Source organism: Streptomyces sp. NPDC008125, assembly GCF_042957125.1.
Lineage (GTDB): Bacteria > Actinomycetota > Actinomycetes > Streptomycetales > Streptomycetaceae > Streptomyces.
In genome coordinates this window covers 114069-170505 of the sequence record NZ_JBIBHR010000001.1, presented here as the reverse complement: position 1 = coordinate 170505, position 56437 = coordinate 114069, and the positions used below count along the sequence as shown (strand labels likewise).

Genomic DNA, 56437 nt, shown 5'->3' with positions numbered 1-56437 from the left:
CGCAGCTACGACTGGTACCTCCTGCCCGACGAGGACCGCCGCCGGATGCTCGCCGACCACGGCAAGATGGCCCGCGGTTTCCCGGACGTCCGCGCCAACACCGTGGCGTCGTTCTCGCTCGGCGACTACGAGTGGCTCCTCGCCTTCGAGGCCGACGAGCTCTACCGCATCGTCGACCTGATGCGCCACCTGCGGGCCTCCGAGGCACGGCTCCACGTGCGCGAAGAGGTGCCGTTCTACACCGGTCGCCGCAAGGCGGTCGCCGACCTCGTCGCGGGACTCGCGTAGGGTCCTCTGGTCGGCGTTCTCCCGGGGGCCCTCCCGGAAGACCGCCGGCCACCCGCACACCTGGTGGCCCGACTCGCAATGCCGGCGTTTCCCGGCCACCCCCGACCCGGAAGATCAGACGGCGTCCGGACGCGTCCAGCGTCACGGACAGCCGCTCCAGCGACACCGGGTCCGGCTCCGGGTGCGGCTCGCAGCCTGCGTGCCGCACCGGCGTCCTTCCGGGGCGTGCGTGGTCCTCCGTGACCCGCACGCCCCGGGACCCAGGGCCCGCGCCCGTATCCCTTTCGGGAGGTGCCGGGGCGCGGCGGCGCGACCGCCTCCCGGGCCGCCCCCAGAAGAAAGCCCGAGGCCCGGTCATGACGTCTCCGCCCGTTCCGCCCCTTCCGCCCGTCACCGTCATCGGTGAAGCCGTCGCCGACGCCTTCCTCGGGGCGACCGCACCGGACGGATCGACTCCGCTGACCGTCCACGCGGGCGGCGGCCCCGCCAACACCGCCGTCGCGCTCTCCCGGCTCGGCACCCCCACCCGCTTCGCGGGTCGCCTCTCGAAGGGCCCGCTCGGCACCCTGCTGCGCGAGCGGCTCGCCTCCGCAGGCGTCGACCTCGGCCCCTCGGTCACCAGCGCCCGCCCCGCGACCCTCGCCCTCGCCCGGATCGACGAGAACGGCGGCGCCTCCTACGACTTCTACGCCGAGGCCACCGCGGACTGGCAGTGGACACCCGCCGAGCTCACCGCGGCCCTCGCGGCCGAACCACCCTCCGCCTGCGTCCACACCGGCAGCCTCGCCCTCGCGCTCCCGCCGGGCGCCGCCGCGATCGAAGCCGCCCTCGAACACGCCCGGCACACCGCCACCGTCTGCGTCGACCCCAATGTGCGCCCCACCCTGGCCGACGTGGAGCGGCTGCGCTCCCGGCTGCCGCACTGGTGCGCCCTGGCCGACATCGTCCGCGTCAGCGCCGACGACGTGGAGCTGCTGATGCCGGGGACCGGGCCGGACGAGGCCGCCGACCGGCTGCTCGCGGCGGGCGCCGGGCTCGCGGTGGTGACCCTCGGCGGCGACGGCGCCCTCGCCCGTACCCGCGACCTCGACGTCCGGGTGTCCGCGCCGGCGGTGGACGTCGTCGACACGATCGGCGCCGGGGACGCCTTCACCGCCGGCCTGTTGCACCGCCTCGCGGCGGACGGGCTGCTCGGCGGCCGGCTGGACGGCCTGACCGCACCCGCGCTGCGGGGCGCGACGGAGTTCGCCGCCGCGGTCGCCGCCCGCACCTGCGCGGTGGCGGGCGCCCAGCCGCCGTACGCCGCCGAGATGGAGCACTCCGGCTGAGCCGCCGCCCGGCGCGTCGCCGTCAGGGGGCCGGGTCGCCCCGCAGGACGCGCTGCGGTCCGGCGTCCCGGGGGACGGCCCGGTTCAGCGCGAGCGCGTTCGGCTCGCGGTGCGGGGCGCACTCGGCGTCCCGCGCGGGCACCCGGCCCGTCAGCAGGTACGTCTCCAGGTGGCCGTTGACGCACGCGTTGTCGGCGCCGCCGATGCCGTGCGAGCCCGCGTCCCGCTCGGTGACCAGCACCGCCCCGCGCAGCCGCCGTCGCAGCTCCACCGCACCCGCGTACGGCGTCACCCCGTCGCGCTCCGCCGCCAGGACCAGCACCGGCGGAATCTCACCGAGCCCGGTCCGTACGTCCAGCGGCTCCTGCCGGGGCCGCGGCCAGGAGGCGCACGGCAGGTTCGCCCAGGCGCCCGCCCAGGCGGCGAACGGAGCCCGGAGGGCCGCCCGGGTGTGGTCCAGGTCCCAGACGCGCCAGTCGGCGGGCCACACCCCGTCGTTGCACTCCACCGCCGTGCGGACCGCGTCGGCGTTCTCGTCGCCCTTCGCCGTGTACGGCCGGGGGGAGGCCTGGGCGACCAGCGGCTGCGGGTCGCCCTTCACGTACGCGGCCAGGGCCGACGCCCGCATGGCCCAGTAGTCGTCGTAGGAGGCGGCGTTCAGGAAGGCCGCCTGGAGCTGGGCGGTCCCGACCGTGCCGCCCGCAGGGTTCCGCGCCACCTCGGTCCGCACGCGGTCGTACCGGCCGCGCACCGCGTCGGCGGTCGTTCCCAGGCCGTACACGTCGTGGTGGCGGGCGACCCAGGAGAGGAAGTCCCCGAAGCGTGACTCCAGGGCCCGCGAGCGGGACAGGCCCGTCCGGTAGCCGATCCGCCGGGCGTCCGGGTCGAGCGGCGAGTCGAAGACCATCCGCCGTACGTGCGAGGGGAACAGCGTCGCGTACAGCGCCCCGACGTACGCGCCCTGGTCCGTGCCCATGAAGGTCAGCCGGGGCTCGCCCAGCGCGGCCCGCAGCACGTCCAGGTCGCGGGCGCCGTCCAGCGAGGAGTAGTGGCGCAGCGCCGGCCCGGCGGCGCGCACGCATCCGTCGGTGTAGGCCGTCGCGAGGAGGATCCGCTCGCGCTTGTACGCGTACGAGGGCTGCTGCGGCGAGTCGGTGGGCGTCCCGGCCGCCTCCTCGGGGCGGCGGCAGGAGAGCGCGGGCGACGGGGCGACGCCGCGCGGGGCATAGCCCACCAGGTCGTAGGCGCGGGCGGTCTTCCGCCAGGCCGTCCACTCGCCGACCAGCGGGAACGTGATGCTCGCCGCTCCCGGGCCGCCCGGGTCGTAGACCAGCGCGCCCTGGTGTCCGGCGGCGTCGCCGGTGGCGGTCCTCCGGCTGACGGCGAGTTCGATCTGCGGCCCGAAGGGGTGCGCGTAGTCGACCGGAACGGAGAAGGTCCCGCACCGCAACGACTCGGGCAGCATCTCGCCCTCCGGGCACTCGCCGAAGGCGATCCCCCGTCTCCCCGCCCGTCCTGCGGCGATCACCGTCCCCCACGGCTCGGGCACCGTGACGTCCGCCCGGGCCGCCGCGCCGGTGACCGCGGGTGCGGCCGTGGCGGATGCGGCGGCGGGCAGCGAGGCGAGGACCAACGCCCCGGCCGTCGCGTACCGCGTGAATGCTCTCACCGGTCGGTCCCTTCGTCCGTGCCCCGCCAGGCGTCCTGCGGGGCGGAAGAGGATCGTCGGGCGTGCGTGGCGGTGGAGTAAAGGACCGGCGGACGGCGTGCGGGAGCGTGTCCCGCGTGAGGGACCGGCGCACCCGGTGTCAGCAGGCGTGCCCCGGCCCTCCCGTACGACGGCCCGTCAGTGCGGCGCGGAGCAGCGGGTCCTGCACGGCACGCAGGCCGCGCACGGCGACGGCGGCCAGCAGATGGCGGTGGGTGCCGCGCCCCGCACCGGACGCCCGCAGCGAGTCGAGCCTTTCCTGCCCGGTGGGGGAGGCCCACGGGCTGTACGGATGGTTCTCGATCCGCACGATGAGCAGGCAGCCCACCACGAGCACCAGCGGCAGCGCGAACCAGACGATCTCCGGTCCACCGGGCGAGAGCGACCGGCCCGGCAGCAGCACGGAGGCGAGCGCCAGCACCACGATCAGCACCGCCGCGCGCTTGACCTCGCCCAGCGCCGCCGCCGTCGCGCCGCGCAGCGCGTGCGGCACCGCGAGACCGGCCGCCACCAGCCGGTCCGCCAGCGCGCGTACCGGCTCCGCCGACGCGGCGGCGGCCCGTACCGGCGCGATCCTCGACTGGCCCTCGGGCCCGATGGCCCGGATCACGGTGCGTTCGACCTCGTCCCGGCCCTGGGGGTCCACCACCGTGGCCCAGCCGGTGTGGGCCAGCAGCAGACTCCGCCTCAGGTGCATGGAGACCAGCGCCAGATCGGCGACCCGCTCCGGACCGCCGGCCAGGAAGGCCGTCTCGTACAGGCTCAGGTCGTACGGCGCGGGGTCCGGACGACGGGAGGAGGCGGCCGGGGGCTGGGCGGCCCTGGCGGCGACGAGACAGAGCCGCAGACAGGAGAGGGCCGCCGCGGCCCATGCGATCAGCAGGCATATCAACCAGACCATGGGTGATTTCTATGCGAGCGGAGGAGTGAGCGGTACGGCTCGTTCACCATCCGGACACGTATGAGGGGGCGAAGTGGACGTTCGGCGGTGGCCGTTCCCCGTCCGCAGTAGCGTGGGCCGGTGATCGTATGGCTCAACGGAACCCACGGCGCCGGCAAGACGACGACCAGCGCCCTCGTGCAGCGGTTGATCCCGGACTCACGAGTGCTCGATGCCGAGAAGATCGGCGAGACCCTCATGGACATCGAGCCCGGCCTGCCCGGACCGGACAACTTCCAGCACTGGCCGCCGTGGCGCCCGCTCGTGGTCGAGACCGCCCGGCACGTGCTCGACTACACCGGCGGCACCCTGGTCATGCCGATGACCGTGCTGGTCGAGGAGTACTGGCGCGAGATCAGCGCGGGCCTCGCCCAGCACGCCATCCCCGTGCGCCACTTCGTCCTCCACGCCGACCAGGAGACCCTGCGCGGGCGCATCGAGGGCGACTCGGTCATGGGCCCTTCCGCGTTCCGGCTGGAGTACCTGGAGCCGTACGCGGAGGCGGCCCGCACCTGGCTGCACCGCGAGGCCGAGGTCGTCGACACCACCCACCTCACGCCGGCCGAGACCGCCGGGCGCATCGCGGAGGCCGTGAAGGGATGGAACGCCTGAGGGACCGGCGGCGGGCGACGGCCGTTCGCGGCCCCATGGCGGGAACCGGCTTCACCGACCTGCGTCTGGGCTTCTACGACGAGTACCACGCCACTCCGGAGCTGCTGGGCTGGCTCCTCACCGACGTACGCGCCCGCGCCGGTGACGCCCGTCTCGACGATCCGTACCTCCTGGAGCACTGGCGAACGACGGTACGGGACACCCGCTGACCGTGCGGCGGGCGGCAGGAGACGCGCTCGCCCGCCGCCCCGTTCTCCCGCTCAGCTGCTCCCGCCCCCGCAGCTCGACCCGCCGCCCCCGCAACTGGAGCTGCTCGACCCGCAACTGGAGCCGCCCCCGCCGCAGCTGGAACTCCCGCTGCCGCAACCGGAGCCGCTCCCGCCGCAGCTGGAACCCCCGCCGCCGCAACCGGAGCCGCTCCCGCCGCAGCTCGAAGCTGACCCCGAGCCGGACCCCGATCCGCAACCGGCGCCCGGCCCCGCGCCCGCACACCAGACCACGGGTACCATCGCCGCCCCCGCCACGCCCGTGGCGTCGCCCCCGTAGGGGTGCGCGGGGGAGGACCCGCCCCGGCGGCCCTGGCCGGGCGACCGGTACCGCGCCGCCGCCGTCAGCTGGTTTCGCAGAGCAGGATCCGCCGACGCCCGCACGCCGTACGCGGCGACCAGCTGCGCGGGCGATCCGCCCGCGGCTCGGGCCGCGCGGTACGCCCCCACCGCCGCCACTCCCGCCCTGGTGATCCGCGCCCGGGCACCCACCGCCACCACCAGGCCGGTCACCCCGCCGAAGAAGATCGCGGGCAGCATCTTGACGACGAACGGGAACGGCATCCCGGCGTAGCCGTCGAGGGCCGCGTACTGGACGAAGGTCGCGATCATCGAGACGGGGAAGAGCACGAGAGAGACCACGCTCTGGATCCCGCCCCACCGGCGCCGCCTGCGGAGCTCCTCCGGCCGGGCCAGCAGGCCCCGGGCCGCCAGGCCGTCGCCGATCTCCTGCACGGCGGGGTGGCGCATGACCGCGAGGCGCAGGAGGTGCAGCGCCCCGCTGGGGGCGAGCGCCAGCTCGTGCAGGACGGCACGCTCCACCGGGTCCTGGGCGTAGGGCCGCAGCACGGAGACGATGCCCGGTCCGCCGATCACGACGCGCCCGTCGGTGTGCAGGGCGGTGAGGGCGGTGTCCACGACCCTCGCAGGACCCCCGCCGAGGAAGGCCGCCTCGTGGTCGTCGTACACCGCGGCGCCGGAAGCGGCACCCCGGGGGCCGCTCCGGGCGCGCGCCGAGAGGAGCAGGACGCCGGAGACCACGATTCCGAGTGTCAGCAGCAGGGCGATCAGGTTCATGGTCATCGGTTCCCCCCGGAAGACGCCCCGAGTGCGGTGGTGGACGTGACGAGCGCGGCCCGCGCCGCACGGACGAACCGGGTCGTGCGCCGGGGCGGCCGGGCCCCTGCGCGCTCCTGCCACCAGTGGGTCAGCCGGAGCCGGGCCGCGGTGTCGGCGGGCTCGCCCGCGATCAGCAGGTGCTCCGCGAAGGCGAGCGCGTCCCGGCGGTAGCCGGAGGCCGGCGGACGGCCCTCGGCATAGCGGAGGAACGCCGCGCGGTACCCGGTTCCGAGGATCTCCGGCAGCTCGGGCGCCACCTTCGCCACGATGCCCGCCCGCTTGGCGGCCAGCGCCCGGCTCTGTACGCCCAGCCGCTCCGCGTCGAAGCCGGCCGGGACGGGCGCACCGGCCACCAGCGAGGCGAGCAGCCCGCTCTGCGCCCCGGCCAGGCGCTCGCGGGCACCGTCCGTCGTCGCCCGGGCCCCGGCCGCTGCCGTTCGCGTCGGAGCGCTCCTACGAGGATGGCGCGCCGCCTCCAACGTTTTCCGGATCATGGCGAGTTCCCCGGCCAGCTCCTCGGCGGGCGGGAAGTCGTCGTCGCGTTCCAGCAGCACACCCGGCGGGTCCACCCGGGAGCGCAGCTCCGACAGGACGTCCAGGACCGGGGCCGTCACCGGGTGCGCGTGCGTGTCGTGCCAGACTCCGTCCTTCTCGACGCCGCCCGCCACATGGACGTACGCGATGGCCTCCACCGGCAGTTCGTCCAGCGCCGTGGCGGGGTCCTCGCCCCGGTTGACGTGGTTGGTGTGGAGATTGGCCACGTCGATCAAGAGGCGGACCCCCGTCCGCTCGACCAGCTCGGCCAGGAACTGCCCCTCCGTCAGCTCCTCGTCCGGCCAGTTGACCAGCGCCGCGATGTTCTCCAGCGCCAGCGGCACCGGCAGCGCGTCCTGGGCGATCCGCACGTTCTCGCACAGCACGTCCAGGGCGTCCCAGGTCCTGGGTACGGGCAACAGGTGGCCCGCCTCCAGCGCGGACGAACCGGCGGCCGGCCCCCCGGCCCGTACGAACGCGACGTGCTCCGTCACCAGCGGCGCACCGAGCAGCTCCACCCGCGCCGCCAGGTCCGCCAGCCGCCGCGGATCGGGGCGCTCCGCGCCGCCGAGCCCCAGCGCCACCCCGTGCGGCACGACCGTGACGCCCCGCGCCCGGAGCCGTACCAACGAGTCGGGCAGATGATCCGCGCAGAGGTTCTCCGCGACGGCCTCCGCCCACTCGACGCCCTCCAGCGCCTCCACCGCGTCCGCGATTTCCGGACGCCAGCCGATCCCGACACCGAGCCTCATGGCGTTCCCCCTCTCCGGGCGATCCGTTCGCTTCCCCCGGGTTCGCTTCCCCCGGCTGCCCCTGGATTCGCCGCCCGTGGAGAGGTGATGACCCCGGCGCGACACGGCGAACCCGAACGGAGAGACGTTCAGAGCAGGATTTGAGGTTGCGGGGGACGGAAGGGGGGTGGTGGCGCGATCGTGTACCCCGCTCCGGAGACGCCGCTCCCCTCGGGCCGGTCGTACGGGGCAGGGCCCGGCACGGCGCGCCGTCAGCCGGCCGTGGGCATGGCCCTGCGCAGGGCCGCGTCGAGATCTTCGGCCAGCTCCTCGTTGCCCTTCGAACGTCCTTCGCCGAAGAGCGGCGCGAGCTCGGTGCGCACCGCTTGCGTGAAGGCGCCGTAGTACGGGGTCCGCGGACGCAGCGCGGCGCCGCGGAGGGCGTCCAGGAGCGTGCCGGAGGCGTAGGCGGGACGGCCCTGCCCGTCACGCGGCATGGGGTCGGCGCTCTCGCCGGAGCCGGCCGGGGACGCCGCGGTCTGCCCGCGTTCCGGGCAGGTGAGCCCGCCCTTGTACGCGGACGTCCTGGTCGCCGCGAACCCGGCGTGCAGCAGGCGGCATTGGCTGTTCTTGTCGGTGAGAAAGCGAATGAGGTCCTGGGCCGCCGCGGCGTGCGGAGAGTCGCGCGTCACCGCGAGGTTCTGGCCGCCCAGTACCGCCTTGCCCGGCAGGGGGACGACCTGAAGCTGGTCCTCGTCGAACGTCTGGCTCAACGCGCCGTAGGCATAGGGCCAGTGACGCAGGAAGGCCGTCTTTCCCGCGGCGAAGTCCGCCAGCGAACCGGCCTCGTCCGCCTTGTACGTCAGGGTCAGCGCGCGGGCGGTTCTGGTGCGCAGGTCGCTGATGCCGCTCAGCAGTTTCTCCTTGTTCCCCGTGTAGCGGCCCTCGTCGTCCGTGAGCGTGGCTCCGTCGTCGTCGGACGACGCGAACGCCTCGACGGCGTTGACCGTACGGCCCTCGTAGTCCTTGAGCTGAGTGGTCCAGCCGGCCTTGTACTCCGGGGGCATCTGCGCCCGGTCGACGTCGTTGATCACTCCCTCCAGATCGCTCCAGGTCTTCACCTTTCCTCTCAGGTCGGTGTACCCCAGGTCCGCTCTCCTCAGATAGTCGGGCCGGTAGTAGAGGAGGCCGACATCGCTGTTGAACGGTACGGAGTAGACGTCCCCGTCCCAGCGCGCCGTGCGTGCGACGGAATCGATCACGTCGTCGTCGAGCAGGTCGTCGCTCAGGGCCCGGACGAGACCGGCGGCGGCGAACTCCGGTACCCAGGTGACGTCGAGATTGACCACGTCGTAGTCCGCGCTGCCCGACTGCAGTGCGCCGAGCAGCTGACTGCGCTGCTGATCGGCCGAACCCGACAGTTCGACGAGGTGGGCCCTGTAGGCGCCCGCGCCGTTCGCCGTCCTCTGTCCGGCGTTCCAGTCGTCTATCAACTGCTGCCGGACACCGCCCTTGCCGGTGACGTCCCGCCCGCTCGCGACGAAGATGTCGCGGGACCCGCTGCTGTCGGACGTGGGGACGGCACCCTGCCCGCCGCCGTCGGCGCCGTCACCACCACCGGTGCATCCGGCCGCCAGGAGAGAGAGCGCGAGCATCACGGCCGGCCACGGCGTCCGTGCGCGGAAGCGTCGCCGGGGTGCCGTCCGGGACCCGGGGAGCGGTGAGGTCATCGCTGGTCTCCCGATCCGGTCCTGGCGACCTCGTCCTGCAGCGCGGGCACGAGATCGCTCCGGTTGGCGTCCAGGCACCGCCCCCCGCTGGCCACCGCGATCAGCTCGTTGGGCTTTCCCGGATCGCACGTGCCCTGCTGCACCGACACCACGACCACGGGGATCCTGCGCGCACGCGCCGACTTCAACAGTCCGGCAAGCCGCCCTCCCTCGGTCAGTTTGTCCTTCTCCTCGTCGTCCGTGAGGTAGACGATCAACCGCGGACGCTGGTCGCCGGTGTTCTGGTCCGCCATGAATTCCCAGGCGTCTTTCAGGGCCTTGTACGGATCGGCCTCGACGTCCTCGACCTTGGCGTGCTTGTCGATCGTCGATTCCGCGTCCGCGTTCGAGTGCTGCCCGAACGTGAGCAGATCGGTGTGCGAGGTGCCGTCCTTCTCGCCGACCGACCAGACGCCGTACGTGTCGTTGACGCCGAGGCCGCGAAGCGACTGCTTCAGGATGCCGGGAGCGCCGCTCGGTCCATGCCACTTGTCGCCCATCGAGCCGGAGCTGTCCAGCAGGAACAGCACACTGCCCGGGCCGTTCGCGCCGCGGTACGTGCGGAGTGCGGCGTCCATGGTGTCGCCGCTCGCCGCTCCCGCGAGCGGACCCGTGTCGGCGAGTGTGCCCGCGGCGGGCTTCACGGCCCAGGCCGTCGCACCCGCACCGGCGCCCGCAGGCGCCCGGAAGCCGTCCCCGCGGAAGATCCCCGCACCGTCCTCACCGACGAGCCACTTCCGGAATCCGTCCGCGGCCTCGTTCCTGGCGTCCCGGTCCCGCTGCGCGTTCTGCCAGGTCACCCGGACGTAGGTGAGGTCGAGCCCCGGCACGTCGTCCGGGTACTGTGCCACGCGCTCGGTACGGCTCCCCGACTCGCATCCGCCACCGGTCGTGAAGAGGTGCTCGGGAACGAGCACCGCCGTACGGTCGTCCACCTCGTCCACCTCGGCCAGGTCGCACAGCAGATCGTTCGCGGTGGGCGCGGGTGGCCCGGGATACGCGACGGTCTCCTCGGCTTCCCTGCCCGATGCGGCCGTCGTGTAGAGCCCGCTCGACGCCAGCAGGGCGGCCTCCGCGAACTCCGGGTCGGCCCGGCGCACCTGCGCCTGGGGATACTTCGACCGGAGGCCTTTGAGCAGGTCGGCGAGGTTTCGGCCATCACGCTGCGACAGGGCCTGCGTGAAGCTCTTGGGCACGGCGAGGACGACCGGCGAGGAGGCCAGCGGCTGGAGGTCACTCATCGACGCGTAGGCCGGACCGGTCCCGGAGCTCGCCCGTTCCACATCGGCCGAGACGGCCGGAATCCAGATGTCCGGCTGGGCCCCGATGTCGCGCTGCGGATTGATGTCACCGGTCGCGGGCTGCTGCCAGGCCCCGGTGTCGTCCCGGAACGCCGCCACGACGTCGGCGGCGCCCGCGCTGTACGTGGTGATTCCGCTGCGCCGGCAGCCGTCGCCCGTACGGTTGGCGTCGGACGCCATGTAGGCCGTGGCGGCCTCGCGCACGGTCGACTCGATGTCGGGGTCGGTCAGCAGCCGCAGCTCCAGAGGCGGCGCGCAGCGTACCGGGGGGCCGAGCCCGGGCAGGACCCAGATGCCACAGCCGAGGAGCACCACGACGGCAGCGGCGGCGGCGACGACGGCGGCCCGTCTTCTGCGCCACCAGGGCTGCGGCCGGTCCTCTTCCTCATCTTCAGGGGGGAGGTCGGTGGCCAGCAGAACGTCCACACCGGAGGTCGCGGGCCTGCTCTGCGGCTCCCACGGCTCGGGGCGTTCCGTCCTGTGATGCTTGGTCATGTACGCCCTGAGCTCTTCGGAGAGCGCGTGGAACCCGACGTCGCCGCCCTGGCCGGCCACGCCGCCCTTCAGTATCCGCAGAAGCTGCTCCGTGAAGGGCGTGGGCCGCGTGCCGGGGCCCGCGCCGATCAGGTTGTTCGCCTGCACGCTCATCAACTGGGAGACGCGCTGCTTCTCACGGCGGGCCTCCCAGACGAGTGCGGCGTTTCCGGCGTGGCAGCAGTCGAGGATGACGACGATCTGCTCGGCCGGGCTGCTCACCAGGGTGCCGAGTATCTGGCTCCACGACTGGGACCCCTGGAACACGGCGGCCGAGCCGGCGACGACGCGCGCGTTGCGCATCTGGAGCCAGAGCTCGTCCGCGGCGGCGGGGACGGCGCCGTGGCCGGCGAAGTAGAACAGCAGCAGCCCCTCGGCCGACTGCACCGCCTCGTTGAGCGCGCGGGTGAAATCGTCGACGCCCTCGGGCCTGCACACGGTGATCTCGTCCGGCTCGAAGAGCTTCCCCGTACGCAGCACCTCCGACAGCTGCGCCAGGTTGTGGTTCACGGCCCGCAGGTCACGCGGCTGTATCTCCTGGTACTCGGGCACACCGACGAGTAGCGCCCGATTCGCCCTCCCCCGTGGGTCGAACCGCTGTGGCACCGGGTTAGCCCTCGCTGTCCGGCGCCTCGGGGTCGCGGTCCGGCGCGTCCGCGCGGCCGTCCGGCGGCGCGTGCGGGGTGATCTCGGGGACGGGCGGAGCTCCCTGCTCCACCGAACGGCGGTTCTCCCGCCAGGCCTTGACCCCGGACTCGGTCGCGGCCAGCACCCTTTCGAAGAGTCCGGGCGTCACAGCACCGATCAGCACCAGCACGATGTCCGTCCCCGCGCCCATGGTGACGCCGGCGTCGCCGGTGGCAACGGCCCGGGGACGCTCATGGATGCGGAGGGTGTTGTCGTTGACCCAGCGTTCCAGGCTGCGTTCGCGCTCCAGCCACTTCTTCAGCGCGGCCACATCGACGTCGTCGGCCGTGTCTCCGAGAAGTGCGACGCGGATCGAGCTGTGCTCCCCGCGCTCTTCGTCTGTCATAACTCCCCATGATGTCACGGGAGTTACGGCTCGTATGCGGCTGATGCCATCGGTTGTGACCACTCTGTGACAGATCCGGGCGAGGGGGGCGACGCCGGTCGCGAGGTTCTGATCGCGACGTCGGATGCGGCACCTCGCCGCGTTGTCGGAGCGTCGGCGTACAGCCGGGTGTCCGGACGCTCCTGCGCCTTGCGGCGCACCGCAAGGCGCAGGAGCGGACTGATCCGACCCGGACCGCGGGGCAGCCGTCAGTCCGGGAGCGACCCCGCGGACCCGGCGTCCCGCCCCACGGCCAGGCGCGCCCGCAGCGCCGGATGGTCCGCGATCACCGTGCAGGAGCCCGGGGCGATCTCGGTGAACCCCGCGTCCCGCACCACGGGCAGACCGCTCACGGTGAGACGCCGCCAGGTCTCCGCGTCCGGGGTGGCCACCGAGAGCGGGAAGCCCGCCTCCTGCCACGCCTTGCGCTCCGTGTCCGTCAGCTCCCACCAGGCGAGCTGCGCGCCGTGGCCGGCCTGCGCCATCGTCTTGCCCGCGGACATGTCGAGCTCCGGGTTGAGCCAGAGGACGGGGCCGGTGGCGTCCGGCGCGGCCGGCGGCTCGGGGTCGTCCAGGTCCGTGCCGGAGACCTGGAGCTTCGCCAGCTCCTTGGGCCAGCCGTCCAGCGGGACCGGCGGGTAGACGCGCACCTCGGCGGCGTCCCCGGTGACCGTGATCCCGGGCAGCGTGCACGCCTTGCGCCACTCCGCGCCCCGGGCCCGCCGCACCACCTTGCGTATCCGGGCGTCCTGCCAGTCCCGCATCGCCTGTGCCCACTCGCCCTCACCGAGCGCGCGGTCGTCGGCCAGGATGGTGAGCACCGCGCGTGCCGCCGTCCGGAGCGCGTCCGTGCGGGCGGGCGGGTCGGTCTTCTCGATGTGCACCACCAGCGGCAGCACGAACTGCGGCGCCTCGTCGCGCGGGGTCGGATCGGTCCGGAACGGGCTGTCCGCCGGAAGCGGTCCGGCCGGCTCGGCCGGCTCGGCCGGGGAAGCCTGGGAGGCCGACGTGGCCGGGGAAGCCGGAGAGGTCACGGTCGGGGCCGTCGCGGGGATGTCGTCGCTGCTCACGGAACCAGTCTGCCAGGCGCCCCGGACAGGACGGGGACCCGTCCGTCCGGGCGGTGGGCCCCTTGGCTTCGTGGGCCGTTCCCGGCGAGGATGCGACGCATGAAGAGCGATCTGTTTTCCAGTGAGCACATGGCGCAGCAGGCCACCGTCCCCGGCATGACGCTGCAGAACGCCAAGTCGGTCAAGTACGCGGTCGACGGGGAGATGCACGCCCGGCAGGGCTCGATGATCGCGTTCCGCGGCGACCTGCGGTTCGAGCGGAAGGGCCAGGGGATGGGCGGCATGCTCAAGCGGGCCGTCACCGGTGAGGGGCTGCCGCTGATGGCGGTCCGGGGACAGGGCGAGGCGTGGTTCGCGCACGAGGCGCAGAACTGCTTCATCGTCGAGATCGAGCAGGGCGACGTGCTCACCGTCAACGGCCGCAACGTCCTCTGTTTCGACTCCACGCTGGTGTACGAGATCAAGACGGTGAAGGGCGCCGGGATGACCGGCGGGGGCCTCTTCAACAGCGTCTTCAGCGGTTACGGGAAGCTGGGTCTGATCTGCGACGGCAACCCGATCGTGATACCCGTCACGCCCCAGGCGCCGGTCTGCGTCGACACGGACGCGGTCGTCGGCTGGAGCGCCCGGCTCACCACCTCGCTGCACCGCTCCCAGAGCTTCGGCTCGATGGTGCGGGGCGGCTCCGGCGAGGCGGTCCAGCTCCGCCTGGACGGCGAGGGCTTCGTCATCGTGCGGCCGAGTGAGCTGAAGCCGGAGAAGGCATCGTCGAATTGAGCGGGACGGCCACCGGGGGCCGTGGCAGGGGAGCGCGGAGCCGTCGTACGCTCGGCACCATGGACGACGACACGTACTGCGCGACCGCGGAACCCGCCGCTCCCGGGCCCGCCGTACCGGCCGACACGGGCGGGCCGTACGCCGAGTGCGTGCTCTGCCGGAAGCCGACGGAGTACCCGGAGTCGACGAAGGGCGCCACGCTCTGCCCGGTCTGTGCCTGGCAGGAGGCCGGGCGGACCGCCTGTTCCGGCTGACCGAGAGCCGGACGGGCGGGGGAGGGCCGGCAGGCGCAGGCGGCCCGGCCCGGGGCGCCCGGCCCGGGGGCGCCCGGACCGGGCCGCCTGCCGCCCGTACTCCGCCCCGTCAGCTTCCCGGGCCGTCGGCCGCCGGCCGCATCAGCTCCGACACCTTCACGAACCGGTAGCCGCGCGCCCGGAGTTCGGGGACGATCCGGCGTACCGCCTCCTCCGTGGCAGGGGCGGCGCTACGGGTGCAGTGCAGGACCACCAGCGAGCCGGGTGTCACACCGTCCAGCACCTGCTGGGCCACCGCGTCCGAGTCGGTCGCGAACGCGTCGCCGCCGACCACGTCCCACTGGACCGCCGTGACCTTCTCGGAGGCCAGCGCGCGCAGCGCCTCGTCGTCGTAACAGCCGCCCGGGAAGCGGAAGTACGGGACGACGTTGCGTGCCCCCGCGTCGCGGAAGGCGGCGAACGCGCGCTGCACCTCGCCCTTCATGTCCTCCTTCGCCACGGTCGGCAGGCCGTAGCAGGGGGAGGTGAAGGCGTAGTGGCTGTACGAGTGGTTGGCGATCTCGAACGTCGGGTCGGTGCCGATCGCCCGGGCTTCCTCCGGGTACTCCTCCGCCCAGCGTCCGGTCATGAAGACGGTCGACTCGACCTTGAGGCGGCGCAGCAGCGCGATCAGCGACGGGTTGTCGAACGATTCGCCCGCCGCCGCCCGGTCCCCCTCGTCGGCCGTCATGTCGGCGTCGAAGGTGAGGGCCACGACCTTCTCGCCCGTCAGGGACGCTTCCTTCGGCAGCCGTTCGAAAACGGGGGTGCGGCCCTCGGGGCCCGGCGCGAGGGTGGGCGGCGCGGCGGGCGGGGCCGGGCTCGCGGACGCGGAGGGGGCGGCGCCGTGCTGAGGCCGCGCGGGGGTGGGGGGCCCGCCCGGACTGTCGCATCCGGCGAGCACCCCACTCAGAACAGCCAGGCCGGCGAGACAGGCGAGGCCGACCGGAGGCGAGATTTTCCGTGCTGGGACGTTCTGCGGTGAGGTAGGCACGCACGGAAAATATAGGACAATATGATTTATATGGGTCAGGTGATCTGCGCGGCGCTCGGAGCGCCCCGATCGGCCGACGCCGCCCCCTCCAGGACCGGCTCGGCTTCCTTCGAAGGTGCGGGCGGGGTGCCTTCCGTCCCGGACGGCGTACGCCCCCAGGGTGTGTGGTGGAACAGCAGGTTCAGCAGGAACGCCGTGAACGCCGCAGCCGTGATGCCGCTGCCGAACACGATCTGGACCCAGGAGGGAAACTTCGCGTAGATGCCCTCGGACATCTCGGGCAGCAGCCCGATCCCCAGTGCCACCGCCGCGATCGTCAGGTTCTGGCCCCGGTCCAGGTCCACCCGGCGCAGGGTGTTCACGCCGACCATGGTCACCGTGGCGAACAGCACCAGGGCGGCGGCCCCGACCACGGGGCCGGGCAGCGCGGCGACGAATTCGCCGAGCCTGGGAACCAGGCCGAGCGCGACCAGGATGCCGCCCGCGACCGCCGTGACGTACCGGCTGGAGACCCGGGTGAGGCGGATGAGCCCGACGTTCTGCGAGAAGAGAGTGTCCGGGAAGGAGTTCATCGCGCCGCCGAGTACGCCCGACAGCCCGTCCGCCGCGAGTCCGCGTGCCAGGTCCTTGTCCGCGAGGGGCCGTCCGGTCGCCTCGCCCACCGCCAGCATGGTGGCGGTCGACTCGGTGAAGATCACCAGCATCACCACGCACATCGAGACCACGGCGGACACCGGGAACTCCGGGGAACCGAAGTGGAACGGTGTCGCCAGCCCCAGCCAGTCGGCGTCCGAGACGTCGGAGAAGTCGGTCAGGTCCAGGGGGACGGCGACGGCCGTGCCGACGACCAGGGCGATCAGGATGCCTATCTGCCCGGCGAACCCCTTGACGAACCGAGCGAAGAGCACGATGAAGACGATCACTCCGGCGGCCAGGGCGAGCCGGGTGCCGGACGCGTAGTCGGCGGCCTTCGGGTCGTTGCCGGTGATCAGCCCGGCGGCCACGCCGATCAGCGAGAGGCCGATGACGGTGATCACCACGCCGCTGACGAGGGGCGGGAAGTAGCGGACCAGCCGAGCGAACGGTACGGCCATCAGCAGCCCGAAGAGCCCGGCCGCCAGCATCGACCCGTACACGGCCCGCATGCCGTACTCGCCCTGGATCAGGATCATCGGTGTCACCGACGCGAACGTGGCGCCCGTGACGACCGGCAGCCGTACGCCGAGGACCTTGCCGATGCCGAGGGACTGGATCAGCGTGATCACCCCGGCGACCAGCAGGTCCGCGTTGATCAGCAGGCCGATGGTCGAGACGTCGAGCCCGGCGGCGCCGCCGAAGACCAGCGGCACGGTCACGCAGCCGGTGTACATGACGAGTACGTGCTGGAAACCGAAGGCGGCGAGCCTGCCCGGGGAGGGGCGCCGGTCGACCGGATGGACGCCTTGGTCCTGAGCTGGAACTGATACGTCCATGTCATGCCCTCCTGTGCAGGTCACTGCGGTGGAGAGCATTGAGCCAGCCGTTGTTTGAGGGCGTGCGGCTGTGCGATTACGCGGGTGTTACGGACGGAGGCGGGGTGATCCTCGACGCCACACGGTTCCTGACGGGGCGTCGCGGGTGGGACGGCCGCAGCGGTCGCGGTGCCCGAACCACGGTCGCCCCGGCGACCGGGGCGACCGTGGTCCGGGACCGGACGGACGATCAGGCGAGGGTGGCCGTCAGGGTGATCGTCGTACCGGACAGCGCCTGGCTGACCGGGCAGTTGGCCTTGGCGTCCTCGGCGGCCTTGACGAAGCCCGCCTCGTCCAGACCGGGAACCCGGCCCTCGACCGTGAGGTGGATGCCGGTGATGCCGGTGCCGGGCTGGAACGTCACCTCGGCCTTGGTGTTGAGGCTGGTGGGCGGGGTGCCCGCGCCGGCCAGACCGTTGGAGAGGGCCATCGAGAAGCAGCTGGAGTGCGCGGCGGCGATGAGCTCCTCCGGGCTGGTCCTGCCGTTGGCCTGCTCGGCGCGCGAGGGCCAGGAGACGGGGAACTCGCCGACACCGGACGAGTCGAGGGTGACGACACCCTTGCCCTCCAGCAGGTTGCCTTCCCAGACCGTGTGCGCCTGACGCGTGGTAGCCATGGTGAATCCCTTCGGAAAAACGGTGTGCGCGGTCGCGCGGCACCACGGCACCTCGTGTGCCGTGGAACCGGTGAACGACGCGGCCACCCGGAGGAGTCGCGCCGTCACCCCCACGAACCTACTGCGCCACCAGCCCCTTTGCGTCCCGGGCCAGGGCCGTCAACCGGGAGATGGCCCGGAAGTACTTCTTCCGGTACCCGCCGTTCAGCATCTCCTCGCTGAACAGCCGGTCGAAGGGTATGCCCGAGGCGAGCACCGGGATCTCACGGTCGTACAGCCGGTCGGCGAGCACCACCAGACGCAGCGCCGTCGACTGGTCGGGCACTGGCACCACACCGGTGAGGCAGACCGCGCTCACGTCGTCCGTCAGGGCGCCGTACCTGCTCGGATGCACCTCGGCCAGGTGGCCGAGGAGCGCGGGGAAGTCGTCCAGCGCGGCGCCCGCGGTGGCGTACGCGGCCCTGGTGACCTGCTCGTCGTCGAACGGCGGCGGGGCCTCGGGCAGCCCCCGGTGCCGGTAGTCCTGGCCGTCGATCCGCAGCGGACGGAAGTGCGCGGAGAGCCCCTGGATCTCGCGGAGGAAGTCGGCGGCGGCGAACCGGCCCTCACCGAGCTTGCCCGGCAGCGTGTTGGAGGTCGCCGCCAGCGCGACGCCCGCCTCCACCAGCCTGCTGAGCAGGGAGGAGACCAGCACCGTGTCGCCCGGGTCGTCGAGCTCGAACTCGTCGATGCAGAGCAGCCGGTGCCCGCTCAGGGTCTTCACGGTCTGCTGGAAACCCAGCGCGCCGACGAGGTTCGTCAGCTCCACGAACGTGCCGAACGCCTTCAGCGCCGGTTCGGCGGGCGTGGCGTGCCAGAGGGAGGCGAGCAGATGGGTCTTGCCGACGCCGTACCCGCCGTCGAGGTAGACCCCGCGCGGACCGGCCGGAGCGGCGGGCTTCTTCGCGAACCACCTCCGCCTGCGCTCACCCGACGCGTACGCACCGCCGAGACCGGCGGCGAAGGAGCTGAGCACCGTGACGGCCTCGCTCTGGCTCGGCTGGGCCGGATCGGGGACGTACGTGGCGAAACGCACCGAATCGAAGCGCGGCGGCGGCACCATCTCGGCGACCAGGCGATCGGCGGGGACGTGCGGCCGACGGGCGCACAAGGACAGCGGAGCCGCGCCGGAGAGGGAATCTTCCCCCGGAGCGGTGGTGGAGGACGACACAACGGTCCACCTTAAGGGCCATGCCACACTGCCTGACATGCGAAGCCTGTTCCCTGTGACGGACCTGACAGTCACCGCCACCGCCCCGGCCGTGGCCGACGACCGCGAGTGGAGTTTCGACGAGCTGGCCGAGGCGTACGCCTACCCGGCCGGCCCGGAGCCCTGGCTGCGCGCCAACATGGTCGCCACCCTGGACGGCGCCGCCCAGCACGACGGCCGCTCGCAGGCCATCTCGTCCCCCTCGGACATGCGGATCTTCGGCACCCTGCGGGGCCTCGCCGACGTGGTGATCGCCGGCGCCGAGACGGTGCGTACGGAGGGGTACCGGCCCGCCCGCGCCCGCCAGGCGTTCGCCGCGCGGCGGGCGGCGGCCGGGCAGTCGCCCGCGCCCGCCGTAGCCGTGGTGAGCGGAAGCCTCGACCTCGACTTCTCACTGCCGCTCTACACCGAGCCGCTGGTCCCGACCCTGGTGCTCACCGGCTCGGCCGCGCCGGCCGAGCGGGTCGCGGCGGCGGGCAGGGCGGGGGCCCGGGTGGTGGTCGCCGGTGAGGGCGCCCGGGTCGACCCCGCGCGAGCCGTCCGGGAACTGGCCGCCCTCGGCCTGACCCGGCAGCTGACGGAGGGCGGACCCCGCCTGCTCGGCCAGATCGTCGCCGCCGGCGTCCTGGACGAGCTCTGCCTGACCGTCTCGCCGGTGCTGACGGCGGGCGAGGCGCAGCGGATCGCGGGCGGCCCGTCCGTGCCGGTCCCGGAACGCTTCGTCCTGGCGGGGCTGCTGGAGGAGGACGGCTCCCTCTTCACCCGGTACCGCCGCCGTCCCTGAGGCCACCGGTACCGCCGCCCCGGGGCCTTGGGGAACAGGCTCCGGGCGGTCCCGGGGGGCGGGCGCGACTCCGGCCGACTCTTAACGGAATTTGCCGTTCCGCTTGGCTTCCGCTGGGCACACTTACCTCTGCAATCTCCGTGCGATCACGGGGAAGGATGGTTTCAGCAGCGGCCCCCACGAGGCCGGCCGGATGAAGAAGCGGAAGGGCGCCCGTCGTGTTCACAAGCGTTTTGATGATCGAGAAGCCGCTCACCCCCGAGGACGTCGACTTCGTCACGACCCTCCACGGCGACGAGCGGATCTCGTTCATCGTGCTCATGCAGCCGCGCGGCGACCAGGCCGACGTCCTGCTCCGCGCGATCGACGACGTGGCGCTCGGCGAGCTGCGGGACGCAGCCCGCGAGGGAGACGAGCCCGAGGGGAAGGACGCGCTCGAACCCGCGCGCCTCGCCCTCGAACACTCCCTGCGCGCCCTGCGGGCGGCGGGCTCCGAGGCGGTCGGCCAGGTCGTGGAGGACCACCCGCTGGACACCCTCAAGACCGTGGTGGACGACGCGGGGGCCGACGAGGTCATCGTGCTGACCGCCCCGCACTACGTGGAGGAGTTCTTCCACCGCGACTGGGCCTCCCGCGCCCGCCACAAGGTCGGCGTCCCGGTGCTCAAGCTCTTCGCGCACAGCGAATAGGCTGGGCACCGGTGCCGGGCCGACCCGGCACCACGACCGACTTCAGGGAGAGAACACGCATGGCACCCGGTATTCCTGCCGCCATGGAACGGCCGCACTTCATCGGCATCGGCGGCGCCGGAATGTCGGGCATCGCGAAGATCCTCGCCCAGCGGGGCGCCGAGGTGGCGGGCAGCGACGCCAAGGAGTCCGGCACCGCCGACGCGCTGCGCGCGCTGGGGGCGACCGTCCACATCGGTCACGCCGCGGAGCACCTGGCCTCCGACGCGACCTGCGTGGTCGTCTCCAGCGCCATCCGCGCAGACAATCCGGAGCTGGTGCGCGCCGCCGAGCTCTCCGTCCCGGTGGTGCACCGCTCCGACGCGCTCGCCTCGCTGATGACCGGTACCCGCGCCGTCGCCGTGGCGGGCACCCACGGCAAGACGACCACCACGTCGATGCTGGCCGTCGCCCTCTCCACGCTGAACCTCGACCCCTCGTACGCCATCGGCGGCGACCTGGAGGGACCGGGCACCAACGCCTCCCACGGCGGCGGCGACGTCTTCGTGGCGGAGGCCGACGAGAGCGACCGCAGCTTCCAGAAGTACGACCCCGAGGTCGCGATCGTCCTCAACGTCGAACTCGACCACCACGCCAACTACGCCTCGATGGAAGAGATCTACGAGTCCTTCGAGACGTTCGCCGGAAAGATCGCCCCCGGCGGCACCCTCGTCGTCGCCGCCGACCAGCCCGGCGCCGTCGAGTTCACCCGGCGACTGCGTGAGAACGCCGGGACCGATCTGAACATCGTCACCTACGGCGAGTCCGAGAGCGCCGACGTGCGCGTCCACAAGGTCACCCCGCGCGGCCTGACCAGCGAGGTCACGGTTCTGCTCAACGGCAGGTTCCTCACCTTCACGGTCTCCGTGCCCGGCCGTCACTACGCCCACAACGCCGTCGCGGCCCTCGCCGCAGGCGTCGCCCTCGGCATCCCCGCACACAACCTCGCCTCCGCCCTCGGTACGTACACCGGGGTCAAGCGCCGCCTCCAGCTCAAGGGCGAGGCCGCCGGCGTCCAGGTCATCGACTCGTACGCCCACCACCCCACCGAGATGACCGCCGACCTGGAGGCCATGCGCGGCGCCGCCGCCGACGCCCGGATCCTCGTCGTCTTCCAGCCCCACCTCTTCTCCCGTACCCAGGAGCTGGGCACGGAGATGGGCCAGGCCCTCGCCCTCGCCGACGCCTCCGTGGTGCTGGACATCTACCCGGCCCGCGAGGACCCGGTCCCCGGCGTCACCAGCGAGCTGATCATCGACGCCGCCCGGGCGGCCGGCACCGACGTCACCGCCGTGCACGACAAGGCGGACGTCCCGGGGGTCGTCGCGGGAATGGCGAAGCCGGGTGATCTCGTTCTCACCATGGGAGCGGGCGACGTCACCGACCTCGGCCCGCGCATCCTGGACCAGCTGTCGAAGTGAGGGAGCGAGCCACCGTGCCGTACGACATCGAGAAGCCAGACGAGCAGTGGCGGGAAGAGCTCTCCCCGGCCGAGTACGCGGTGCTGCGCCAGGCCGGTACCGAGCCGGCCTTCCGGGGCGAGTACACCGACACCAGGACCGAGGGCGTCTACTCCTGCCGCGCCTGCGGCGCCGAGCTCTTCCGCTCCGACACGAAGTTCGAGTCGCACTGCGGCTGGCCGTCCTTCTACGACCCGAAGGACACCGACGCGGTCGAGCTCATCCCGGACGCCAGCCACGGCATGGTCCGCACCGAGGTGCGCTGCGCCCGCTGCGGCTCCCACCTCGGCCACGTCTTCGAGGGCGAGGGGTACGAGACCCCGACCGACCAGCGCTACTGCATCAACTCCATCTCGCTGAAGCTGACGCCCGACGCCTGACGGCTCAGGCGCGTGCCCGTCACCGGGTACGTACGCGAGAAGGGCCGGAGCCCGTGTGCCGTGGGGCTCCGGCCCTTCTCGCGTACCCAGGTGCGGGTGGCCGGGGGTCAGTGGCCCCCGGCGAGTTCCCCGCTGAGCCGCTCGTGGAGACGGGCGCTCGGCTCGTTCAGCCCGGTGATCCCGGCCGTCTTGCCCCGCTGTGCGTACCGGGCGACGACCGCGTCCAGGGCGGCCACCGACGAGGCGTCCCAGACGTGCGCGGCGGACAGGTCGATCACCACCCGTTCCGGATCGCCCGCGTAGTCGAAGCGGCCCACGAGTTCGTTGGACGAGGCGAAGAAGAGCGCCCCGGTCACCCGGTAGACCACGGTGGAGCCGTCCGGGTCGGTGACGGAGGTGACGTCCGCGACACGGGCCACCCGCTTGGCGAAGACCACCGTCGCGAGCAGCGAGCCCACGACCACACCGATGGCGAGGTTGTGGGTGGCGACCACGACCACCACGGTGACCACCATGACGGCGATCTCCCCTGCGGGCATCCGCCGCAGCGTCCGCGGAGCGATGGAGTGCCAGTCGAAGGTGGCGAACGAGACCATCGCCATCACCGCGACCAGGGCGGCCATCGGGATCTCGGAGACGACCGGTCCGAAGGCGATGCAGAGCACCATCAGGAACGCGCCGGCGAGGAAGGTCGACAGCCGGGTGCGCGCCCCCGACACCTTCACGTTGATCATCGTCTGGCCGATCATCGCGCAGCCGCCCATGCCGCCGAAGAAGCCTGACGATGTTGGCGATGCCCTGGCCGACCGACTCGCGGGTCTTGTCGGAGCGGGTGTCCGTGATCTCGTCGACCAGCTTCGCCGTCATCAGCGACTCCATCAGGCCGACCAGCGCCATCGCGAGCGCGTACGGAGCCACGGTCGTCAGCGTGTGGAGAGTGAACGGTACGTCCGGCAGCCCCGGCACCGGCAGGGACGACGGCAGCTCGCCCCGGTCGCCCACGGTCGGCACCGCGATCCCCGCCGCCACGGTGAAGGCGGTGAGGACCACGATCGAGACCAGCGGGGCCGGTACGACCGCGGTGACCTTCGGGAAGAACACCAGCAGCGCCAGACCGGCCACGATCAGCGGGTAGACCGCCCAGGGCACGTCCCGCATCTCCGGGACCTGCGCCATGAAGACCAGGATCGCCAGGGCGTTCACGAAGCCGACCATCACCGAGCGCGGCACGAACCGCATCAGCCGCGCCACCCCCAGCGCCCCCAGGACGATCTGGAAGACACCCGCGAGGATCACGGCGGCGACCAGATAGCCGAAGCCGTGCTCACGGTTGAGCGGCGCGACCACCAGGGACACCGCACCGGTGGCGGCGGAGATCATCGCCCGGCGCCCGCCGACCACGGAGATCACCACGGCCATGGTGAAGGCGGAGAACAGGCCGACCGCCGGATCGACCCCGGCGATGACCGAGAACGAGATCGCCTCGGGAATCAGCGCGAGGCCGACCACGAGACCGGCCAGCACCTCGGTGCGCCAGACCTTCGGGTCGCCCAGCCAGTCGGGCTTGAGGGCGCGCAGCCGCCCGGCCGGGGAACCGGCGGGGACGGCGGGGACAGGGGGGACGGTGAAGGACAAGGAGCGGGAACCTGTCGTGCTCGGGCACACCGGCGGGTCGGGCAGGGCCGAGGGCGTGCGTCGGGGCGCGGAGCGCCGGGACGGCACCTCGCGGTCGGACCCGTGGTCGGGACCGGAAGCGGGGAGGAACGGACGGACCCGGGGAAGGGCCGATTCGGACCGGCGCCGGATGCGAGAGACCCGGGCCGGACGGGCAGCGGCGGGTCCACGGCTCGCGTGAGCCCCGTCTCTCCCCGGCACGGGACCTCGTGGGACCGGGCCTCCACCGGGGGCGGCATCGGCCCCGGTGCGGTGGCGCGGGCGCGCGGAGCGTACCTGCACCACGCCGAAAACCCTACCCCGATGTCGGGGCAGGGTGCGGTGGTGGGCGTCACGCGGGGCCGTGAGGAGTGCGCTGCCGCCGCGAGGGCGGCCTTCACGCGGGCCGCCGGGGGACGCGGCGGGCTTTCACGCGGGCGGCCGGGGGACGCGGCGGGCTTTCACGCGGGCGGCCGGGTGGCGGCCGGAGGCCCCCGGTCGCCCCGCGGCCGTGCGTTTCCGTCCCGGGGCGCCCGGCCGGGCAGGCGCCCCGGGCGGGCGCCGGTCAGGCGGCGCGGGCGAGCTCCGCGCGGCCGAAGAGGAGGGCGTACCCCTGGGGGAGGGCGCGGAGCACCCGGGCGAGGAGGTCGGGGCCGGCGAGCTGGGCCACCGTGGTCAGGACGGAGCCCGCGTCCCAGCGGGTGGTGGCGGTGCCCGCGCCGGTCGCCAGGGCGAGCGAGGTGACGAAGTCGCGTCCGGTGAGCGGCGTGTCGGGTCTGGCGGCGAGGAGGACGGCGGCGGCCTCCGCCGGGAGCCGGGACGCCAGGATCTCCCGTTCGTCCCCGTCCAACTGACCGCCGAGACCGCCCAGTACGAGACGTACCGCTTCCTCGGCCCGTTCCCGGGTCGGGTACGCGCCGTCGTAACGGACCTTTTCGAGCATCAGCGTGTACGTCATGGCCGGAACGCACTGGGTGGAGTCAGTCGTGTTCTGCATCGCTCGGCAGTCGCCTCTCTCGTCGCAGTGGCCTTCTCGCCCGCGCCGGAGATGAAACGTACGGAGCCGTGCGCGCGGGGTGCGGGGCTGGTGTTCAGCCGTTACCCCGGCCCGGCCACCTCACACATGCGGGTTCGACGTGCGGTACGGCCTTGCGTTGACGGGGCGTCGGGTGATTCACCGGTGGCGCCGCCCCGCTTCCGCCCCACGGGCTCGTAGAGTCCCGCCATGAGCGACATCGATCTCCTCGCGCGCATTCTGTCCAGGACCGGAGACCTCGTCGAAGGTGTCCGGCCCGACCAGCTCTCCCTGCCGACCACCTGTGAGTCCTACGACGTGGAGGCGCTGCGCAACCACCTCGTGGGCTGGCTCCGGGTCTTCGAGGCCGGATGCGAGGACCGCGCGTACGAGGGCGACCCGGCGGACCACGTCTGCGGGGACGACCCGGCCGGTGAGTTCCGGAGCGCCGCGGCGGGACTGGTCGCGGGCTGGCGGAACCACGGATTCGACCGCCGGGTCCGCGTCATGAAGGGCGAGTTGCCCGGCCCGATGGTCTTCGACATGGCACTCATGGAGTACCTGGGGCACGGCTGGGACCTCGCCGTCGCCACCGGACAGGCGGTCCCCTTCACCGAGGAGGAAGCGGCCCAGGTCCTGGAACGCGCGCGGGTCACGCTCCCGCCGCAGTTCCGTGGCGAGGGGAAGGCATTCGGCGAGATCGTGCCGGTCGCCGAGGACGCCCCGGCCATGGACCGGTTCGTGGGCTTCCTCGGACGCGATCCCGGCGCCGTCCGCCACACCGGGTCCGCCTGAAGCCACACCGGGTCCGCCTGGACCCGGACCGGGCACGCCGGACCCGGTGTGGCGGACGGCGCCGGTGCGGGGACCCGTTCAGGGACGGCGCACCCTGCCCGCCAGTCGGCGGCCGATCCGGCCGAGGGGGCCCGCCGGACGTCGGTTCCAGGAACGGAACGCCTCCGTCCGGCCGCTGCTGCCGGCCCGCCCGACAGCCTCCTCGACCGCCTGGACCCCGGCCGCGGAGAGCTCGCGCACGGCGGGGCGCAGCACCTCGTCCAGCAGGGCGCCGCTGGTACGCGCCCAGTGGGCACCCGCGTGCGGATGGGCGCTCCAGGTCAGATAGCAGTCGGCGGCGAACGCGGGGTCGGAGCGCAGCCGGGCGAGTACGGGCTCCTCCCGCGCGGCCCTGCCGTAGGCGGCGAGCAGATCCGGGTCGTCGGTGTGCACGAAGGCGTACAGCTCCTCCTCCGGCCGCTCCGGCGCCAGCAGACGGCGGGCGAGCGCGCCCGAAGCGTGCTCCCAGACGCCCGGCTCCACCGGTTCGGCGGCCGGGCGCAGGGCGAGCAGCCGCGCCGCCCAGCCCTCCCCGGCCGCGGCCTCGTCCGGCGGCACCGGTGCCGCGTCCGCGTCCGGGGCGGCACCGGCCCCGCGCATCGCGCGGGCGAACTCCAGCAGCAGCAGAGCCCCGCGTTCCCGGCCCAGGATCTGGTGCGGGAACCCACGCAGCAGATCGTGCGCCAGGCCGGCCGCGTCCGCGTCGTCGGCCGCCGCGCCGAGCGCCGCCCCGACCAGATGCGACCAGGTGCCCGCGCTGCGGTGCGCGTCCGAGGTGGCCGCCTCCCACAGCATCCTGGCCTCCCCGGCCGTGGGCCCCCGGTCCGCCCAGACGAGTCCCACGGCCGAGCGCAGCACCAGCGGCTCGGCGAACGGCGAGATCCCGGCGGTCCGCAGCACCCGCCCGAACGCGGCACTCCGGTCGTCGCCGCAACTCGACCTGATCGCATGCGATGCGGCGCACATCCGCAGATGCGGCAGTGACTGTGTGCCGGTGAACGGGAGAGGCACCCGCCCCAACAGTCGTTCCATGGAGGCCGGATCGTCCGGCGCGATCCGGTCCAGCGCCACCAGCAGCGCGGTCCGTACGTCGAACTGCTCGTCCAGCAGCTCCAACAGGGCCGGACCCCAGGAGAATTCGGGGGCGGCCGGCAGCGCGGGGGCGATCCGCTCCACGACGGCGGGCAGCAGCTCCGCGCAGTCGACGCCCAGGAGCCTCGCCACCCGCAGGAGCTGGACCGTCCGTGCGATGTCGAAGGCGGCTCCCGCACCGCCCAGTTCGGCGAGGATCTCCGGTGCGAGCGCCTCGGAGACGGCTTTGCCCTCGGGGCCCGCGAAGGCGCTCCGGTCGGGGAGCACGAGGGAACCGTTGCCGCCGCGTACCGCCTCGGTCACCAGCATCGCGGCGAGCGGGGCGGTCGTGGCAGCCGTGGACCTTCCGTCAAGGGCGCCGAACAACCGCCCCGCCGCGTCGAATTCGCCGCCGGTGCGATCGTCGAGCCCGGGCGCGGTCAGCGCGTCGACCAGCCTGCGGGTCTGCTCCTCGTCCAGTGCGTACGGCCGCTCCGCCGCCCAGTCGGCCGCGGTGGAACGCTCGTCCGGCCCGAGGGTGATTCCGGCGCAGAGCGCGATGACGGCCAACGGCCCGGCGGCGAACGGCTCGCCGTGCAACGCGCTGGCTCTGTCGAAGAGTTCGGGAGCACGGCTGCGCCACACCCGGGCGGCCGTCTCGGCCCACACGTCACCGGACGCCGGGGACGGGCGACCGCCCGGGGTGCCGCACACGTGCACCCGGACCTCGGCGGCGTCGAGCAGGTGGGCGTCCTCCGGGAGCACCCCGACCACCTGCTGCGGGGCGAGTGAGGGCCGCCGGGAGTACGTGGTGAACGTCAACTGCTCCGCATGGTCCGGCGGAAGCACCGCGGAGGCCAGCCCGATCCAGCGGGCCACGTCCTCGCTCTGCCGCTCCACGAGCGCCACCTGCGCCGTGGCGCCCGACGCGCTCTCCACCCGTACGCGGCGCAGGTCGGCGAAGACGGCGGCGAGCCACGGGCCCCGGGAGACCGCGAAGTCGCCGAGGGCCTCACGCTCCAGGCCGGGGTGGGCGTGCGGCGAGGTGAGCGGGTCGGGTATCGGGCCGCCGGGGGTGACGGACACCCAGCGGGGCGAGCGCCACGCGGTGATCGGCAGCCGGTCGCCCGGCAGGCGCGCACCGGCCGGCAGCAGCACGGCATGGGTGTGGAACCGGAGGTCACCGGACCCGCCCGGCGGGGCCAGCGGCACCCCCCGGGCCAGCAGCCTGCTGTCGTCCGAGAGGTGGGTGAAGCTGAACGCCTGGGGCATGGAGCGGAGTTCGGCGTCCGTGGGGAGGAACGGCACGTCCCTCGGGGGCTCGTACCCCAGCAAGGGTTCGATCTCCGAGAGCAGCGCCGTGGGTATCCCGTGGGCGACGGCGGTGAACCGTCCCACCGTCCCCTCGTCCCCCGGAGCGGCCGAGGTGTAGTGCAACTGCGCGAGGCTCATGCCCGGGGCCCTTTTCGTCCTGCGGCGACCGTCCCCGAACCCGCGTGCGCGCAGGCCCGTTCCGGTGACGCGCGGGGCCGGCCGGCGACCGGGGCGGGGAGCGTTCCGCAGTCGCGTGGGGGCGACGCTATCAAGCTCCGGCGGGCGTGCGGAGCGATCCGCCGGCCCGGTTCGCCGGGACCCCGCCGGGCCGTTCCCTGCCGGGCGCCCAAGGGTACGGAGCGGGCGGCGGGGGCGAAGCCCGCGCGCCCCGCGTCCTCACGCGGGCTGGAGCAGGTCCCAGCGGTTGCCGTACAGGTCCTCGAAGACCGCGACCGAGCCGTACGCCTCGTGCCTCGGCTCCTCCAGGAACCGCACCCCGGCCGCCGTCATGCGCGCGTGGTCCCCCGCGAAGTCCTCGGTGTGCAGGAAGAACCCGACCCGCCCGCCCGTCTGCGCCCCGACCGCCGCCCGCTGCTCCGCGTCCTTCGCGCGGGCCAGCAGCAGCCCCGTACCCGAAGCCCCGGCGTCGCGCGGACGAACCACGACCCAGCGCGTTCCGTCGCCCCGGTCGGTGTCCTCGGCCAGTTCGAAGCCGACGGCGTCCCGGTAGAAGGCGATGGCCTCGTCGTAGTCGTGGACGACCAGGGTGGTCAGGGCGATGTGCGGCATCTCGGCTCCTCGGCAGGTCGGGGAATGGCTCCAGTTATACGTAACACTAACGAGGGTGCCGCGTCGGCCCGCAGAATGCCCCCATGGACACGTACGACCTCGCCCCGCTCGCGGCCCGCGCCCGGTCCCTCATCGTCCCCGGCCGCCGCCGGATCCTCGGGATCGCCGGGCCGCCCGGTGCCGGAAAGTCCACCCTCGCCGCCGCTCTGGTCGAGGAGCTCGCGGGCACCGCCGTACTCGTCCCCATGGACGGCTTCCACCTCGCGGGGGCCGAACTGGAACGGCTCGGGAGGGCCGCCCGCAAGGGCGCGCCGGACACCTTCGACGCCGCCGGGTACGCCGCGCTGCTGCGACGGCTGCGCGAGGCGGGCAGCGGCGGCGCCCCGGCGCACGCGGCGACAGGGGGCGAGACGGTCTACGCCCCCGCCTTCGACCGGGCGCTGGAGGAGCCGATCGCCGGGTCCGTCGCGGTGGAACCCGGTGTCCCGCTCGTCGTCACCGAGGGGAACTACCTCCTCCACGACGAGGGGCCCTGGGCCCCGGTGCGCGGGCTGCTCGACGAGGTCTGGTACCTGGACGTGCGTCCGGACGTACGCGTGCGGAGGCTGGTCGACCGGCACGTACGGTTCGGCAAGCCGAGGCCGTACGCCGAGCGGTGGGTGGCGGGCCCGGACGAGGCGAACGCCCGGCTGGTCGAGGCCGGACGCGCCCGGGCCGACCTGGTCGTCGGGCCGCGCCCACGCCCGCGCCAGGGCTGAGCGGGGCAGGCGGTCCACGGGCTGCGGCCGACGGCTCAGGAGCGGCATCCGGTTCACGGCCCGACGTTCAGGAACGGCAGGGCTTCTGGGCGGAGAGCCAGCTCGTGGCGGCCTTGAGGGCCTTGTCCTGCCCGCGCGTCTCGGGGACCTCGACGTCGGGCGTGAGAGGCCCGTCGTGCACGCGCCCGGTGCGGTCGGCCTCGCGGGCCACCGTCACGACGACCATCGCACCGTCGGACAGGCGGTAGGCGGAGTTCGCCGTGGGGACCCCCGTGGTCGCCTCCCCGAACGTGCGGGTGCCCGGGCGCCCCAGGAAGGAGATGACCACGGCCTCTCCGGCGCTCGCGGTTCTACGGCTCGTCAGGACGGCGACGGGCGGCAGCGGCCGGGCGAGAGGAGTGGCCGGCCCCCAGGTGTCCACGTATTGGCTGGGCGTACCGTCCTGGACGGCCCAGGGTTCCCTCCGGCCGTCCGCGTGGACGGCGGCGCCGGCCTCCCCGTCGCCGAGGATCGGTCCCACGGCGGCGAGCGGGGGCCACATGTCCCCGCCGCTCTCGCCCCGCAGGTCGACGACCCAGCCACAGGCCCCCTCGTCGTCGATCCCCTCGACGGTGGAGCGGGCCGAGCGGATGTACGGGGCGGCCACTTCGTCGGAGGCGACCGGAGGCAGCATCAGATAGCCGATGCCACCCGGGAGGCGGCGTCCTTCGGGGAGCATCAGGTCATCGGCCGACGCGTCCTGGGTCCGAGCGACGTCCTGCGGGTCGAGGAAGGTGCTGTGCCCGTCGCCCAGATCCCGCAGCGCCTGCCGGATCGGCCCGTACGTCTCGGCGGGCGTCCGCGCCTTCGCCGCATGGGCGAACGCGTCCCGGCGGACTTTCGGCCAGTCCACCTCGGCCTTCATCAGGGAGTGCTCCTCCATCAGGTCCAGGGCGGACGTGAGATACGCCCTCGCCTTCGGTGCCATGGTGTCCTCCGGCTCCGCGCCGCCCCCACCCGTGCAGCCGGCCACCATCAGCACGGCCGACACGAGAGCCAGCCGGGCCGGACCGTGTATCCGTCTTCCTGCCGGAACCCCCACCGCATACCTCCACCTCGTCCGGCGCCGCCCCCCTGACCGGCGCTCTTCGCGCCACTCTCCTACGGATCGGCCGGCCGGCGCCACCTTCCACCAACGACGGGAGCTCCCGGCAGGAGGCGCGGCCTCGCTCCCCTTGGCGCGGCCTCGCTCCCTTTGACCTTCAAGCCGCTTGAGAGCCGACAATCGCGCCCATGGACGACAACGACGCGCTGATGAGCATCGGCGCCTTCGCCCGCCGGGTGGGCCTGGCTCCGAGCGCCTTGCGTTTCTACGACGACTGCGACGTACTGCCTCCCGCGCACGTCGACGCCGCGACCGGCTACCGCTACTACTCCGAGGCACAGGAAGCCCGCGCGGTCCTGGTGCGGCGGCTGCGCGAAGCGGGGATGCCGCTCACCGGCGCCACGGTGGTGCTCGGCGGGACCCGCGCGGAGGCCCGCGCCGCACTCGAAGCCCACGCCAGAAGGGCCCGCGAGTCCGCCGAGGCGGCCCGGTCGGCGATCGGGGAGATCCTCCGGGACCTGCCGGGCGGCCCGCCCCGGGCCACGGCGAGGATCGGCGGGGCGGAGCTTGCCAGTGCGGTCCGGCAGGTCGTTCCGGCGGTGGCGTCGGGAGCCGCGTCCGAGGAGTTCCCGGTTCTCGGCTGTGTCCTGGTCGAAGTCGGGCGCGAGGAAGTGCGGCTCGTCGCCACGGACCGCTACCGGCTGGCGGTCCGTGCCCTGCGGCCCTCCTCCGCCTCCGTCGAGGGGGAGGCGTGCGGGTTCCTCCTCGACGCGGCGCAGGCGCGGGACGTCGCCGCCTGGGCCGTACGCCTGCCGGACCTCGGCATCGAGGTGGACGGAGAGGGTGTACGGCTGCACGGCACCGACGGCGAGGTGCGCGAGCCGGTGACCGCCGAAGGGACCTTCCCCGACTACCGGATGATCCTGGACGGCCTGCCGGCCGCGCACCACCGGATCATCGCGGACAGGACCGCCCTGCGCGCGGCGGTCGGCGCCGACGCGTACGAGGGGCCCGTCACCCTGCGGACCGACGGGCAGCGGCTCACCGTCGCCTTCCGGGGCACGGCCACCGCCGCACCGGCCGCCCTCTGCACCGGGCCGCCCCTGTGCGTCGCCTTCGACCCGACGGTCCTCCTGGCGGCGCTCGACGCGGGCGTGGGACCCGACGTCCTGCTGGAGGTCTCCGCCCCGGACGGGCCCGTGGTCGTCCGCTCCGCCGACCAGGGCAGCTTCACCACCCTGGTCATGCCGGTCCACGACGTCCGGCCCGGGACCTGACCCACCCGCCCCGCCCCTCACCCCCACTCACCCCACCCACGGAGAGCCAGACCATGGACATGGACACCGGCAACCCCGTCGTCGGACTCTGCACCCAGGGCATGCAGGCCGAAGCCGAAGGCAGGGACACCGACGCCGAACGCCTCTTCCTGCAGGCGTGGGAGAGCGCCACGGGCGACTACGAGGCCTGCGTCGCCGCCCACTACCTGGCCCGCCACCAGCCCACGCCCGAGCGGACCCTGCACTGGAACCGGGAGAGCCTCCACCGCGCGGACCTGGTCGGCGACGAGCGGGTGGCGGCCTTCTACCCCTCCCTGTACGTCAGCCTGGCCAAGGCGCACCAGCACCTCGGGAAGCCGGACGAGGCACGCGGGAGTTTCCGGCTGGCCGCCGCCCGTATCGGCGCGGTGCCGCCGGGGCCGTACGCCGACTGGACCAGGGTGGCGATCGCCGAGGGGCTGCGCGCCACCGGGGCGGCCGTCCGGCGAGACGCCGACGGACTCCTGTCCGCCCTGCTCGCCGGGTTCTGCGCGCGCGGCGACCTCAAGGCCCTCGGGCTGATCCTCCCGGCCCACCTCGCGGATCTCGGCACGGAGGAGGACCGGGTGCGGCTGACCACCGCCCTGCACATGGTGCACGCCGCCCGGTGGCTGCCCGAGGACGAGCAACAGCTTCTCGGCCGGGCCATCGGCGCCCTGGCAGCTCCCGCCTGACCCGCGGGACCCTCCCGTTCAGTTCCGCGCGTCGAAACCGTCGGCGACGGGACCGGACACCTCGCGCTCGAACCGGCCGATGGAGACCGTGACCGCCATTCCCGCCCGGGCGTACAGGAGATGCGCGCCCGTCAGGCTCTCGCTGTCGACGTCCAGCCCGACCGAGGAGGCACCGCGCTCGGCGAAGAGCGCGAAGGAGGAGAGCAGCAGGGACCGCCCGATCCCGAGGCGGCGGTCCTCCCGCCGTACCGCCAACTGGCGTACCTCGCCCGCGGGTTCGCCCCGAACCTCGCGGAACCGGCAGAGCGCGGCCCCCGCGATCCCGCCCTCGCGCTCCGCGAGCAGCCAGAGCGACGGGTCGAAGCCGTCGTACAGCAGGTCGTCGGCCCAGACGTCGTACGGGCGCGGCTCGCCGCCCCAGCGGTCACCGAACGCGTCCTCGAAGCAGGCATGCACCGCCCGCAACTCCTCGGCGGTCCCGGTGCACGGTCGCAGCGTGACCCCGTCCGCCCACACCGGCGTGGTGAGCGGCTCGTCCAGCGCGATCGCCATCCGCTGGTGGACCCGTGCCCGGCGGTAGCCGCGCGAGCGCAGCAGCCGCTCCGAAGCGCCGCCGAGGTAGACGTGGTTGACCAGGTGGAGCGTCCGGCCGGCGTCGGCCGCCGGCTCGGCGGCCCGGGTCTCCGCCAGTTCCAGCAGCCGGGTGCCTACGCCCGCTCCCTCGTGGTGGGGACGCGTGTACGCGTCGGCGTGGGCGCGGCCTTCGCCGGGCTCGGCGGCCAGGTGCCCGTAGCCCGCGATCTCCCCGCCGGGAGCGGTCGCGATCCACGTGTCCCGCTCCCGGTCCAGACGCGACCAGACCCGCAGGTACTCGTCCACGGTCCGGGCCGCCGCCGTGGCGTCCCCGGCCCGGCCCGCGGCGTTCACGGTGGCGAGGATCGCCGGGAGGTCGGATTCGAGGGGCGCGCGTATTCCGTATCCCGGCCGCATGGGGAGTCCTCGCTCTGGTGCTGGTGCTGGTGCTGGTGGGGCTGCCCGGACCGTGGCCGCGCCCCGGTAGGGAACCAGGAAGCGGGGCGGCCCGGCAACCTGTTTCGGATCATGATTTCGCGGGTGCCGGCCCCGCCACGCCCGCCCGGCGCTCGCGTCCCGCGACGGGCGGCGGCAGGATGCTCCGTGCGGCGCGCGCAGTGGTGCGCCGTCACCGGCAGCCGTACCGGCAGCACCTCTGGAGGCCCCCGCATGACCAGTCCGAACCCGCCCGAGCCCTTCACCGCCGACGTCTACCGGGCCCGGATGGCCCGTGCGGCCGACGCCGCCGCCGAGGCCGGGCTCGCCGGTGTCCTGGTGGCGCCCGGCCCGGACCTCGTCCACCTGACCGGCTACCAGCCCGTCAGCACCGAGCGCCTCACCCTTCTCGTGCTGACCCCCGGTCAGGAGCCGGTGCTGGTCGTACCGACCCTGGAGGCGCCCGACGCCGAGGCGGCGACCGGCGCTCCCGCCCTTACGCTGCGCGACTGGACCGACGCCAGGAACCCGTACGAGGTGGCCGCCCCCCTGCTCGACACCGCCGGCCGGTACGGGATCAGCGACAACGCCTGGGCCATGCACCTGCTCGGGCTCCAGCAGCTGCTGCCCGGCACCTCCTACGCCTCGCTCACCCAGGTGCTGCCGATGCTGCGGGCGGTCAAGGACGCGGCGGAACTGGAGCGGCTCGCGGCGGCGGGCGCGGCGGCCGACGCCACGTACGAGGAGATCCTGAAGGTCCCCTTCGCGGGGCGGCGGGAGACCGAGGTCTCGGCGGATCTGGTGGAGCTGCTGATCGGATTCGGCCACTCCCAGGTGGACTTCGCCATCGTCGGCTCCGGCCCGAACGGCGCGAACCCGCACCACGAGGCGGGGGAGCGGGTCATCGAGCACGGCGACATGGTGGTTCTCGACTTCGGCGGCCTGCGGTACGGCTACGGCTCCGACACCTCCCGTACGGTCCACGTCGGCGAACCCACCGCCGAGGAGCAGCGTGTCCACGACGTGGTGCGGGAGGCCCAGGCGGCGGGGTGCGCCGCCGTGCGGCCCGGGGCCGCCTGCCAGGACGTCGACCGCGCGGCGCGCGCCGTCATCACCGAGTTCGGCTACGGCGACCGGTTCATCCACCGCACCGGTCACGGCATCGGCGTCACCACCCACGAACCGCCCTACATGATCGAGGGCGAGGAGCAGCCGCTGGTACCGGGGATGTGCTTCTCCGTGGAGCCGGGGATCTACCTCCCGGGGCGGTTCGGGGTGCGGATCGAGGACATCGTGACCGTCACCGAGGACGGCGGCAAGCGGCTCAACTCCACCGCCCGCGAGCTGGCGATCGTCGGATAGGGAACGCGGGCGGGGCAGGCGGACATTCCGCGCGCCCGGTCACCCGTCCGCCAGCACCACGCACGACTCGGCGGGCAGCCGCAGCAGTCCGTCCGCGCCCGGTGCCTCCACCGGCTCCCACGACGCCAGCACCCGTCCGGTACCGGTCCGGTTCCGCCCGCCACCCAGCGGGACGGTGGCGGGCCGGCCGGACAGGTTGACCGCGATCCGCACGTCGCCCCGGCGCAGCGCCAGCCACCGGGCCTCCTCGTCGAAGGCGACCTTCACCGCGGCGAGGTCCGGGTCGTGGAGGTCGGGCACGGCCCGGCGGAGCGCGATCAGCTCCCGGTACCAGGCGTGCAGCCGGTCGTGCGGTGCGCGCTCCGGTTCGCTCCAGTCAAGGCAGGACCGCTCGCGGGTCGCGGGGTCCTGAGGGTCCGGGATGTCCTCCTCGGCCCAGCCGTGCGCCCCGAACTCGCGCCGCCTGCCGTTGCGTACCGCCTCGGCCAGCTCCGGGTCGGTGTGGTCGGTGAAGAACTGCCACGGGGTCCGCGCGCCCCACTCCTCGCCCATGAAGAGCATCGGGGTGAAGGGACCGGTCAGCACCAGTGCCGCCGCGCACGCCTGGAGGCCGGGGGAGAGGGAGGCGGCGAGCCGGTCGCCGAGGGCGCGGTTGCCGATCTGGTCGTGGGTCTGGGCGTAGCCGACGAAGCGGTGGGCGGGGGTGCGGGTGGCGTCGACGGGGCGGCCGTGCGACCGCCCCCGGAAGCTGGAGTACGTGCCGTCGTGGAAGAAGGCCCGGGTCATCGTCTTGGCCAGCGCGGCCAGCGGCGCGGCGGCGAAGTCCGCGTAGTAGCCCTGCGCCTCGCCGGTGAGGGCGGTGTGCAGGGCGTGGTGGAAGTCGTCGTTCCACTGCGCGTGCAGCCCCAGCCCGCCCGCCGCGCGCGGGGTCGTGGTGCGCGGGTCGCAGAGATCCGACTCGGCGATCAGCGTCAGCGGCCTGCCCACCTCGCCCGCCAGCGCGTCCACCCCGGCCGCCAGCTCCTCCAGGAAGGTCAGTGCCCGGGTGTCGGCGAGCGCGTGCACCGCGTCCAGCCGCAGTCCGTCGAGCCGGTAGTCGCGCAGCCAGGCCAGCGCACTGCCCAGCAGATACGCCCGCACCTCGTCGGACCCGGGGGCGTCCAGGTTGACCGCGGCGCCCCACGGGGTGTGGTGCGTGTCGGTGAAGTACGGGCCGAAGGCGGGGAGGTAGTTGCCGGACGGCCCCAGATGGTTGTGGACGACGTCCAGCAGCACCGCGAGACCCAGCCCGTGCGCGGTGTCCACGAACCGCTTCAGTCCCGCCGGGCCGCCGTACGGTTCGTGGACGGCCCAGAGCGACACGCCCTCGTACCCCCAGCCGTGCGCGCCGGGGAACGGGCAGACCGGCATCAACGACACGTGCGTGACACCCAGTTCCGCCAGATGGCCCAGCCGCCGCGCCGCCGCGTCGAAGGTGCCCTCGCCGGTGTACGTACCGACGTGGAGCTCGTACAGCACGCCGCCCGGCAGCCCGCGCCCCCGCCAGTCGCTCCGCCAGACGTACGCGTCCTGGCCGACCACCGCGCTCAGCCCGTCCGGACCGTCCGGCTGGCGCCGGGAGCGCGGGTCGGGGAGCAGGGGCCCCCCGTCCACCGAGAAGCCGTACCGGTCGCCGTCGGCCGCGTCCGCCTCGGCCGTCCACCAGCCCGCACGGGACCCGTCACGCCCCATCGCCAGCCGGTCGCCCGACAGCTGGAGTCCGACCGAACCGGCCCCGGGGGCCCACACCTCGAACCGCATCCGCCACTCCCCGTCCGTCATGTGTCAGTGATCCGTATGAAAAGCCGGAAGCGCCGGGGGGAAGCCCGGACCAGCTTTCATGATCGGCTGAAGTCGCGCGCCCCGCCCGGAATACTGGACCGGTTCCGCCGGGCCGCGTCTCGGAAGTCCCGCCTGCCCTCGGGGCGGACGGCACCACGTTCGAAACACACCCCGGGGGGCGACCGAAGAGAGATGCCCCGTGTTCCGTGCATCCGCGCACAGGAGTACGGATCACCCCTTAAGGTCTGCTCTGATCATTGCCCTGCCCGATCCTGCTCATACGTACGCCGACGTACGGCTGATGGAGGCCGAAATGACCGTGCCGAAGTTCCCGCCCGGCTTCCTCTGGGGAGCCTCCGCCTCCGCGTTCCAGACCGAGGGAGCCGTCGAGGCCGACGGCAAGGGCCTCTCCGGCTGGGATGCCTTCGCCGCCGTGCCCGGCCGCATCAAGGACGGCACCGACACCACCCGGGGGACCGGGTTCCACGAGCGCTGGCGCGAGGACGTCGGCCTGCTCGCCGGTCTCGGCGCCGACGCCTTCCGCTTCTCCATCAGCTGGCCCCGCGTGGTGCCCGGCGGCAGTGGCGCGGTCAACCCGGCCGGACTCGACTTCTACGACCGGCTCGTCGACGAGCTCTGCGCCCGGGGCATCACCCCCGCCCCCACGCTCTACCACTGGGACACCCCGCTGCCGCTGGACGAGGAGGGCGGCTGGCTCAACCGCGACACCGCCTACCGCTTCGCCGAGTACGCGGGCATCGTCGCCGAACGGCTCGCCGACCGCGTCCCCATGTGGATCACCATCAACGAGCCCGCCGAGGTCACCCTGCTGGGCTACGCCCTCGGCCAGCACGCGCCCGGCCGCGCCCTCCTCTTCGACGCCCTGCCCGCCGCCCACCACCAGCTCCTCGCCCACGGACTGGCCGTCCGGGCGCTGCGCGCCGCCGGAGCCTCCAACATCGGCATCGCCGTCTCGCACAGCCCCGTCTGGACGGCCGGCGATTCGGACGAGGACCGGGAAGCGGCCTCGCTGTACGACACCCTCACCAACTGGCTCTTCGCGGACCCGCTGCTCGCCGGCCGCTACCCCGACGAGGGATTCGCCGCGCTGATGCCCGGCCCGGTCGCCGACGACCTGAAGACCATCTCCACCCCGCTGGACTGGTACGGCGTCAACTACTACAACCCCACCCTCGTCGGCGCCCCCCGCCCCGAAGCCCTCGACTCCTTCGCCGGATTCGAGATGCCCTCCGAACTCCCCTTCGGAATACGGGAGATCGAGGGATACGAGAAGACGGACTTCGGCTGGCCCGTCGTCCCGGACGGGTTGCGCGAGACCCTCGTCCAACTCCGCGACCGCTACGGCGACCGGCTGCCGCCGCTCTACATCACCGAGAACGGCTGCGCGGTGGACGACGCCGTCAGCGACACCCGTCGAATCGGCTTCCTGGAAGCCCACTTGGAGGCGTTGCACCGGGCGATCGGTGAAGGCGTCGACGTGCGCGGCTACTTCACCTGGTCGCTCACCGACAACGTCGAGTGGACCGAGGGCGCCAGCAAGCGCTTCGGGCTCGTCCACATCGACTACGAGACCCTGCGCCGGACTCCCAAGGAGTCCTACGCCTGGTACCGCGACGTCATCAGGGCCCAACGCGCACCGGCCGGAACCGTTCCGGCGGAACAGAGTCCGCCGGGGATGGAGATCATCGGACAGCCGGCCGCCGGGGCCGCGGAACAGGCCGGCGCGGAGACCGCCGTACGGCCGCGCTGACCCGGGCGGGGCTTCCCGGCCGGGCCCCGGTGACCGATACTTCTCGCCATGGTTGCTCCATGGTGGACCCAGGCCGGCCTGGGGATATTCGTGCACTGGACGCCCGCGTCGGTCCCCGGCTGGGCCCCGCCCCACACCGCGCCCGCCGAACTCCCGCCGGCCGGACGGGCCGCCCCGCTCGCCTGGACCTCGTACGCCGAGTGGTACGAGAACGGGCTCCGCTTCCCCGGCAGCCCGGTCTCCGCCCACCACCGGGCCACCTACGGCGACAAGCCGTACACGGACTTCGGCCGCGAGTTCGAGGACGGGCTGGCGGGCTGGGACCCCGCCGCGTGGGCACGCGCCTTCCGCGCCGCGGGAGCCCGCTACGCCGTCCTGGTCACCAAGCACCACGACGGCTACTGCCTCTGGCCCTCCGAGGTGCGCAACCCGAACCGGGCGGGCTGGCACACCGCCCGTGACGTGGTGGGCGAGTTCGCCGAAGCGGTCCGGGCCGAGGGACTGCGCTTCGGGGTGTACTACTCCGGCGGGCTCGACTGGACCTTCGACAGCCGCCCGGTCGGCACCGCCGCCGACATGCTCGCCTCCGTACCGCGCGGCGCGTACCCCGCCTACGCCGACGCCCAACTGCGGGAACTCGTCAAGCGGTACCGTCCGGACATCCTCTGGAACGACATCGCCTGGCCGGCCGGCACCCCCGAGATCCGCCGGCTGATCGAGTTCTACCGCTTCACCGTCCCGCACGGCGTGGTCAACGACCGGCTGCTGCCACGCTCGCCGCTCTGGCGCACCTTCGCCCTCCCGGGCGCCGGGGCGCTGTACGACCGCTGGGAGCGGCGGACGGTCGCACAGGACGAGGGGTTCGTCCCGCGCAAGCCGCCCTACTACGACTTCCGCACACCGGAGTTCGCCCGCTACACGGGCCCCGACCCGTACGAGATCACCCGCGGCATCGACCACAGCTTCGGCTACAACCGCAACTCCCCGCCCGACGCCTTCCTCGGCCGCGACACCCTCGGCGCACTGGTCCGGGACACCGCGGCCGACGGCGGCAACCTGCTGCTCAACGTCGGACCGCGCGGCGAGGACGCCGCCATCCCCGACGAGCAACTGCTGCGGCTGGAATGGCTCGCGCAGGACCGGACGGCCGAAGCGGAGACGACCGGCTGATCACGGGGCGGGCGGTCGGTCCCGGACCATTCGGTCCCGGACCATTCAGTCCCAGACCATGTTGAGCGCCCGCTCGAAGTTGACGTACCCCAGCCGCCGGAACGCCCGGGCCATCGGCTGGTTGCCGAGGTCCGTGGCGGCCCGGACGCGCTCCACCCCGTCCTGCGCGGCGAGCACCCGGGTCCCCTCGGCGAGCAGATCGTCGACGTACCCCTGACCCCGACGGCCGGGCAGCACCCCGATGTACGCGATGACCGGGTTGTAGTTGTTGCGCGCCGGGACGACGAACCCGACGGGCTCACCGCCCGGAAGCTCGCCGACGCGCCACCAGTCGCGGGGGGTCGAGTAGCGTGCGAGCTCCTCGTCGTAGTGCCGCTCGGCCGCCTCGCGCGCCGACATCCCGGCCGCCAGGTCCTGCTTCCCGTGCGCGTCGAGGGTGCCCTCCATCACCGGGGTCATCAGCGCGAGCAGGTCCTCGCGGTCCCTGACCGGCCGGAACCGCAGGCGTCCGGTGTCCTCGGGCACCGGGGTGCCGGCCCGCCACTCCAGCCTCAGCCGCTCCACCAGCAGCCGCGCCCCGGTCCTCTCCAGGGCCCCGGTCCGCGCCTCGACCACCGCACGCGCGGCCGGGTCCTCCCGCCAGTCCGGCGGCACGAAACGCTCGTACTCCGGCCGGGGGGTGTCCGGCGGCACCACGGCCGGCGTGGCCGCCTCCAGGAGGGCGGCACCGACCCGGAGCCGTTCGGCGGCGGGCAGCGCGTCGTCCACGTCGAAGAAGTCGAGCAGCGCGGGAGCAGCACCGGAGCCGCTCCACCACCCGGCCCGCGCGACCACCCGGTCACCGTCGAGGGCCACCCAGAGCCACGACGGACTCCGCCGCCCCGCCTCCAGGTCCCCGGCCACCTCGTGGTCGAGGACGTACGACAGGCTCTGGAAGAGGGGGAGTTCGGCGGGTCCGGAAAGCGGACGGAAGGTCGGGCCAGGTACGGCGGGTGTCACGTTGCTCCAGGGGATCGTCGGCCCCGGTGATCACCGGGCGCTCGCGGCGGCAGACGATAGCAGTGCACCGGACGCGCACGCGCGGCCATTCCTTCCCGGTGTGCGGATCAGTGGTCCGGGACGCTGCGCGTGGACACCACCACGAGGAGCAAGCAGTCGACGGTGTACGACCTCACCCCCTTCGGCCGGAAGCTGCTGCCCCTCGTCGACGCCGTGCGCACCGTCGCGCTCGACCCGGAGCGTTCGGGAGAGGCCCCCGCGCGCTGAGCGGTTCGCCACCGTCCCGTCTGGACACCCCGGGCCACCCGGACCGACAATCACCCTGTGACGTCCTCCTCCGAGTTCCACACGTATCCCGCGCGGGTGTCCGACGCCCAGCGCGACCGTGTCCTCGGCGTGCTCAGAGAGGGCGCCGCGCAGGGCCGCCTCTCCCACGACACCTTCCTGCGCCGGATGGAACTCGCCCTCGCCGCCCACCGGCCCGAGGACCTGGCGGCTCTCACAGCCGACCTGCGCCGGGAACGCGTCTGGAGCCAGGGGCTGTTGCGCGCGGTGGGCGGAGTCTCAGGCTTCCCGGGGCGGCTGCGGATGGCCTGGCGGGCCGGAAAGCTGCCCCAACTCCTGCTCCCCGCCCCCGGACCGTACCCGCTGCTCATCGGGCGCGACCCGGGTAACGGACTGCGGCTCAACCACGAGACGGTCTCCCGCAACCACGCGGAGCTCACCGCGCGCGGGCGGCTCTGGCTGCTCCGCGACCTCGGCTCGACCAACGGCACCTGCGTCAACGGCCGGCGGGTCGTCGGCCTGGTCCCCGTCCGGGAGGGCGACCAGGTGAGCTTCGGCCACATGACCTTCCGGCTGACCGCGCCCCCGCCCCTCCCGCCGGACCGGCCGGCCGCCCTGCCGCCCGGTGACCTGCCGACCCTCTGAGACCTTGCCACCCCCGCCCACGCGTCCCCTACCTCCGAGGCCCCCTCCTGAGCAGCGCGACCGGGAGCGTGGCGAACAGCTCGGCGGCCTTCACCTCGCCGCCGCCGAACTCCCCCTCCGGGGAGAGGAGATCGTGCCAGGGGCCGGCGTCCGGGAGCGGCAGGACCGTGTCGGCCCAGCCGCCCGCCTCGGAGAGCCGGAGCGAGAGCCGGGTCACCGCCGTGACCACCTCGCCCGACCGGCAGAACGCCACCAGGTGCTCCGCCGCCGCCCCCCGCGCCGTGAGGGGCGTGTACGTCCCCGATTCGCCGAAGACGTGGGGGAGTTCGGCGCGGAGCCGGAGCGCGGTGGCGGTCAGGCGGGCCTTCTCGCCGGAAGTGCCCGATGCCCCTGCTGTCGCGGAGGTTCCCGCGCCGGGCTTCGGCTCCGTGAAGGGGCGCCGGTTGTCCGGGTCCACCAGGGCGAGGTACTCCCGCTCGGTGCCCTGGTAGAGGTCGGGGACCCCCGGCATCGTCAGATGGACGAGCGCCGCGCCCAGCACATTGGCCCGCACCTGGGGGGCGAGCGAGCGGGCGAAGGCGGCGAGGAGGTCCCGGACGGGCCCCCCGGCGCGGCCGGGGCCGGCCGCGACGAAGTCGGACACCGCACGCTCGTAGGAGGCGTCGGGTTCGGTCCAGGTGGTGCGCAGGCCCGCCTCGCGTACCGCCTTGAGCAGCGCCGGCTCCAGCCTGCCCGCCACCTCGGAGGCTGGCAGGTCCACGCAGCCGAAGGCCGATTGCCACGCCTGCCAGGCGAGTTGGGCGTCCGGTGCCGTCGCCGAGGTCATCCCCGTCGCCTGACGCACCAACTCGGCCCAGCGGGGCGGGCATTCGGACAGAGCGGCGATGCGGGCGCGGACGTCGGCACTGCGCTTCGTGTCGTGCGTGGTGAGCACCGTGCCGGTGGTCGGCCAGTCACGCGCCAGCCGGGCGCAGAACGCGTGGAAGGCGGCGGGCTCCACCGCCGGCCTGCCCGGCCGGCCGCCCACTTCGGTCGCCGAGATCAGCGGAACGTACCGGTAGAACGCCGTGTCCTCGACGGACTTGGCGTGCAGGGCGGACGCGGTCTGGGCGAACCGGGCGCAGAAGGAAGCCTGTTCGGGACCGTCCCCCAGCCTCCCGAGCGCCAGCTTCCGCACCACGTCCACCGCTGCGGCCTCCTCGGGCACGGAGAACGCGGCCTTCGCGTCCCGTACCGCCGCGTCCGGGAGAGCCGCTTCGGCGGACTCGGTGAACGGTCCGCCCGCCGCGACGTACGGCCGGTACACCGGGATGCGGACCAGCAGTTCGGTCACGGCGGTGTGCAGTGCCCACGGGGCGTGGTCGCGGAGCCCGGGGTCCAGGGCGCAGATCCGTACGGCCAGCCGGGTCAGCCAGGCCGTCTCGGCGACGAGGTCGTGGCCGACGACGTGCCGTGCGGCCCGCCGCGCGGTCTCGGGCCAGGAGCCGCCCTCGTCGGCGGAGGGGCCGGCGAACGCACGGTAATGGCCGAGGAGTTCAGCCGAACCGATCGGGTCGGTGAAGAGGCCGTCGATGCGGTGCAGCGCGTCGTAGCCAGTGGTCCCGGCCACCGCCCAGCCGGCCGGGAGGGTCTCCTCGCCCGTGAGGATCTTCTCCACCACCGTCCACCGGCTGCCGGTTCCTTCGGCCAGCCGCTCCAGATATCCGGCCGGGTCCGCGAGGCCGTCCGGATGGTCGATGCGCAGCCCCTCGACGACGCCGTCCCGGACGAGTTCGAGGACCTTGCCATGGGTGGCGTCGAAGACCTCTGGGTGCTCGACCCGCACGGCGATCAGGTCCGAGATGGTGAAGAACCGCCGGTAGTTCAGCTCGGTGCGGGCCAGCCGCCACCAGCCGAGCCGGTAGTGCTGGGCGTCCAGCAGTTCGGGCAGCGCCAGCCCCTCGGTGCCCGGGCGCAGCGGGAACTCCTGCTCGCCGTAGCGCAGCACCGACCCGTCGACGACGAGCCGCCCCAGCTCACCGCCGACCGGGCCCGCGAGTACGGGCAGCAGCATCTTTCCGCCGCCGCCCTCCCAGTCGATGTCGAACCAGCGGGCGTACGGCGAGGACGGCCCCTCGCGGAGCACCTCCCACAGCGCCCTGTTGTGGCGCGGAGAGGCGGCCATGTGGTTCGGCACGATGTCGACGACGAGCCCCATCCCGTGCGCGCGGGCCGTCGCCGCGAGCCCGCGCAACCCCTCCTCACCGCCCAGCTCGGCGCGGACCCGGCCGGGATCGGTGACGTCGTACCCGTGGCGCGACCCGGGCACCGCCTCCAGGACGGGGGAGAGGTGGAGATGGGAGATTCCGAGCGAAGCGAGGTACGGGACCGCCTCCCCGGCGTCCGCGAAGGTGAAGTCCGGTTGGAGCTGGAGCCGGTACGTGGCGGTGGGCGTCATGACCGGTTGAGTACCCACTCGCGGCCCGTCCGTCTCATCCGCCGCGCTCCCGGTTGCCCGTGACCGCACAAATGCACCCGGGGAGATTCACCCGGACGGCGGGGGCGGGACACCGGTCCCGCCCCCGCCGTCCGGGCGCTCAGGCGGGGCGCTTGAGGACGGTGAGGCTCCGGCCGATCAGCGAGAGGTGCTCGCCCGCCGCGACCTTGGGCCCGCTCCCGGGCGGTACCCCCTCCGGGCGGCCCGTGTCGACCACGACCTCCCACTGCGCGCCGTGGTTGACGGGCACCGCGAAGTCCAGTGTCTCCGCGCCCGCGTTGAACATCAGCAGGAAGGAGTCGTCGAAGATCCGCTCACCGCGCGGTCCGGGCTCCGAGATGGCGTGCCCGTTGAGGAAGACGGTCATGGCCTTGGCGTGCGCGGCCTGCCAGTCCCGCTGGGTCATCTCCGCGCCCTCGGGCGTGAACCAGGCGATGTCCGAGAGCTCGTCGTGGGTGCCCTCGACGGGGCGTCCGTGGAAGAAGCGGCGGCGCCGGAACACCGGATGGTCCCGGCGCAGCCAGACCATGGCCCGGGTGAACTCCAGCAGCCCGTCACCCGGCCTCCGTACGGCCCCCGTCCCGTCGGCCCCGCCCGTCCCCTCCTCGTCCGGACCGGTCTCGCCCGGCTTGCGCGCGGGATCGGGCCAGTGCACCCAGGAGAGCTCGTTGTCCTGGCAGTAGGCGTTGTTGTTGCCGTTCTGCGTACGGGCGAACTCGTCGCCGTGGCTCAGCATCGGCACGCCCTGCGAGAGCATCAGCGTGGCGATGAAGTTCCGCATCTGCCGCGCCCGCAGCTCCAGCACCCCGGGGTCGTCGGTCTCGCCCTCCGCACCGCAGTTCCACGAGCGGTTGTGGCTCTCGCCGTCGCGATTGCCCTCGCCGTTGGCCTCGTTGCGCTTGTCGTTGTACGCGACGAGGTCGTGCAGGGTGAAACCGTCGTGGCAGGTGGTGAAGTTGATCGAGGCCAGCGGGCGGCGGCCGTCGTCCTGGTAGAGGTCGGAGGAGCCCGTCAGCCTCCCGGCGAACTCCGCCAGCGTCCGGGGCTCGCCCCGCCACAGGTCGCGCACCGTGTCGCGGTACTTGCCGTTCCACTCGGTCCACAGCGGCGGGAAGTTGCCGACCTGGTAGCCGCCCTCGCCGACGTCCCAGGGCTCTGCGATCAGCTTGACCTGGCTCACCACCGGGTCCTGCTGCACCAGGTCGAAGAAGGACGACAGCCGGTCCACCTCGTGGAACTGGCGGGCGAGCGTCGCGGCCAGGTCGAAGCGGAACCCGTCCACGTGCATCTCGGTCACCCAGTACCGCAGCGAGTCCATGATCATCTGGAGTACGTGCGGGGACCTCATGAGCAGCGAGTTCCCGGTGCCCGTGGTGTCCATGTAATAGCGCTGGTCGTCCGTCAGACGGTAGTAGGAGGCGTTGTCCAGCCCCCGGAAGGAGAGCGTCGGCCCCAGGTGATTGCCCTCGGCGGTGTGGTTGTAGACCACGTCGAGGATCACCTCGATACCCGCCTGGTGCAGCGCCCGGACGGCCTGCTTGAACTCCAGCACCTGCTCCCCGCGGTCGCCCCAGGAGGCGTACGCGTTGTGCGGGGCGAAGAAGCCGATGGTGTTGTAGCCCCAGTAGTTGGCGAGGCCGGCATCGGCCAGTCGGTGGTCCTGGACGAACTGGTGCACCGGCATCAGTTCGATCGCCGTGACGCCCAGCTCCGTCAGATGGGCGATCACCTCCGGATGCGCCAGGCCCGCGTAGGTGCCCCGCAGCTCCTTCGGCAGACCCGGGTGGAGCATCGTCAGGCCCTTCACGTGGGCCTCGTAGATCACCGTGCGGTGATAGTCCGTACGCGGCCTGCGGTCGTCGCCCCAGTCGAAGTACGGGTTGACCACCACCGAGCTCATCATGTGCGGCGCCGAGTCGAGGTCGTTGCGCGCGTCGGGCCGCCCGAAGGGATAGCCGTACACCGCCTCGCCCCATTCGATCTTCCCGGCGACGGCCCGCGCGTAGGGGTCGAGCAGCAGTTTCGCGGAGTTGCACCGCTGCCCGTTCTGGGGTTCGTAGGGCCCGTGCACGCGGAAGCCGTACCGCTGACCCGGCATGATGCCGGGCAGATAGGCGTGACGGACGAAGGCGTCGGTCTCGCGGAGCTCGACCGCCGTCTCGGAACCGTCATCGTGCAGCAGACACAGCTCGATGCGGTGGGCGGCCTCCGAGAAGACCGCGAAGTTGGTCCCGGCGCCGTCGTACGTGGCGCCGAGCGGATACGCCTGTCCCGGCCAGACCTGCATAGATATGACTCTTCCACTTCTGATCCGGGTGTGGTGCGGTTCTTCAGCCAGATAATCCCCGAAAGAGGCGCGCACACCTAGTACGTCGGCCGGTGCGGTCGCGAACCGGGGTCGCGATACGCCGTGTACCCCGGCGCGGGCCGTCAACACGCCGCACCGCGCGACACTCCTTCGGCCCGGACGGGTCCCGCGGACCCTCGCCGCCGGCCCGAACACGGGCCACCCGCTGGTCACCTCACTATGAATCAGCTCACTCCTTCCTGGCCCCCGCCAGGGAACCCGTCCTTTCGGTACACCAGTTGACGGAGCGTCCTCGGCAGGGGGCTGCACGGGTCCGTGCTCGCGGAGTACCCTTCCGTGATCGTTGGGTGGGGGAGTGGAAGGCGGTGCACGGGTGAGCTCGGGAGGGTTCGAGCTGCCTCCGGGTGACGTGGGTCACGAGGGGGAGCCGAACGACGGACCGCCCGGGACGGTATCCCTGGCGCAACCCCTGGAGATCGGTGCGGAGCTGGGATGGAGCGCCGAGGACTGGGGTGAGGTGCGGACACGCGCCCAGCGCGCCGGGCGTGCGTACATCTGGCTGAATCTCGTCGAACAGCGGCTCCGCGCGGTCGTCGCCGCCGTGCTGCGCCCCGTCTACGCTCCGGTCAACGGCGAGGACTGGGTGGTGGCCGCCGCAGGGCCCGCCGGGCAGGAGTGGGTGCAGCGGGCCGTCGCGGTGCGCGAGGTGTCCCGCAGGAAGGGCTATCTGCTCGACCCGGCCGACGACAACGTCCTGAGCTTCCTGACCCTGCCCCAGCTGCGCGAACTGATGGTCCAGCACTGGCCGTGCTTCGAACCGTACTTCGACGACCGGCGGGACGTGGAGCTCGCCCTGGACGAGCTGGAGGTCGCGCGGAACGTCGTCTCCCGCAACCGCGCCCTCAACGAGGCCGTCCACGCCCAGGCCGAGCGCGCTTCCCAGCGGCTCCTGACCATCCTCGGCGGCGGGGCCGCCATGCCCTCCGCCGACCGGCTGCCCGTCGACGCCGTCGAATCTCTGGTCGGCGACCGGTACGCCGACGTGGTCTCCGTCCATCCCGACCGGGTCAGACTCCAGCGCCAGCTGCCCGCCGAGGACCTGTTCGGCAACTCCCGCCGGCTCGACGCGATCGGTATAGGGCTCAACCTGCTCGTCCAGAACTTCTCCGGGCGACGGCTGGTCCGGCTCGCCGAGACCGGCTGCCGGATCAGGCTGCTCTTCATCAACCCGGCCAGCAGCGCGGTCCGCCGCCGCGAACGGGAACTCAACCTCCGCAAGGGCGAGCTGAGCCGCTCGGTGGAGATGAACATCCTCCACATGCGACGCGTGCGCGCCAGACTCCGCGACCCGGGAGCCTTCCAGATCCAGGTGTTCGACGAGACCCCGCGCTTCACCGCCTACCTGGTGGACGGCGACGGCCCCGACGCGGTCGGCGTCGTCCAGCCCTATCTGCGCCGCGCACGCGGGATGGAGGCACCTGTGCTGGTCCTGAGGGGCGGTGGGCGTGCGGTCGTCCGCGCGGGGCAGGAGGCCGAGCACGGGCTGTTCGAGACGTACCGCGAGGAGTTCGAGTCGGTGTGGACCGACTCCCGTCCGGTCTCCTGAGGCTCCCCGAGGTCCGGACCCCCGACCAGCTTCCGACGGACCCCGGTCCGGCTTCCCGCCGCCACCGGGCCGGGCCGCCCGCCGACCGGTGTGTCAGTGGCGCGTGGCAGGGTGTCCCTCACTGGGAGTAAGCACCACGGAGGAGGTACAGGATGAGCTGGATCAGTGGGCCGCTGGTGGCCTTCGACCTGGAGACCACGGGCACCGACGTCGAGACCGACCGCATCGTCACGGCGGCGGTCGTGCGGCTCGATCCGGACGGGACGGTCGCGGAGGAACGCACCTGGCTGCTCGATCCGGGCGTGGTGATACCCGAACAGGCGTCGGCGATCCACGGCATCTCGACGGACCACGCCCGTGAGCGCGGACTGCCCGCCGCTGCCGCCGTCGAGGAGATCACCCGGACCGTCGCCGACGGGCTGCGCTCGGGGACGCCCCTGGTGGTGATGAACGCGCGCTACGACCTCTCCCTGCTCGACCGGGAGTGCCGCCGGTACGGAGTCGAGTCGGTGAGCGAGCGGCTGGGCGGCGCACCCTCGCCCGTCATCGATCCGCTCGTGATCGACAAGCACGTCGACAAGTACCGGAAGGGGAAGAGGGCCCTCCACGCTCTCTGCGCCCACTACGGAGTGCCGCTCGACGCCGCCCACGACGCGAAGGCGGACGCCGTGGCAGCCGCCCTGGTGGTGCGCCGGATGGCGGAGAGGCACCTGCCGGTCGGGGCGATGCCGCTGGCGGACCTGCACGACCTCCAGGTGCGCGCGGCGGCCGAACAGTCGGTCTCCCTGCAGGCCTATCTGCGGCGTACCGCCGACCCGGCGGCAGTCGTCGAGCCCGCCTGGCCGCTCCTTCCCCGGCAGCGCTGACCGCCCCCGGCAGCGCTGACCGCCCCCGGTCGGTGCGTCCCCGGGGCGAGCGCCCGCCGGTGGGAGAGCGTGATCCGATGCCGAGGAAGGTCCCCGGTGACCGTGCCGGTGACGATCTGTCCGCGCCGGAGCGTCCTCGGAACGCCCCACTCCCGGTCGCTCGCCGTCGGCTCGGTCCGCCACCGCGCGCAGGACGCCGTCGCCGTCCGGCGGACCGCGGTGACCAGGGGATGACGTTCGTCGGCGGCCGGTCCCCGGCGTCATGTCGCCGCACCCGCACGGCTCTGCGGGACGTCCTCCGGGCCCGGCGGCTCCACAGCTCCGCGCCGGCCCGTACGGTCCATCTCGCGCCATTCCGGCCGCAGTCCGGCCAGGTTCGTGGTGAGGAAGTACAGGGCCCCGCAGGCGAGCAGGACCGGTGTGAGCCCGGCAGCGGTCACGGCCGCCCCGGCCAGCAGTCCGCCGAGAGGGATGCCGGCCCAGGCCAGTGAGTCACCGAGCGCGTTGACCCGGCCCAGCATGCGGCGCGGCACCCGCTCCACGAGAACGGCTCCCAGTACGGGGTTGATGAAGCCCCCGCCGAAGCCGGCGACGGCGAAGACGGCCATGACCGTCCACAGCGGGGCGCCCGAGGCGAGGACCAGGAATCTCGGAGCCCCGATGAGGAGGAATCCGCCGAGGACGACCGGCCTGCGCCGGAGCCGGTGGGCGCCGGCCGCGGCGATCAGGCTTCCGGCGACCGCCGCGACGCCCATCGCGCTGCCGGCCAGGCCGATCGCGGCCGGACCATGGCCGGCCTCCCGGGCCCAGAGGGGGATGAGCACGGAGTTGACCGCGGCGTCCAGCAGGTTGGTGACGCCCACCGTGACGATGACGGTGAGCAGCAGGGGTTCGCCGCGGAGGAAGGTGAGGCCTTCGCCGAATCGCTGCCAGTAGCCCGGTCCCTCCGAGCCGGCCGCCACCGGTTCCGGGTCGGCCGCCCGCCCGACGCCGCGGGGCAGAGCAGCCCCGATGATGATCGATCCGAGAGCGAAGGAGCCCGCGTTGAGGGCGAGTCCGGTGAGCGGGCCGAGCAGCGCCACCAGGGAACCGCCGACGGCCGGCCCGAGAGTGGACGCGAGGCGCTCGATCACGCCGGACACGCCCATGGCACGCTCCAGCGGTACTCCGGCGCGCTCGGCCGCCTCGGGCACCATGACTTCCTTGGCCAGGTCGCCGGGACTGCGGGCAGCGCCGACCACCGCGACCAGAACCAGCAGGAGCGGAAAGGACAGGAGATGCAGTGCGTGGAGGAGGGGGACCAGAGAAGCGGCGACCGCACTGACCGTGTCCGTCGTCCAGGAGACGACCCGAGGGCCGATGCGGTCCACCACCGGCCCCGCGAGCGCCTTGACCACGACGTACGGAGCCATCTCGCAGAAGGCGACCAGGCCGGTCCGGGTGGCGCTGCCGGTCGTGACCAGCACGAACCAGGGGAGTGCCACGGCCGAGACGCGCGTACCGGTCAGCGATACGGCCATGGCCGCGAGCACCCCACCCAGCGGACGTAAGGACCGCCCGCCGGACATGCCGCCGGCGGCCGGGGCTGCCCCCGTCACGGCGCCGGTGTCGTGGCCCCGTGGCCGGTGCGCCCCTCGGGCCGGACGTACGTGTCCGGTTCGGGCAGGATGTGCGTGATGAGGTCGACCCGCTGCGCCCCCTTCGGGGCATGCGCGACGGCGTCCGGGCCGTCCGCCCGGTAGCGGGCGACGACCGCCCTCAACTCCTGCCGCAGTGAGACGGCTTCGGCGGGGGTGAGCCGCAGGGACCAGTCGCTCATGTCGAAGGTCCCCCGCCACGCCTCGGGCAGCGTGTGCACCTCGTTCAGCGTGCGCTGGGTGCGCAGGGTGTAGGTGGCCGCGACGGACTGCAGATACGCCAGCGCTGCCTCCGGCTCCTGGTCGACGAGGCTCCGGTCGCTGAGCTCGGTCGTCCGATGGACCGAACGCCACCAGCGCTCCCGTGCGTTGCCGCGCTCCGCGTCCTCCTCGACGAATCCGGCCGCACCGAGTTGACGCAGGTGATAGCTGGCCGTCCCGGAGTTCACCCCCAGCCGCTCCGCGAGGCGGGTCGCGGTCGACGGGCCGTGACTGCGGAGCACCTCGACCAGCTGCACGCGCAGCGGATGCGCCAGGGCACGAAGCCCCTTGGCGTCCAGGACGACTGAGTTCTTCTCGGTGGAGCCGTCGGCTCTCTTTGTGGCATCGGTCATGGCACCCACCGTAGACCGCGAAGAGCTCTTCGCAAAGGGTTGTTCGCAAAGAAACCTTTGCAGTCCTGGTCCGGCAGGAAACCGGTGGGCCGACCGCCGCGCCTCAGAAGGGGTACCACCGCACCTCCGGGTCGCCGTCCCGGAGCGACGCGACCCGGCGGCGGAACTCCGCGAGCGCCTTCGGGTCGGCCGGAGCGTGCTGGGCGACCCACGCGCAGCTCGCCGTCTCCCGCGCCCCGCGCAGTACGGCGCAGCCGTCCCACTCCCGTACGTCCCAGCCGTAGGCGGCGGTGAACGCGTCGTACGCGTCGGCGGGCAGCCCGTACCGGCCGCGGGAGAGCGCCAGCACCACGAGGTCGTGCTCGCGCAGGTCGAAGGAGAAGGTCTCCAGGTCCACCAGGACCGGGCCGTCCGGGCCGACGTGGACGTTGCGCGGCAGTGCGTCGCCGTGCACGGGGCCCGGCGTCAGGTGCGGTACGAGGGCGGCGGCGGCAGCCGCGAAGCCGTCCCGCCGTGCGCGCAGATAATCGGCGTCCGCCGGGTCGATCGCGTCTCCCGCGAGGTGGAGCCAGCGCTCGACTCCGCCGAGCAGCTCGCGGCGGGGCAGGGTGAACCCCTCGGGCGCCGGAAGTGCGTGCACCAAGGTCAACAGCGGTGCCAGATCACGCGGTTCGGGCGGCCGGACCGCGTCCGGAAGTCGGTGCCAGAGGGTCACCGGATGCCCCTCCGTCATGCGGGGCGCGGGCTCGGCGGCGCGCACGGCGGGGACGTGGGCGTCCGCGAGCCAGCCGGCGACGGCGACCTCGCGTTCGGCGCGTTCGCGCAGTTCCGGGTGGTGCGTCGCGTCGCGGCCGACCTTGACCACCAGATCGCCCACGGCGAAGGCCGCGTTCTCTCCCAGCGCGAGGAGTTCCGCCCCGGAGGCGGGACCGGAAGAGCCGTTTCCGGCCAGTCCCGCAGCGGTCAGTACCTCGCGTGCTCGCTCTTCGTTCATGGCCTGATTTTCGCATTCATGCAGGCCACCTTGACGAACGGTCGGCTCGTCAGGACCATGACGGAGGCCGGTTGAACGGCCAGAGCGGCGGAAAGACGATCAGATGAGACAAAGAGGGCAGAAAGTGACATTGGCGACTCCGGCCGCGACGGAGCGGACGGGCGGCCGGTGGCCGGGACAGCGTCGCACGGAGGACGGACGCGGCGCCGAACGTGCCGCCCGCGACCGGGCGACCTGGTTCCTCGTGCTGCCCGCGCTCATCCCGATCCTGGTCCTCAGCGTCGGACCGCTGCTCTACGGCATCGGGCTCGCCTTCACCGACGCGCAGTCGGGCCGGACCCGCTCCACCCAGTGGATCGGCGCGCTGAACTTCCAGGACCTGCTGCACGACACCCTCTTCTGGGACTCCTTCCGGATCGGACTGCTCTGGGCGGTCGGCGTCACGGTTCCCCAGTTCGTGCTCGCCCTCGGTCTCGCCCTGCTGCTGAACGAGAACCTGCGGATGCGCTGGCTGGCCCGCGCGCTGGCGATCATCCCGTGGGCGATGCCCGAGGTCGTCGTCGGCATCATGTGGCGGCTGGTCTACAACCCCGACGCGGGCATCCTCAACGAGACCATCCGCGACCTCGGCCTCGGCGACGGCCGAGACTGGCTCACCGGCTTCGGCACCGCGCTGCCCGCCGTGATCGTCGTCGGGATCTGGGCCGGGATGCCCCAGTCCACCGTCGCCCTGCTGGCCGGGCTCCAGAACACCCCGCACGAACTCCACGAGGCCGCCGCCCTCGACGGCGCCGGGGCCTGGCGCCGCTTCCGTACCGTCACCTGGCCCGCGCTCAAACCCGTCGCGCTCTCCATCACGGCGCTCAACTTCATCTGGAACTTCAACTCATTCGCCCTGGTCTACGTCCTGACCAGCGGCGGACCCGGCGGACGGACCCGGCTGCCGATGCTCTTCGCGTACGAAGAGGCCTTCCGCTACGGACAGTTCGGTTACGCGGCGGCGATGGGCTGTGTGATGGTCGCGGTGATCTCCGTGATCCTCGCCGTGTACCTCGCCGGCCGGCTCCGGGGAGGGGACGAGAAGTGAGCATGCGCACCGGACGCGCCACCCGCACGGGGCAGTACCTCGCGCTCACCGGCTACCTCGTCTTCCTGGCGTTCCCGTTCCTCTGGCTGATCTCCACGGCCTTCAAACCAGCCCGTGAACTGGGCTCGCTGCACCCCACCTGGATTCCCCAGCACCCCACCCTGGACAACTTCCGCCAGGCGTTCGACGAGCAACCCCTGCTCCAGGCCGCCGGGAACTCGGTCCTGGCCGCCGTCAGCGCCGGGGTGATCTGCGTCCTGATCGCCACCCCGATGGCCTACGTGATGGCCCGCCACCGCGGCAAGCTCTCGGCCGCCGCCACCGGCTGGGTCGTGATCAGCCAGGCATTCCCCTTCGTCCTGCTGATCATCCCGCTCTTCCTCATCCTGAAGAACCTGCACCTGATCAACTCCCTGGCCGGGCTGATCATGGTCTACGTCGTCTGGTCGCTGCCCTTCGCGCTCTGGATGCTGGTCGGCTACGTCCGGGCCGTCCCCGCCGAACTGGAGGAAGCGGCCTCCGTCGACGGCGCCGGACGCCTGCGCACCCTCGTCTCCGTCACCGCCCCGCTGCTGGCCCCCGGGATCGTGGCCACCGCCCTCTTCGCGTTCATCACCGCCTGGAACGAGTTCTTCTTCGCCCTCGTCCTGCTCAAGACCCCGGAGAAGCAGACCTTGCCGGTCGTCCTCACCCACTTCATCGGCGCCGAGGGCGCGGCCGACCTCGGTCCGCTCGCCGCCGCCGCGTTCCTCGCCACCCTGCCTTCGCTCCTCCTCTTCGCCTTCATCCAGCGCCGGATCACCGGCGGCATGCTGGCCGGGGCGGTGAAGAGCTGATGCGCGCGCTCACCAGGGCCGCCGCAGCGGCGGCCACCGCGCTCACCCTGCTGCTCGCCGGATGCTCCGGCGGCGGGGCGGACGGCACCGGTGCCGACGGGACCGTGCACCTGCGCTTCCAGTCGCTGGCCTGGCAGACGGAGTCCGTGAAGGCCAACAAGGAACTGGTCGCGGAGTGGAACACCACCCACCCGGACATCCAGGTGGACTACGTCCAGGGCAGCTGGGACAGCGTCCACGACCAGCTGCTCACCTCGTTCGAGGGCGGCGAGGCGCCCGACATCATCCACGACGCCTCCGACGACCTCGCCGACTTCGCGTACGGCGGCTATCTCGCCGATCTCCGTACCCTCCTCCCCGACCGGCTGACCGAGGACATCCCGGCGGCCTCCTGGTCCACCACCACCTTCGACGGCGGTGTCTACGGGGTGCCGTTCCTCCAGGAACCCAAGGTCCTCATCGCCAACACGGAAATCCTCAGGGCCTCGGGCGTCCGCATCCCCACCGCCGAGCGGCCGTGGAGCTGGGAGGAGTTCCGCCAGGTCGCCAAGGAGCTCACCGGAAAGGGGCGGTACGGGGTCGCCTGGCCGCTCAAGGAGCCCGTCTCCGTCACCCTCAACCTCGGGCTCTCGGCCGGAGGGCAGCTCTTCCACCGGGGCGAGGACGGGAAGGTGGACCTCCGTTTCGGCGAAGGCGACTCCGTGGTGCCCCGGACCATCCACGACCAGGTCACCGTCGACCACAGCGCCGCCCGGACCGCCCTCGGCATGGGCGGCTCGGACACCCTGCCCGGGTTCTTCGGCGGCAAGTACGCCATGGTGCCGCTCGGCTTCGCCTACCGGCAGCAGGTCGTGGAGCAGGCCCCCGAGGGCTTCGAGTGGAGCGTGCTGCCCGCACCCGCCGGCAGCGACGGCACCGCCCAGGGAGTGAGCCCGCAGACCCTCTCCGTCTCCGAGGACAGCCCGCACAAGAAGGAGGCGGTGGAGTTCATCGACTTCCTGCTCGACCCGCCCAACACGGTCCGCCTCGCCAAGGGCGACTGGATGCTGCCCACCGGCACGAAGGCGCTCGCCGACCCCGCCCTGCACACCGAGGACCAGGGCTGGGCCACCGGCACCGCCCTGGCCCAGCAGCTCCGTCCGGCCCCAGCCCAGTCCGTACGCGGCTACCCGGAGTGGAAGGACAAGGTGGCCACCCCCGCGCTCCAGGAGTACTACAGCGGCACGATCGGCCTCGGTGAACTGACGGACCGGCTGGTGGACGACGGGAACCGGGTCCTCGCGCGCTACCAGCGCTGACCCCGCCGGGTCGGAAGCCGGCAGCACGGTGGGCCGCTGGAGCCGGGGCCACTGCGCACCGCGCGGCCGTCCCGGCGGGGCCCGGGAACGTACAGCCCTTAAGGTGAGCCCCATGACGACGACGTACGCACTCCTGCTGCGCGGCATCAACGTCGGGGGCCACCGCAAGGTGCCCATGCCGGAACTGCGCGCGCTCCTCACGGAACTGGGCCACAGCGGTGTGACCACGTACCTGCAGAGCGGCAACGCGGTCCTCACCGCGGCGAGCGACGACGAGAAGGAGGTCGCGGCGGAGATCGAGCGGGCCGTCGAGAAGCGCTTCGGGTTCGCCGTCGACTGCCTCGTCCGCTCCGGCTCCTACCTCCGCGCCGTCGCCGAGGCGTGCCCGTTCCCCGCCGCGGAGTTGGAGGGCAAGCAGCTGCACGTCACCTTCTACGACGAGCCGGTCACCGAGGACCGTTTCGCCCGGGTGGACCCCGCCGCCCACCTGCCGGAGGAGTTCCGGCTCGGCGACCGCGCCCTCTACCTCTACGCCCCGGACGGCCTCGGCCGCTCCGACCTCGCCGTCGCACTCGCCCGGCCCGCCGTCACCAGGGGGCTCGTCGCCACCAGCCGCAACTGGAACACCGTGGTCAAGCTCGTGGAGCTGACCCGTGACTGAACTCCCGTACCCGGTGGCCGAGGCCATCGAGAACGAGCTGCGCCTGCTCGACCCCGAGGTACGCGGCTCAGCGCCGCTCCTCGCGGCGGTGCTGCACCCCGAGTTCCGCGAGATCGGCACCAGCGGCCGGCTCTGGGACCGCGCCGCGATCATCGCGGAACTCACCTCCGAGGCCACCACCCGCCCCGGCCCGCTGACCGCCTCCCGGATGGAGGGCGTCGAGCTCAGCCCCGGTCTCGTTCACCTGACCTTCGACACCGAGCACAAAGGGAGGCGTGCGCACCGGAGTTCACTGTGGCGGCAAACGGACGAGGGCTGGCAGCTCTATTTCCACCAGGCCACCCCGTTCGTCGCAGACCCGTTCAACGAGGCCTGACGAACGAGGCCTGACGAACGAGGTCTGACGAACGAGGTCTGACGA

At 73.1% G+C, this 56437-nt stretch carries 51 protein-coding genes and 1 pseudogene (1 of these 52 running past the window's edge); 27 read left to right on the top strand and 25 right to left on the bottom strand.

Annotated features, from left to right (window positions below; translation table 11 throughout):
- Positions 1-288, top strand: the final stretch of a protein-coding gene (gene hemQ, locus ACFZAX_RS00765) for a hydrogen peroxide-dependent heme synthase (RefSeq protein WP_390957703.1). Its footprint begins 426 nt before the window's first position; the window shows 288 of its 714 coding nt (coding positions 427-714); the start codon falls outside the window, past its left edge; its stop codon occupies positions 286-288.
- Positions 289-644: 356 nt separating this feature from the next.
- Entirely contained in the window at positions 645-1616 is a 972-nt protein-coding gene (locus tag ACFZAX_RS00760) for a PfkB family carbohydrate kinase (RefSeq protein WP_390957701.1), read from the top strand.
- A 22-nt stretch (positions 1617-1638) separates the two neighbouring features.
- On the opposite strand, the gene ACFZAX_RS00755 is transcribed toward ACFZAX_RS00760, so the two are convergent.
- Together ACFZAX_RS00755 and ACFZAX_RS00750 are read right to left on the bottom strand one after the other, a co-directional pair.
- Positions 1639-3285 carry an alpha/beta fold hydrolase gene (locus ACFZAX_RS00755; protein ID WP_390957699.1) on the bottom strand — a complete coding sequence of 549 codons (1647 nt, stop codon included), beginning with the start codon at positions 3283-3285 and terminating at the stop codon, positions 1639-1641.
- A 139-nt stretch (positions 3286-3424) separates the two neighbouring features.
- Positions 3425-4225, bottom strand: coding sequence for a TIGR04222 domain-containing membrane protein (locus ACFZAX_RS00750; RefSeq protein WP_390957697.1), 801 nt, complete (start codon positions 4223-4225; stop codon positions 3425-3427).
- A gap of 120 nt (positions 4226-4345) precedes the next feature.
- Between ACFZAX_RS00750 and ACFZAX_RS00745 the strand changes: the two genes are divergently transcribed.
- Both ACFZAX_RS00745 and ACFZAX_RS00740 read left to right on the top strand, forming a co-directional pair.
- Complete coding sequence (locus ACFZAX_RS00745) at positions 4346-4876, top strand: AAA family ATPase (RefSeq protein ID WP_390957696.1); 531 nt, start codon at positions 4346-4348, stop codon at positions 4874-4876.
- Positions 4864-5085: a hypothetical protein gene (locus tag ACFZAX_RS00740; protein WP_390957694.1), complete on the top strand. Its 222-nt coding sequence runs from the start codon at positions 4864-4866 to the stop codon at positions 5083-5085. The genes ACFZAX_RS00745 and ACFZAX_RS00740 overlap by 13 nt, the downstream gene beginning before the upstream one ends.
- Positions 5086-5136: 51 nt before the next feature.
- Here ACFZAX_RS00740 and ACFZAX_RS00735 read toward each other — a convergent pair whose 3' ends face one another.
- The 6 genes from ACFZAX_RS00735 to ACFZAX_RS00710 form a co-directional block, all read right to left on the bottom strand.
- The gene (locus tag ACFZAX_RS00735; protein ID WP_390958388.1) at positions 5137-6219 is read right to left on the bottom strand and encodes a TIGR04222 domain-containing membrane protein; all 1083 of its coding nucleotides are present in this window, start codon (positions 6217-6219) and stop codon (positions 5137-5139) included.
- 2 nt (positions 6220-6221) lie between these two features.
- The gene (locus tag ACFZAX_RS00730) at positions 6222-7547 is read right to left on the bottom strand and encodes a DUF692 family multinuclear iron-containing protein (RefSeq protein ID WP_390957692.1); all 1326 of its coding nucleotides are present in this window, start codon (positions 7545-7547) and stop codon (positions 6222-6224) included.
- A 251-nt stretch (positions 7548-7798) separates the two neighbouring features.
- Positions 7799-9256 (bottom strand): extracellular solute-binding protein, encoded by a 1458-nt coding sequence (locus ACFZAX_RS00725; protein ID WP_390957690.1) that lies wholly within the window; start codon positions 9254-9256, stop codon positions 7799-7801.
- The gene (locus ACFZAX_RS00720; RefSeq protein WP_390957689.1) at positions 9253-11736 is read right to left on the bottom strand and encodes a substrate-binding domain-containing protein; all 2484 of its coding nucleotides are present in this window, start codon (positions 11734-11736) and stop codon (positions 9253-9255) included. Before ACFZAX_RS00720 ends, ACFZAX_RS00725 begins: the two co-directional genes overlap by 4 nt.
- Before the next feature lie 4 nt (positions 11737-11740).
- Positions 11741-12163 carry a hypothetical protein gene (locus ACFZAX_RS00715; protein ID WP_390957687.1) on the bottom strand — a complete coding sequence of 141 codons (423 nt, stop codon included), beginning with the start codon at positions 12161-12163 and terminating at the stop codon, positions 11741-11743.
- Positions 12164-12411: 248 nt separating this feature from the next.
- Positions 12412-13236 (bottom strand): peptidyl-tRNA hydrolase, encoded by an 825-nt coding sequence (locus ACFZAX_RS00710; RefSeq protein ID WP_390958385.1) that lies wholly within the window; start codon positions 13234-13236, stop codon positions 12412-12414.
- A 135-nt stretch (positions 13237-13371) separates the two neighbouring features.
- Here ACFZAX_RS00710 and ACFZAX_RS00705 point away from each other — a divergent pair, with 135 nt between their 5' ends.
- Both ACFZAX_RS00705 and ACFZAX_RS00700 read left to right on the top strand, forming a co-directional pair.
- Complete coding sequence (locus ACFZAX_RS00705) at positions 13372-14049, top strand: AIM24 family protein (RefSeq protein WP_390957685.1); 678 nt, start codon at positions 13372-13374, stop codon at positions 14047-14049.
- Between the two features lie 59 nt (positions 14050-14108).
- On the top strand, positions 14109-14303 hold the full coding sequence (locus ACFZAX_RS00700; protein WP_390957683.1) for a hypothetical protein: 195 nt from the start codon (positions 14109-14111) through the stop codon (positions 14301-14303).
- Positions 14304-14412: 109 nt separating this feature from the next.
- Here the strand turns inward: ACFZAX_RS00700 and ACFZAX_RS00695 are convergent, their stop codons facing one another.
- The 4 genes from ACFZAX_RS00695 to zapE all read right to left on the bottom strand — a co-directional run bounded on the left by ACFZAX_RS00695 (position 14413) and on the right by zapE (position 18673).
- A complete protein-coding gene (locus ACFZAX_RS00695) occupies positions 14413-15300 on the bottom strand; it encodes a polysaccharide deacetylase family protein (protein ID WP_390958382.1) in 888 nt (295 codons plus the stop codon).
- Positions 15301-15371: 71 nt separating this feature from the next.
- Positions 15372-16808 (bottom strand): solute carrier family 23 protein, encoded by a 1437-nt coding sequence (locus tag ACFZAX_RS00690; protein WP_390957682.1) that lies wholly within the window; start codon positions 16806-16808, stop codon positions 15372-15374.
- A 229-nt stretch (positions 16809-17037) separates the two neighbouring features.
- Positions 17038-17463 carry an OsmC family peroxiredoxin gene (locus ACFZAX_RS00685; RefSeq protein ID WP_390957681.1) on the bottom strand — a complete coding sequence of 142 codons (426 nt, stop codon included), beginning with the start codon at positions 17461-17463 and terminating at the stop codon, positions 17038-17040.
- Between the two features lie 118 nt (positions 17464-17581).
- Entirely contained in the window at positions 17582-18673 is a 1092-nt protein-coding gene (gene zapE / locus ACFZAX_RS00680) for a cell division protein ZapE (RefSeq protein ID WP_390957679.1), read from the bottom strand.
- Between the two features lie 37 nt (positions 18674-18710).
- Between zapE and ACFZAX_RS00675 the strand changes: the two genes are divergently transcribed.
- From ACFZAX_RS00675 to msrB, 4 genes are all read left to right on the top strand, one after another.
- The gene (locus ACFZAX_RS00675) at positions 18711-19496 is read left to right on the top strand and encodes a dihydrofolate reductase family protein (RefSeq protein ID WP_390957678.1); all 786 of its coding nucleotides are present in this window, start codon (positions 18711-18713) and stop codon (positions 19494-19496) included.
- A 236-nt stretch (positions 19497-19732) separates the two neighbouring features.
- Positions 19733-20185, top strand: a complete 453-nt coding sequence (locus tag ACFZAX_RS00670) for an indole-3-glycerol phosphate synthase (RefSeq protein ID WP_390958380.1) — start codon at positions 19733-19735, stop codon at positions 20183-20185.
- 59 nt (positions 20186-20244) lie between these two features.
- Positions 20245-21645 carry a UDP-N-acetylmuramate--L-alanine ligase gene (gene murC, locus ACFZAX_RS00665; protein WP_390957676.1) on the top strand — a complete coding sequence of 467 codons (1401 nt, stop codon included), beginning with the start codon at positions 20245-20247 and terminating at the stop codon, positions 21643-21645.
- A gap of 14 nt (positions 21646-21659) precedes the next feature.
- Positions 21660-22064, top strand: a complete 405-nt coding sequence (msrB, locus tag ACFZAX_RS00660; RefSeq protein ID WP_390957674.1) for a peptide-methionine (R)-S-oxide reductase MsrB — start codon at positions 21660-21662, stop codon at positions 22062-22064.
- 107 nt (positions 22065-22171) lie between these two features.
- Here msrB and ACFZAX_RS00655 read toward each other — a convergent pair.
- Both ACFZAX_RS00655 and ACFZAX_RS00650 read right to left on the bottom strand, forming a co-directional pair.
- A pseudogene (locus ACFZAX_RS00655) lies at positions 22172-23699 on the bottom strand (SulP family inorganic anion transporter).
- A gap of 583 nt (positions 23700-24282) precedes the next feature.
- Entirely contained in the window at positions 24283-24714 is a 432-nt protein-coding gene (locus ACFZAX_RS00650; protein ID WP_390957672.1) for a DUF2267 domain-containing protein, read from the bottom strand.
- Positions 24715-24942: 228 nt separating this feature from the next.
- Here ACFZAX_RS00650 and ACFZAX_RS00645 point away from each other — a divergent pair, with 228 nt between their 5' ends.
- Entirely contained in the window at positions 24943-25527 is a 585-nt protein-coding gene (locus tag ACFZAX_RS00645) for a TIGR03086 family metal-binding protein (RefSeq protein ID WP_390957670.1), read from the top strand.
- Positions 25528-25605: 78 nt separating this feature from the next.
- Here ACFZAX_RS00645 and ACFZAX_RS00640 read toward each other — a convergent pair whose 3' ends face one another.
- Complete coding sequence (locus ACFZAX_RS00640; RefSeq protein ID WP_390957668.1) at positions 25606-28089, bottom strand: GTPase-associated protein 1-related protein; 2484 nt, start codon at positions 28087-28089, stop codon at positions 25606-25608.
- Between the two features lie 258 nt (positions 28090-28347).
- Positions 28348-28740, bottom strand: a complete 393-nt coding sequence (locus ACFZAX_RS00635) for a VOC family protein (RefSeq protein WP_390957667.1) — start codon at positions 28738-28740, stop codon at positions 28348-28350.
- Positions 28741-28823: 83 nt separating this feature from the next.
- Here ACFZAX_RS00635 and ACFZAX_RS00630 point away from each other — a divergent pair, with 83 nt between their 5' ends.
- A complete protein-coding gene (locus ACFZAX_RS00630; protein WP_390957665.1) occupies positions 28824-29498 on the top strand; it encodes a nucleoside/nucleotide kinase family protein in 675 nt (224 codons plus the stop codon).
- Positions 29499-29565: 67 nt separating this feature from the next.
- Here ACFZAX_RS00630 and ACFZAX_RS00625 read toward each other — a convergent pair whose 3' ends face one another.
- Positions 29566-30465 carry a S41 family peptidase gene (locus ACFZAX_RS00625; protein ID WP_390957664.1) on the bottom strand — a complete coding sequence of 300 codons (900 nt, stop codon included), beginning with the start codon at positions 30463-30465 and terminating at the stop codon, positions 29566-29568.
- A 305-nt stretch (positions 30466-30770) separates the two neighbouring features.
- Between ACFZAX_RS00625 and ACFZAX_RS00620 the strand changes: the two genes are divergently transcribed.
- Together ACFZAX_RS00620 and ACFZAX_RS00615 are read left to right on the top strand one after the other, a co-directional pair.
- Positions 30771-31859 carry a MerR family transcriptional regulator gene (locus tag ACFZAX_RS00620; protein WP_390957662.1) on the top strand — a complete coding sequence of 363 codons (1089 nt, stop codon included), beginning with the start codon at positions 30771-30773 and terminating at the stop codon, positions 31857-31859.
- A gap of 53 nt (positions 31860-31912) precedes the next feature.
- Entirely contained in the window at positions 31913-32572 is a 660-nt protein-coding gene (locus tag ACFZAX_RS00615; RefSeq protein ID WP_390957660.1) for a hypothetical protein, read from the top strand.
- An 18-nt stretch (positions 32573-32590) separates the two neighbouring features.
- Here ACFZAX_RS00615 and ACFZAX_RS00610 read toward each other — a convergent pair whose 3' ends face one another.
- The gene (locus tag ACFZAX_RS00610) at positions 32591-33562 is read right to left on the bottom strand and encodes a GNAT family N-acetyltransferase (protein ID WP_390957658.1); all 972 of its coding nucleotides are present in this window, start codon (positions 33560-33562) and stop codon (positions 32591-32593) included.
- Positions 33563-33814: 252 nt separating this feature from the next.
- On the opposite strand from ACFZAX_RS00610, the gene ACFZAX_RS00605 reads away from it, so the two are divergent.
- Positions 33815-34942 carry a M24 family metallopeptidase gene (locus ACFZAX_RS00605; protein ID WP_390957656.1) on the top strand — a complete coding sequence of 376 codons (1128 nt, stop codon included), beginning with the start codon at positions 33815-33817 and terminating at the stop codon, positions 34940-34942.
- Between the two features lie 39 nt (positions 34943-34981).
- Here ACFZAX_RS00605 and treZ read toward each other — a convergent pair whose 3' ends face one another.
- Positions 34982-36742 (bottom strand): malto-oligosyltrehalose trehalohydrolase, encoded by a 1761-nt coding sequence (treZ, locus tag ACFZAX_RS00600; RefSeq protein ID WP_390958378.1) that lies wholly within the window; start codon positions 36740-36742, stop codon positions 34982-34984.
- Between the two features lie 334 nt (positions 36743-37076).
- On the opposite strand from treZ, the gene ACFZAX_RS00595 reads away from it, so the two are divergent.
- Together ACFZAX_RS00595 and ACFZAX_RS00590 are read left to right on the top strand one after the other, a co-directional pair.
- Positions 37077-38534, top strand: coding sequence for a GH1 family beta-glucosidase (locus tag ACFZAX_RS00595; protein ID WP_390957654.1), 1458 nt, complete (start codon positions 37077-37079; stop codon positions 38532-38534).
- 48 nt (positions 38535-38582) lie between these two features.
- Positions 38583-39704, top strand: coding sequence for an alpha-L-fucosidase (locus ACFZAX_RS00590; RefSeq protein WP_390957652.1), 1122 nt, complete (start codon positions 38583-38585; stop codon positions 39702-39704).
- Positions 39705-39749: 45 nt separating this feature from the next.
- On the opposite strand, the gene ACFZAX_RS00585 is transcribed toward ACFZAX_RS00590, so the two are convergent.
- The gene (locus tag ACFZAX_RS00585) at positions 39750-40703 is read right to left on the bottom strand and encodes a GNAT family N-acetyltransferase (RefSeq protein ID WP_390957649.1); all 954 of its coding nucleotides are present in this window, start codon (positions 40701-40703) and stop codon (positions 39750-39752) included.
- A 129-nt stretch (positions 40704-40832) separates the two neighbouring features.
- Between ACFZAX_RS00585 and ACFZAX_RS00580 the strand changes: the two genes are divergently transcribed.
- Both ACFZAX_RS00580 and ACFZAX_RS00575 read left to right on the top strand, forming a co-directional pair.
- Entirely contained in the window at positions 40833-40970 is a 138-nt protein-coding gene (locus ACFZAX_RS00580; protein WP_390957647.1) for a hypothetical protein, read from the top strand.
- A gap of 57 nt (positions 40971-41027) precedes the next feature.
- Positions 41028-41633: an FHA domain-containing protein gene (locus ACFZAX_RS00575; RefSeq protein ID WP_390957645.1), complete on the top strand. Its 606-nt coding sequence runs from the start codon at positions 41028-41030 to the stop codon at positions 41631-41633.
- A 28-nt stretch (positions 41634-41661) separates the two neighbouring features.
- On the opposite strand, the gene treY is transcribed toward ACFZAX_RS00575, so the two are convergent.
- Positions 41662-44070: a malto-oligosyltrehalose synthase gene (gene treY, locus ACFZAX_RS00570; RefSeq protein WP_390957644.1), complete on the bottom strand. Its 2409-nt coding sequence runs from the start codon at positions 44068-44070 to the stop codon at positions 41662-41664.
- A gap of 139 nt (positions 44071-44209) precedes the next feature.
- Positions 44210-46396, bottom strand: coding sequence for a glycogen debranching protein GlgX (glgX, locus tag ACFZAX_RS00565; RefSeq protein WP_390957642.1), 2187 nt, complete (start codon positions 46394-46396; stop codon positions 44210-44212).
- Between the two features lie 394 nt (positions 46397-46790).
- Here glgX and ACFZAX_RS00560 point away from each other — a divergent pair, with 394 nt between their 5' ends.
- The 3 genes from ACFZAX_RS00560 (at position 46791) to ACFZAX_RS00550 (ending at position 49123) form a co-directional block, all read left to right on the top strand.
- The gene (locus tag ACFZAX_RS00560) at positions 46791-48023 is read left to right on the top strand and encodes an SAV2148 family HEPN domain-containing protein (protein WP_390957640.1); all 1233 of its coding nucleotides are present in this window, start codon (positions 46791-46793) and stop codon (positions 48021-48023) included.
- Positions 48024-48175: 152 nt separating this feature from the next.
- Positions 48176-48889 (top strand): exonuclease domain-containing protein, encoded by a 714-nt coding sequence (locus ACFZAX_RS00555; protein WP_390957638.1) that lies wholly within the window; start codon positions 48176-48178, stop codon positions 48887-48889.
- Between the two features lie 96 nt (positions 48890-48985).
- Positions 48986-49123 (top strand): hypothetical protein, encoded by a 138-nt coding sequence (locus ACFZAX_RS00550; RefSeq protein WP_390957636.1) that lies wholly within the window; start codon positions 48986-48988, stop codon positions 49121-49123.
- Between the two features lie 26 nt (positions 49124-49149).
- Here ACFZAX_RS00550 and ACFZAX_RS00545 read toward each other — a convergent pair whose 3' ends face one another.
- The 3 genes from ACFZAX_RS00545 to ACFZAX_RS00535 form a co-directional block, all read right to left on the bottom strand.
- Positions 49150-50487 carry an MFS transporter gene (locus tag ACFZAX_RS00545; RefSeq protein ID WP_390957635.1) on the bottom strand — a complete coding sequence of 446 codons (1338 nt, stop codon included), beginning with the start codon at positions 50485-50487 and terminating at the stop codon, positions 49150-49152.
- Positions 50484-51140, bottom strand: a complete 657-nt coding sequence (locus ACFZAX_RS00540) for a helix-turn-helix domain-containing protein (protein ID WP_390957634.1) — start codon at positions 51138-51140, stop codon at positions 50484-50486. The genes ACFZAX_RS00545 and ACFZAX_RS00540 overlap by 4 nt, the downstream gene beginning before the upstream one ends.
- 103 nt (positions 51141-51243) lie before the next feature.
- Positions 51244-52134: a phosphotransferase gene (locus tag ACFZAX_RS00535; protein ID WP_390957632.1), complete on the bottom strand. Its 891-nt coding sequence runs from the start codon at positions 52132-52134 to the stop codon at positions 51244-51246.
- A 124-nt stretch (positions 52135-52258) separates the two neighbouring features.
- Here ACFZAX_RS00535 and ACFZAX_RS00530 point away from each other — a divergent pair, with 124 nt between their 5' ends.
- The 5 genes from ACFZAX_RS00530 to ACFZAX_RS00510 all read left to right on the top strand — a co-directional run bounded on the left by ACFZAX_RS00530 (position 52259) and on the right by ACFZAX_RS00510 (position 56392).
- The gene (locus ACFZAX_RS00530) at positions 52259-53221 is read left to right on the top strand and encodes an ABC transporter permease subunit (protein ID WP_390957630.1); all 963 of its coding nucleotides are present in this window, start codon (positions 52259-52261) and stop codon (positions 53219-53221) included.
- Positions 53218-54057, top strand: coding sequence for an ABC transporter permease subunit (locus tag ACFZAX_RS00525; RefSeq protein ID WP_390957628.1), 840 nt, complete (start codon positions 53218-53220; stop codon positions 54055-54057). Before ACFZAX_RS00530 ends, ACFZAX_RS00525 begins: the two co-directional genes overlap by 4 nt.
- Positions 54057-55355 (top strand): extracellular solute-binding protein, encoded by a 1299-nt coding sequence (locus tag ACFZAX_RS00520; protein ID WP_390957627.1) that lies wholly within the window; start codon positions 54057-54059, stop codon positions 55353-55355. The genes ACFZAX_RS00525 and ACFZAX_RS00520 overlap by 1 nt, the downstream gene beginning before the upstream one ends.
- Positions 55356-55467: 112 nt before the next feature.
- Positions 55468-56016, top strand: a complete 549-nt coding sequence (locus tag ACFZAX_RS00515) for a DUF1697 domain-containing protein (protein ID WP_390957625.1) — start codon at positions 55468-55470, stop codon at positions 56014-56016.
- A complete protein-coding gene (locus ACFZAX_RS00510; RefSeq protein WP_390957623.1) occupies positions 56009-56392 on the top strand; it encodes a DUF4440 domain-containing protein in 384 nt (127 codons plus the stop codon). Before ACFZAX_RS00515 ends, ACFZAX_RS00510 begins: the two co-directional genes overlap by 8 nt.
- Positions 56393-56437: the final 45 nt, after the last annotated feature.

Coding starts and splice junctions, on each gene's coding strand:
- ACFZAX_RS00760 (WP_390957701.1), top strand. CDS start 645: ATGACGTCTCCGCCCGTTCCGCCCCTTCCGCCCGTCACCGTCATCGGT.
- ACFZAX_RS00750 (WP_390957697.1), bottom strand. CDS start 4,225: ATGGTCTGGTTGATATGCCTGCTGATCGCATGGGCCGCGGCGGCCCTC.
- ACFZAX_RS00740 (WP_390957694.1), top strand. CDS start 4,864: ATGGAACGCCTGAGGGACCGGCGGCGGGCGACGGCCGTTCGCGGCCCC.
- ACFZAX_RS00735 (WP_390958388.1), bottom strand. CDS start 6,219: ATGAACCTGATCGCCCTGCTGCTGACACTCGGAATCGTGGTCTCCGGC.
- ACFZAX_RS00730 (WP_390957692.1), bottom strand. CDS start 7,547: ATGAGGCTCGGTGTCGGGATCGGCTGGCGTCCGGAAATCGCGGACGCG.
- ACFZAX_RS00725 (WP_390957690.1), bottom strand. CDS start 9,256: ATGACCTCACCGCTCCCCGGGTCCCGGACGGCACCCCGGCGACGCTTC.
- ACFZAX_RS00715 (WP_390957687.1), bottom strand. CDS start 12,163: ATGACAGACGAAGAGCGCGGGGAGCACAGCTCGATCCGCGTCGCACTT.
- ACFZAX_RS00705 (WP_390957685.1), top strand. CDS start 13,372: ATGAAGAGCGATCTGTTTTCCAGTGAGCACATGGCGCAGCAGGCCACC.
- ACFZAX_RS00700 (WP_390957683.1), top strand. CDS start 14,109: ATGGACGACGACACGTACTGCGCGACCGCGGAACCCGCCGCTCCCGGG.
- ACFZAX_RS00690 (WP_390957682.1), bottom strand. CDS start 16,808: ATGGACGTATCAGTTCCAGCTCAGGACCAAGGCGTCCATCCGGTCGAC.
- ACFZAX_RS00685 (WP_390957681.1), bottom strand. CDS start 17,463: ATGGCTACCACGCGTCAGGCGCACACGGTCTGGGAAGGCAACCTGCTG.
- ACFZAX_RS00675 (WP_390957678.1), top strand. CDS start 18,711: ATGCGAAGCCTGTTCCCTGTGACGGACCTGACAGTCACCGCCACCGCC.
- ACFZAX_RS00670 (WP_390958380.1), top strand. CDS start 19,733: ATGATCGAGAAGCCGCTCACCCCCGAGGACGTCGACTTCGTCACGACC.
- murC (WP_390957676.1), top strand. CDS start 20,245: ATGGCACCCGGTATTCCTGCCGCCATGGAACGGCCGCACTTCATCGGC.
- ACFZAX_RS00650 (WP_390957672.1), bottom strand. CDS start 24,714: ATGCAGAACACGACTGACTCCACCCAGTGCGTTCCGGCCATGACGTAC.
- ACFZAX_RS00645 (WP_390957670.1), top strand. CDS start 24,943: ATGAGCGACATCGATCTCCTCGCGCGCATTCTGTCCAGGACCGGAGAC.
- ACFZAX_RS00640 (WP_390957668.1), bottom strand. CDS start 28,089: ATGAGCCTCGCGCAGTTGCACTACACCTCGGCCGCTCCGGGGGACGAG.
- ACFZAX_RS00635 (WP_390957667.1), bottom strand. CDS start 28,740: ATGCCGCACATCGCCCTGACCACCCTGGTCGTCCACGACTACGACGAG.
- ACFZAX_RS00630 (WP_390957665.1), top strand. CDS start 28,824: ATGGACACGTACGACCTCGCCCCGCTCGCGGCCCGCGCCCGGTCCCTC.
- ACFZAX_RS00625 (WP_390957664.1), bottom strand. CDS start 30,465: ATGGCACCGAAGGCGAGGGCGTATCTCACGTCCGCCCTGGACCTGATG.
- ACFZAX_RS00620 (WP_390957662.1), top strand. CDS start 30,771: ATGGACGACAACGACGCGCTGATGAGCATCGGCGCCTTCGCCCGCCGG.
- ACFZAX_RS00615 (WP_390957660.1), top strand. CDS start 31,913: ATGGACATGGACACCGGCAACCCCGTCGTCGGACTCTGCACCCAGGGC.
- ACFZAX_RS00610 (WP_390957658.1), bottom strand. CDS start 33,562: ATGCGGCCGGGATACGGAATACGCGCGCCCCTCGAATCCGACCTCCCG.
- ACFZAX_RS00605 (WP_390957656.1), top strand. CDS start 33,815: ATGACCAGTCCGAACCCGCCCGAGCCCTTCACCGCCGACGTCTACCGG.
- treZ (WP_390958378.1), bottom strand. CDS start 36,742: ATGCGGTTCGAGGTGTGGGCCCCCGGGGCCGGTTCGGTCGGACTCCAG.
- ACFZAX_RS00595 (WP_390957654.1), top strand. CDS start 37,077: ATGACCGTGCCGAAGTTCCCGCCCGGCTTCCTCTGGGGAGCCTCCGCC.
- ACFZAX_RS00590 (WP_390957652.1), top strand. CDS start 38,583: ATGGTTGCTCCATGGTGGACCCAGGCCGGCCTGGGGATATTCGTGCAC.
- treY (WP_390957644.1), bottom strand. CDS start 44,070: ATGACGCCCACCGCCACGTACCGGCTCCAGCTCCAACCGGACTTCACC.
- glgX (WP_390957642.1), bottom strand. CDS start 46,396: ATGCAGGTCTGGCCGGGACAGGCGTATCCGCTCGGCGCCACGTACGAC.
- ACFZAX_RS00555 (WP_390957638.1), top strand. CDS start 48,176: ATGAGCTGGATCAGTGGGCCGCTGGTGGCCTTCGACCTGGAGACCACG.
- ACFZAX_RS00540 (WP_390957634.1), bottom strand. CDS start 51,140: ATGACCGATGCCACAAAGAGAGCCGACGGCTCCACCGAGAAGAACTCA.
- ACFZAX_RS00535 (WP_390957632.1), bottom strand. CDS start 52,134: ATGAACGAAGAGCGAGCACGCGAGGTACTGACCGCTGCGGGACTGGCC.
- ACFZAX_RS00520 (WP_390957627.1), top strand. CDS start 54,057: ATGCGCGCGCTCACCAGGGCCGCCGCAGCGGCGGCCACCGCGCTCACC.
- ACFZAX_RS00515 (WP_390957625.1), top strand. CDS start 55,468: ATGACGACGACGTACGCACTCCTGCTGCGCGGCATCAACGTCGGGGGC.